This is a genomic window from Diaphorobacter sp. (assembly GCF_050251835.1).
Classification (GTDB): Bacteria; Pseudomonadota; Gammaproteobacteria; order Burkholderiales; family Burkholderiaceae_C; genus JBFXIE01.
The window spans coordinates 1-54,526 of sequence record NZ_JBFWLZ010000011.1; the positions used below are offsets into that span (position 1 = coordinate 1).

The 54,526-nt window shown below is 66.2% G+C and carries 55 protein-coding genes (1 of these 55 cut by a window edge); 29 read left to right on the plus strand and 26 right to left on the minus strand.

What is annotated here, in order from left to right:
- The coding region (locus AB7E35_RS05785) for a glutamate synthase-related protein (protein ID WP_428167210.1) at positions 1-2,075 on the plus strand (2,075 nt) is incomplete at its 5' end.
- Positions 2,076-2,111: 36 nt separating this feature from the next.
- A complete protein-coding gene (locus tag AB7E35_RS05790; protein ID WP_428162721.1) occupies positions 2,112-3,590 on the plus strand; it encodes a glutamate synthase subunit beta in 1,479 nt (492 codons plus the stop codon).
- A gap of 45 nt (positions 3,591-3,635) precedes the next feature.
- On the opposite strand, the gene AB7E35_RS05795 is transcribed toward AB7E35_RS05790, so the two are convergent.
- On the minus strand, positions 3,636-4,151 hold the full coding sequence (locus tag AB7E35_RS05795) for a CZB domain-containing protein (protein ID WP_428162720.1): 516 nt from the start codon (positions 4,149-4,151) through the stop codon (positions 3,636-3,638).
- 177 nt (positions 4,152-4,328) lie between these two features.
- Between AB7E35_RS05795 and AB7E35_RS05800 the strand changes: the two genes are divergently transcribed.
- The 4 genes from AB7E35_RS05800 (at position 4,329) to AB7E35_RS05815 (ending at position 8,171) form a co-directional block, all read left to right on the plus strand.
- On the plus strand, positions 4,329-5,327 hold the full coding sequence (locus AB7E35_RS05800) for an LLM class flavin-dependent oxidoreductase (RefSeq protein ID WP_428162719.1): 999 nt from the start codon (positions 4,329-4,331) through the stop codon (positions 5,325-5,327).
- Positions 5,328-5,407: 80 nt separating this feature from the next.
- The gene (gene gspF, locus AB7E35_RS05805; RefSeq protein WP_428162718.1) at positions 5,408-6,637 is read left to right on the plus strand and encodes a type II secretion system inner membrane protein GspF; all 1,230 of its coding nucleotides are present in this window, start codon (positions 5,408-5,410) and stop codon (positions 6,635-6,637) included.
- 144 nt (positions 6,638-6,781) lie between these two features.
- Entirely contained in the window at positions 6,782-7,744 is a 963-nt protein-coding gene (locus AB7E35_RS05810) for a 5'-nucleotidase (RefSeq protein WP_428162717.1), read from the plus strand.
- Between the two features lie 139 nt (positions 7,745-7,883).
- Positions 7,884-8,171, plus strand: coding sequence for an EF-hand domain-containing protein (locus tag AB7E35_RS05815; RefSeq protein ID WP_428162729.1), 288 nt, complete (start codon positions 7,884-7,886; stop codon positions 8,169-8,171).
- 251 nt (positions 8,172-8,422) lie between these two features.
- Here AB7E35_RS05815 and AB7E35_RS05820 read toward each other — a convergent pair whose 3' ends face one another.
- The 10 genes from AB7E35_RS05820 to gspG form a co-directional block, all read right to left on the minus strand.
- Positions 8,423-9,811 (minus strand): GspE/PulE family protein, encoded by a 1,389-nt coding sequence (locus tag AB7E35_RS05820; RefSeq protein WP_428162716.1) that lies wholly within the window; start codon positions 9,809-9,811, stop codon positions 8,423-8,425.
- A 33-nt stretch (positions 9,812-9,844) separates the two neighbouring features.
- Positions 9,845-12,172: a type II secretion system secretin GspD gene (gspD, locus tag AB7E35_RS05825; protein WP_428167211.1), complete on the minus strand. Its 2,328-nt coding sequence runs from the start codon at positions 12,170-12,172 to the stop codon at positions 9,845-9,847.
- 4 nt (positions 12,173-12,176) lie between these two features.
- Complete coding sequence (gspN, locus tag AB7E35_RS05830; protein WP_428167212.1) at positions 12,177-12,989, minus strand: type II secretion system protein N; 813 nt, start codon at positions 12,987-12,989, stop codon at positions 12,177-12,179.
- 37 nt (positions 12,990-13,026) lie between these two features.
- Entirely contained in the window at positions 13,027-13,617 is a 591-nt protein-coding gene (gene gspM / locus AB7E35_RS05835; RefSeq protein ID WP_428167213.1) for a type II secretion system protein GspM, read from the minus strand.
- Positions 13,614-14,846 carry a type II secretion system protein GspL gene (gene gspL, locus AB7E35_RS05840; protein WP_428162712.1) on the minus strand — a complete coding sequence of 411 codons (1,233 nt, stop codon included), beginning with the start codon at positions 14,844-14,846 and terminating at the stop codon, positions 13,614-13,616. Before gspL ends, gspM begins: the two co-directional genes overlap by 4 nt.
- Before the next feature lie 102 nt (positions 14,847-14,948).
- Positions 14,949-15,941, minus strand: coding sequence for a type II secretion system minor pseudopilin GspK (gspK, locus tag AB7E35_RS05845; protein WP_428167214.1), 993 nt, complete (start codon positions 15,939-15,941; stop codon positions 14,949-14,951).
- Complete coding sequence (locus AB7E35_RS05850) at positions 15,938-16,630, minus strand: PulJ/GspJ family protein (RefSeq protein WP_428162710.1); 693 nt, start codon at positions 16,628-16,630, stop codon at positions 15,938-15,940. The genes gspK and AB7E35_RS05850 overlap by 4 nt, the downstream gene beginning before the upstream one ends.
- Entirely contained in the window at positions 16,630-17,022 is a 393-nt protein-coding gene (gene gspI, locus AB7E35_RS05855; protein WP_428167215.1) for a type II secretion system minor pseudopilin GspI, read from the minus strand. Before gspI ends, AB7E35_RS05850 begins: the two co-directional genes overlap by 1 nt.
- A complete protein-coding gene (locus AB7E35_RS05860; protein ID WP_428162708.1) occupies positions 17,019-17,444 on the minus strand; it encodes a prepilin-type N-terminal cleavage/methylation domain-containing protein in 426 nt (141 codons plus the stop codon). The genes gspI and AB7E35_RS05860 overlap by 4 nt, the downstream gene beginning before the upstream one ends.
- Positions 17,445-17,628: 184 nt before the next feature.
- Positions 17,629-18,084: a type II secretion system major pseudopilin GspG gene (gene gspG / locus AB7E35_RS05865; protein ID WP_428167237.1), complete on the minus strand. Its 456-nt coding sequence runs from the start codon at positions 18,082-18,084 to the stop codon at positions 17,629-17,631.
- Between the two features lie 47 nt (positions 18,085-18,131).
- On the opposite strand from gspG, the gene AB7E35_RS05870 reads away from it, so the two are divergent.
- Positions 18,132-18,587: a type II secretion system protein N gene (locus AB7E35_RS05870; protein ID WP_428162706.1), complete on the plus strand. Its 456-nt coding sequence runs from the start codon at positions 18,132-18,134 to the stop codon at positions 18,585-18,587.
- Between the two features lie 56 nt (positions 18,588-18,643).
- Here AB7E35_RS05870 and ilvA read toward each other — a convergent pair whose 3' ends face one another.
- Complete coding sequence (gene ilvA / locus AB7E35_RS05875; RefSeq protein WP_428167216.1) at positions 18,644-20,206, minus strand: threonine ammonia-lyase, biosynthetic; 1,563 nt, start codon at positions 20,204-20,206, stop codon at positions 18,644-18,646.
- A gap of 338 nt (positions 20,207-20,544) precedes the next feature.
- Between ilvA and AB7E35_RS05880 the strand changes: the two genes are divergently transcribed.
- The gene (locus AB7E35_RS05880) at positions 20,545-20,994 is read left to right on the plus strand and encodes an OsmC family protein (protein WP_428162704.1); all 450 of its coding nucleotides are present in this window, start codon (positions 20,545-20,547) and stop codon (positions 20,992-20,994) included.
- Between the two features lie 25 nt (positions 20,995-21,019).
- Here the strand turns inward: AB7E35_RS05880 and coq7 are convergent, their stop codons facing one another.
- Entirely contained in the window at positions 21,020-21,637 is a 618-nt protein-coding gene (gene coq7 / locus AB7E35_RS05885; RefSeq protein ID WP_428162703.1) for a 2-polyprenyl-3-methyl-6-methoxy-1,4-benzoquinone monooxygenase, read from the minus strand.
- Between the two features lie 277 nt (positions 21,638-21,914).
- Between coq7 and AB7E35_RS05890 the strand changes: the two genes are divergently transcribed.
- The 6 genes from AB7E35_RS05890 to AB7E35_RS05915 all read left to right on the plus strand — a co-directional run bounded on the left by AB7E35_RS05890 (position 21,915) and on the right by AB7E35_RS05915 (position 29,952).
- Entirely contained in the window at positions 21,915-22,988 is a 1,074-nt protein-coding gene (locus AB7E35_RS05890) for a porin (protein ID WP_428162702.1), read from the plus strand.
- A 234-nt stretch (positions 22,989-23,222) separates the two neighbouring features.
- Complete coding sequence (locus AB7E35_RS05895; protein ID WP_428167217.1) at positions 23,223-24,347, plus strand: porin; 1,125 nt, start codon at positions 23,223-23,225, stop codon at positions 24,345-24,347.
- A 231-nt stretch (positions 24,348-24,578) separates the two neighbouring features.
- Positions 24,579-25,790: a porin gene (locus AB7E35_RS05900; RefSeq protein ID WP_428162700.1), complete on the plus strand. Its 1,212-nt coding sequence runs from the start codon at positions 24,579-24,581 to the stop codon at positions 25,788-25,790.
- A gap of 251 nt (positions 25,791-26,041) precedes the next feature.
- Positions 26,042-27,268: a M20 aminoacylase family protein gene (locus tag AB7E35_RS05905; RefSeq protein ID WP_428167218.1), complete on the plus strand. Its 1,227-nt coding sequence runs from the start codon at positions 26,042-26,044 to the stop codon at positions 27,266-27,268.
- Between the two features lie 181 nt (positions 27,269-27,449).
- Complete coding sequence (locus tag AB7E35_RS05910) at positions 27,450-29,369, plus strand: bifunctional metallophosphatase/5'-nucleotidase (protein ID WP_428167219.1); 1,920 nt, start codon at positions 27,450-27,452, stop codon at positions 29,367-29,369.
- Positions 29,370-29,457: 88 nt separating this feature from the next.
- Positions 29,458-29,952, plus strand: coding sequence for a YbhB/YbcL family Raf kinase inhibitor-like protein (locus AB7E35_RS05915; RefSeq protein WP_428167220.1), 495 nt, complete (start codon positions 29,458-29,460; stop codon positions 29,950-29,952).
- A gap of 158 nt (positions 29,953-30,110) precedes the next feature.
- Here the strand turns inward: AB7E35_RS05915 and AB7E35_RS05920 are convergent, their stop codons facing one another.
- A complete protein-coding gene (locus AB7E35_RS05920) occupies positions 30,111-30,956 on the minus strand; it encodes a MurR/RpiR family transcriptional regulator (RefSeq protein WP_428162696.1) in 846 nt (281 codons plus the stop codon).
- A 201-nt stretch (positions 30,957-31,157) separates the two neighbouring features.
- On the opposite strand from AB7E35_RS05920, the gene tal reads away from it, so the two are divergent.
- Positions 31,158-32,108 (plus strand): transaldolase, encoded by a 951-nt coding sequence (tal, locus tag AB7E35_RS05925; RefSeq protein WP_428167221.1) that lies wholly within the window; start codon positions 31,158-31,160, stop codon positions 32,106-32,108.
- A complete protein-coding gene (pgi, locus tag AB7E35_RS05930; RefSeq protein WP_428162694.1) occupies positions 32,105-33,727 on the plus strand; it encodes a glucose-6-phosphate isomerase in 1,623 nt (540 codons plus the stop codon). The genes tal and pgi overlap by 4 nt, the downstream gene beginning before the upstream one ends.
- 138 nt (positions 33,728-33,865) lie before the next feature.
- Here pgi and groL read toward each other — a convergent pair whose 3' ends face one another.
- On the minus strand, positions 33,866-35,506 hold the full coding sequence (gene groL / locus AB7E35_RS05935; RefSeq protein ID WP_428162693.1) for a chaperonin GroEL: 1,641 nt from the start codon (positions 35,504-35,506) through the stop codon (positions 33,866-33,868).
- 145 nt (positions 35,507-35,651) lie between these two features.
- Positions 35,652-35,942, minus strand: coding sequence for a co-chaperone GroES (gene groES, locus AB7E35_RS05940; RefSeq protein ID WP_428162692.1), 291 nt, complete (start codon positions 35,940-35,942; stop codon positions 35,652-35,654).
- 320 nt (positions 35,943-36,262) lie between these two features.
- On the opposite strand from groES, the gene AB7E35_RS05945 reads away from it, so the two are divergent.
- The 3 genes from AB7E35_RS05945 (at position 36,263) to AB7E35_RS05955 (ending at position 38,963) form a co-directional block, all read left to right on the plus strand.
- Positions 36,263-36,904 (plus strand): DUF4124 domain-containing protein, encoded by a 642-nt coding sequence (locus tag AB7E35_RS05945; protein ID WP_428167222.1) that lies wholly within the window; start codon positions 36,263-36,265, stop codon positions 36,902-36,904.
- A gap of 266 nt (positions 36,905-37,170) precedes the next feature.
- Positions 37,171-38,679: a hypothetical protein gene (locus AB7E35_RS05950; RefSeq protein WP_428167223.1), complete on the plus strand. Its 1,509-nt coding sequence runs from the start codon at positions 37,171-37,173 to the stop codon at positions 38,677-38,679.
- Complete coding sequence (locus AB7E35_RS05955) at positions 38,676-38,963, plus strand: hypothetical protein (RefSeq protein WP_428167224.1); 288 nt, start codon at positions 38,676-38,678, stop codon at positions 38,961-38,963. The genes AB7E35_RS05950 and AB7E35_RS05955 overlap by 4 nt, the downstream gene beginning before the upstream one ends.
- Before the next feature lie 6 nt (positions 38,964-38,969).
- Here the strand turns inward: AB7E35_RS05955 and AB7E35_RS05960 are convergent, their stop codons facing one another.
- Positions 38,970-40,007, minus strand: coding sequence for a bifunctional nicotinamide-nucleotide adenylyltransferase/Nudix hydroxylase (locus AB7E35_RS05960; RefSeq protein WP_428167225.1), 1,038 nt, complete (start codon positions 40,005-40,007; stop codon positions 38,970-38,972).
- Positions 40,008-40,216: 209 nt separating this feature from the next.
- On the opposite strand from AB7E35_RS05960, the gene cutA reads away from it, so the two are divergent.
- Positions 40,217-40,591: a divalent-cation tolerance protein CutA gene (gene cutA, locus AB7E35_RS05965; protein WP_428162687.1), complete on the plus strand. Its 375-nt coding sequence runs from the start codon at positions 40,217-40,219 to the stop codon at positions 40,589-40,591.
- On the opposite strand, the gene ftsY is transcribed toward cutA, so the two are convergent.
- Positions 40,554-41,876, minus strand: coding sequence for a signal recognition particle-docking protein FtsY (gene ftsY, locus AB7E35_RS05970; protein WP_428162686.1), 1,323 nt, complete (start codon positions 41,874-41,876; stop codon positions 40,554-40,556). The genes cutA and ftsY overlap by 38 nt on opposite strands.
- A 29-nt stretch (positions 41,877-41,905) precedes the next feature.
- On the opposite strand from ftsY, the gene AB7E35_RS05975 reads away from it, so the two are divergent.
- The 4 genes from AB7E35_RS05975 to coaD all read left to right on the plus strand — a co-directional run bounded on the left by AB7E35_RS05975 (position 41,906) and on the right by coaD (position 46,130).
- The gene (locus tag AB7E35_RS05975; RefSeq protein ID WP_428167226.1) at positions 41,906-43,381 is read left to right on the plus strand and encodes a M16 family metallopeptidase; all 1,476 of its coding nucleotides are present in this window, start codon (positions 41,906-41,908) and stop codon (positions 43,379-43,381) included.
- Positions 43,382-43,394: 13 nt separating this feature from the next.
- Positions 43,395-44,759: a M16 family metallopeptidase gene (locus AB7E35_RS05980; protein WP_428162684.1), complete on the plus strand. Its 1,365-nt coding sequence runs from the start codon at positions 43,395-43,397 to the stop codon at positions 44,757-44,759.
- Positions 44,756-45,481 carry a 16S rRNA (guanine(966)-N(2))-methyltransferase RsmD gene (gene rsmD / locus AB7E35_RS05985; RefSeq protein ID WP_428162683.1) on the plus strand — a complete coding sequence of 242 codons (726 nt, stop codon included), beginning with the start codon at positions 44,756-44,758 and terminating at the stop codon, positions 45,479-45,481. The genes AB7E35_RS05980 and rsmD overlap by 4 nt, the downstream gene beginning before the upstream one ends.
- A 160-nt stretch (positions 45,482-45,641) precedes the next feature.
- Complete coding sequence (gene coaD, locus AB7E35_RS05990; RefSeq protein ID WP_428162682.1) at positions 45,642-46,130, plus strand: pantetheine-phosphate adenylyltransferase; 489 nt, start codon at positions 45,642-45,644, stop codon at positions 46,128-46,130.
- A gap of 20 nt (positions 46,131-46,150) precedes the next feature.
- Here coaD and AB7E35_RS05995 read toward each other — a convergent pair whose 3' ends face one another.
- From AB7E35_RS05995 to AB7E35_RS06010, 4 genes are all read right to left on the minus strand, one after another.
- Positions 46,151-46,468: a BON domain-containing protein gene (locus AB7E35_RS05995; RefSeq protein ID WP_428162681.1), complete on the minus strand. Its 318-nt coding sequence runs from the start codon at positions 46,466-46,468 to the stop codon at positions 46,151-46,153.
- A gap of 78 nt (positions 46,469-46,546) precedes the next feature.
- A complete protein-coding gene (locus tag AB7E35_RS06000) occupies positions 46,547-46,936 on the minus strand; it encodes a hypothetical protein (RefSeq protein ID WP_428162680.1) in 390 nt (129 codons plus the stop codon).
- Positions 46,937-47,007: 71 nt separating this feature from the next.
- Positions 47,008-47,172: a DUF1328 domain-containing protein gene (locus tag AB7E35_RS06005; RefSeq protein WP_428162679.1), complete on the minus strand. Its 165-nt coding sequence runs from the start codon at positions 47,170-47,172 to the stop codon at positions 47,008-47,010.
- 171 nt (positions 47,173-47,343) lie between these two features.
- Positions 47,344-48,678: a CHASE3 domain-containing protein gene (locus tag AB7E35_RS06010; RefSeq protein ID WP_428162678.1), complete on the minus strand. Its 1,335-nt coding sequence runs from the start codon at positions 48,676-48,678 to the stop codon at positions 47,344-47,346.
- A gap of 106 nt (positions 48,679-48,784) precedes the next feature.
- On the opposite strand from AB7E35_RS06010, the gene AB7E35_RS06015 reads away from it, so the two are divergent.
- Positions 48,785-49,417: a response regulator gene (locus AB7E35_RS06015; protein ID WP_428162677.1), complete on the plus strand. Its 633-nt coding sequence runs from the start codon at positions 48,785-48,787 to the stop codon at positions 49,415-49,417.
- Positions 49,418-49,448: 31 nt separating this feature from the next.
- Here the strand turns inward: AB7E35_RS06015 and AB7E35_RS06020 are convergent, their stop codons facing one another.
- The 4 genes from AB7E35_RS06020 to gpmA form a co-directional block, all read right to left on the minus strand.
- The gene (locus AB7E35_RS06020) at positions 49,449-49,853 is read right to left on the minus strand and encodes a response regulator (RefSeq protein WP_428162676.1); all 405 of its coding nucleotides are present in this window, start codon (positions 49,851-49,853) and stop codon (positions 49,449-49,451) included.
- A gap of 107 nt (positions 49,854-49,960) precedes the next feature.
- Positions 49,961-50,725: a HesA/MoeB/ThiF family protein gene (locus tag AB7E35_RS06025; protein ID WP_428162675.1), complete on the minus strand. Its 765-nt coding sequence runs from the start codon at positions 50,723-50,725 to the stop codon at positions 49,961-49,963.
- Positions 50,726-50,804: 79 nt separating this feature from the next.
- Positions 50,805-52,241 (minus strand): S41 family peptidase, encoded by a 1,437-nt coding sequence (locus tag AB7E35_RS06030; protein ID WP_428162674.1) that lies wholly within the window; start codon positions 52,239-52,241, stop codon positions 50,805-50,807.
- A 106-nt stretch (positions 52,242-52,347) separates the two neighbouring features.
- A complete protein-coding gene (gpmA, locus tag AB7E35_RS06035; protein WP_428162673.1) occupies positions 52,348-53,091 on the minus strand; it encodes a 2,3-diphosphoglycerate-dependent phosphoglycerate mutase in 744 nt (247 codons plus the stop codon).
- A 71-nt stretch (positions 53,092-53,162) separates the two neighbouring features.
- On the opposite strand from gpmA, the gene AB7E35_RS06040 reads away from it, so the two are divergent.
- The 4 genes from AB7E35_RS06040 to AB7E35_RS06055 form a co-directional block, all read left to right on the plus strand.
- Positions 53,163-53,570: a rhodanese-like domain-containing protein gene (locus AB7E35_RS06040; RefSeq protein ID WP_428162672.1), complete on the plus strand. Its 408-nt coding sequence runs from the start codon at positions 53,163-53,165 to the stop codon at positions 53,568-53,570.
- Between the two features lie 52 nt (positions 53,571-53,622).
- Positions 53,623-53,880 (plus strand): glutaredoxin 3, encoded by a 258-nt coding sequence (gene grxC / locus AB7E35_RS06045; protein WP_428162671.1) that lies wholly within the window; start codon positions 53,623-53,625, stop codon positions 53,878-53,880.
- 99 nt (positions 53,881-53,979) lie between these two features.
- Positions 53,980-54,435, plus strand: a complete 456-nt coding sequence (gene secB, locus AB7E35_RS06050) for a protein-export chaperone SecB (RefSeq protein ID WP_428162670.1) — start codon at positions 53,980-53,982, stop codon at positions 54,433-54,435.
- Between the two features lie 78 nt (positions 54,436-54,513).
- Positions 54,514-54,526, plus strand: partial view of an NAD(P)H-dependent glycerol-3-phosphate dehydrogenase gene (locus AB7E35_RS06055; protein WP_428162669.1) — the 5' portion only. 980 nt of this gene lie beyond the right edge of the window; 13 of the gene's 993 nt are visible here — the first part of the coding sequence; the start codon lies at positions 54,514-54,516; its stop codon lies beyond the right edge, outside the window.

The following is a 54,526-nucleotide window of genomic DNA, read 5'->3' on the forward strand; positions in this document are numbered from 1 at the left end:
AGATCGTCAAGCGTTTTGCCACCGGCGCGATGTCGCTGGGCTCGATCAGCACCGAAGCGCACGCCACGCTGGCCGTGGCCATGAACCGCATCGGCGGCAAGAGCAACACCGGCGAGGGCGGCGAGGACCCCAGGCGTTACCGCAACGAGCTCAAGGGCATCCCGATCAGGCAGGGCGAGACGCTGGCGTCCATCATCGGCGCCGACAAGGTGGAAAGCGACATCCAGCTGCAGGACGGCGACAGCCTGCGCTCGCGCATCAAGCAGGTGGCCTCGGGCCGTTTTGGCGTGACGGCGGAGTACCTGGCCTCGTCCGACCAGATTCAGATCAAGATGGCGCAGGGCGCCAAGCCCGGCGAGGGCGGCCAGCTGCCGGGCGGCAAGGTGTCGGATTACATCGGCCAGCTGCGTCACAGCGTGCCCGGCGTGGGCCTGATCAGCCCGCCGCCGCACCACGACATTTATTCGATTGAAGACCTGGCGCAGCTCATCCACGACCTGAAGAACGTGGCGCCGCACGCAGGCATCAGCGTCAAGCTGGTGTCTGAAGTGGGCGTGGGCACCATCGCCGCCGGCGTGGCCAAGTGCAAGAGCGACCATGTGGTGATCGCCGGGCACGACGGCGGCACGGGCGCGTCGCCCTGGTCCAGCATCAAGCATGCGGGCAGCCCCTGGGAAATCGGCCTGGCCGAAACCCAGCAGACCCTGGTGCTCAACCGCCTGCGCGGGCGCATCCGCGTGCAGGCCGACGGCCAGATGAAGACCGGCCGCGATGTGGTCATCGGCGCGCTGCTGGGCGCGGATGAATTCGGCTTTGCCACCGCGCCGCTGGTGGTCGAGGGCTGCATCATGATGCGCAAGTGCCACCTGAACACCTGCCCCGTGGGCGTGGCCACGCAAGACCCGGTGCTGCGCGCCAAGTTCTCGGGCAAGCCCGAGCATGTCGTGAACTACTTCTTCTTCATTGCCGAGGAAGTGCGCCAGATCATGGCCCAGCTGGGCATTCGCAAGTTCGACGAGCTGATCGGCCGCACCGACCTGCTGGACACCCGCAAGGGCATCGAGCACTGGAAGGCCCAGGGCTTGGACTTCTCGCGCCTGTTCGCGCAGCCGCAAGTGCCCGCCGATGTGCCGCGCTACCACGTCGAGGCGCAAGACCACAAGCTGGAGCAGGCGCTGGACGTCAAGCTCATCGAGCGCTGCCAGCCTGCCATCCAGAACGGCGACAGCGTGCGCATCATGGAGGTGGCCAAGAACGTGAACCGCTCGGTGGGCGCCATGCTGTCGGGCGCGGTCACCAAGGTGCATCCCGAGGGGCTGCCGGACGACACCATCCGCATCCATTTCGAGGGCACGGGCGGACAGTCTTTTGGCGCCTTCCTGTGCAAGGGCATCACGCTGAACCTGACGGGCGAAGCCAACGACTACACCGGCAAGGGCCTGTCGGGCGGGCGCATCATCGTGCGCCCCAGCCACGAGTTCCGCGGCGAGGCCGTGCGCAACACCATCGTGGGCAACACGGTGATGTTTGGCGCCACCAGCGGCGAGGCTTTCTTTGCCGGCGTGGCGGGCGAGCGCTTTGCGGTGCGCCTGTCGGGCGCCACGGCAGTGGTTGAAGGCGTGGGCGACCACGGCTGCGAGTACATGACCGGCGGCACGGCGCTGGTGCTGGGCAAGACCGGGCGCAACTTTGCGGCCGGCATGAGCGGCGGCATTGCCTACGTTTATGACGAAGACGGCAAGTTCGACACCCGCTGCAACCTGGCCATGGTGACGCTGGAGCGCATCCTGCCCGCCGAGGAGCAGGTGGCCAGCGTGGGCCGCGGCATCTGGCACCGCGACCAGACGGACGAGGCCCTGCTCAAGCGCCTGCTGGAAGACCACAGCCGCTGGACGGGCAGCAAGCGCGCCCGCGACATCCTGGACAACTGGGCCGCCTCGCGCAGCAAGTTCGTCAAGGTGTTCCCGACCGAGTACAAGCGTGCGCTGTCGGAGATTTATGAACGAAAAGTGCTGGAAGAGCAGGCAACACCTGCGGTAGCAGCTCCTAAAAAAGAAGCAGTTGCACCCCGCTGAGGCGCGCTTCCTCCACCATTACAGGACACCACGATCATGGGCAAGACCACAGGTTTCATGGAATACGAGCGCATCGACGAGGGCTACGCGCCCGTTGCCGAGCGCGTGAAGCACTACAAAGAATTCGTCATCGGCCTGGACGACGCGCAGGCCAAGCTCCAGGGCGCGCGCTGCATGGACTGCGGCACGCCGTTTTGCAACAGCGGCTGTCCGGTGAACAACATCATCCCGGACTTCAACGACCTTGTTTACCACCAGGACTGGAAGAGCGCGGCCGCGGTGCTGCACAGCACCAACAACTTCCCAGAGTTCACCGGCCGCATCTGCCCCGCGCCGTGCGAGGCTGCGTGCACGCTGAACATCAACGACGACCCTGTGGGCATCAAGAGCATCGAGCACGCCATCATCGACCGCGCCTGGGAGCACGGCTGGGTGCAGCCGCAGCCTGCCGCCCGCAAGACCGGCAAGAAGGTGGCCATTGTCGGCGCCGGGCCTGCGGGTCTGGCGGCGGCGCAGCAGCTGGCCCGCGCGGGCCACGATGTGACGCTGTTCGAAAAGAACGACCGCGTGGGCGGCCTGCTGCGCTACGGCATCCCTGACTTCAAGCTGGACAAGGCGCACATCGACCGCCGCGTGCAGCAGCTGGTGGCCGAGGGCGTCACCATCCGCACCGGCGTGCTGGTGGGGGCGGCCAAGGACGGCCTGGGCAAGGGCAGCAAGGTGACCAACTGGGCCAAGGAAACCATTACGCCCGAGCAGCTGCACAAGGACTTTGACGCGGTGCTGCTCACCGGCGGCGCCGAGGCCTCGCGCGATCTGCCCGTGCCCGGCCGCGACCTGGACGGCATCCACTTTGCGATGGAATTTTTGCCGCAGCAAAACAAGGTCAACGCGGGCGACAAGCTCAAGGGCCAGATCCGTGCCGATGGCAAGCATGTCATCGTCATCGGCGGCGGCGACACCGGCAGCGACTGCGTGGGCACCAGCAACCGCCACGGCGCGGCCAGCGTCACGCAGTTCGAGCTGATGCCCATGCCACCCGAGCAGGAGAACAAGCCCCTGGTCTGGCCCTACTGGCCGACCAAGCTGCGCACCAGCTCCAGCCACGAAGAGGGCTGCGAGCGCGAGTTTGCGATCGCCACCAAAGAGTTCATCGGCGACGGCAAGAAGGTGACCGGCCTCAGGACCGTGCACGTCGAGTTCAAGGACGGGCGATTCGTCGAGATCGCTGGCACCGAAAAGGAATACAAGGCCGACCTGGTGCTGCTGGCCATGGGCTTCGTGAGCCCCGTGGCCGCGGTGCTGGATGCCTTCGGTGTGGACAAGGACGCGCGCGGCAATGCACGCGCCACCACGGACTTCATCGGCGGCTATGCCACCAGCGTGCCCAAGGTGTTTGCCGCGGGCGACATCCGCCGTGGCCAGTCGCTGGTGGTGTGGGCCATTCGCGAGGGTCGCCAGGCTGCGCGGGCGGTGGATGAATTCCTGATGGGCCAGTCCGACCTGCCCCGCTGAAACTGCACAGCCGCGGCAGCCGGGCGGTCAGCAGGACAAGGAGCGTCAGCCGCCGGCGCCCGGCGCGGCCGGGCCGGACTGCCCCAGCCCGCGCCGTAGTTCCTTGAGCAGCAGCACCACCTGGCGCGAGGCGTGCTGGCAGCTTTTGAAGGCCTGCTGCGCCATCTGGCTGTCGCCCGCTGCGGCATGCGTCAGCAGCAGCGCGGCCTGCTGGTGAAAGTACTGGTGGCGGCGCATCAGCATGTCAAACGCCGGAAACTGCCCCAGCGCCACCTGGCCGTCGCCACGCAGCCACTGGCCCAGCTCAGAGCAGTTGTCGTCGGCCACCACCTCGGGGCGCAGGCGCTCGTCACGTTCGCCCTGCAGTGCCTGAGCCAGCCAGGGCAGCCAGCGCTCGTGGTGCTCAATGGCGGTGTCGATGTCGAACTGCGCCATCAGCCGCCTGGCTTCCTCGTCGATCAGCACCAGCTCGCTGGCCTGCTCTTCGGGCAGGGAAGTCCAGTCGGACGACACCGGCAGACCATCGCCACGGGGACGAAACAAACGGCTGAAAAAACCCATACATCCCCCGCCAGGCAGTCCTGAAATGCGTACCGGTGACAGCCCCGCAGCAGATGCCGGGCGTTACAAAGAAATTTCATTATCAGCGCACAACTACAAGAAGTAGGCAACGCGCGCTTCAAAAAAGCATTCCTGCCACCGACACGGGGTTTCACGCGTGCGCCCACAATGCAGCCCATGACGACACCACACCTTCCCTCGCTTTCCATGCTGGATCTCGTGGCCGTGCGCGAGGGCGGCACGGTGGCGGATGCCATCGACATCGCGGTACGCACCGCGCGGCACGTGGAGTCGCTGGGCTTTCAGCGCTATTGGCTGGCCGAGCACCACAACATGCCGGGCATCGCCAGCTCGGCCACGGCGGTGCTGGTGGGGCACATTGCAGGGGCCACGCGCACGATCCGCGTGGGCTCGGGCGGCATCATGCTGCCCAATCACGCGCCCCTGGTGGTGGCCGAGGCCTTCGGCACATTGGCCACGCTGTACCCTGGCCGCATCGACCTGGGGCTGGGCCGCGCGCCCGGCACCGACGGCGCCACCATGCGCGCGCTGCGCCGCGACCGCGTGGAGACCGAGGACGACTTTCCCCGCGACGTGGCCGAGCTACAGCAGCTGCTGGCGCCCGCGCAGCCGGGCCAGCGCATCACCGCGGTGCCGGGCGCGGGCACCCAGGTGCCCATCTGGCTGCTGGGCTCCAGCCTGTTTTCGGCACAACTGGCGGCGCACATGGGGCTGCCCTATGCCTTTGCTTCGCACTTCGCGCCGCGCATGCTGCATGCGGCCATCGACATCTACCGCAGGCTGTTTCGCCCGTCGCAGGCGCTGGCCAAGCCCTATGTAGTGGTCGGCGTGCCGGTGGTCGCTGCGCCCACGGACGATGAAGCACAGTACCTGGCCAGCAGCACCTATCAGCGGGTGCTGGGCATTGTGACCGGCCAGCGTGGCTTGCTGAAGCCGCCGGTGCAGGACTATCTGGCCGGACTGCCGCCGCAGCACCAGGCCGCGGTGGCCGACTTTCTGGCAGCAGGCGTGGTGGGCGGCCCGCAGACCGTGCGCCAGGGCTTTGCCGCGCTGGCCAACGCCACGCAAGCGGACGAATTCATGCTGGTCAGCGACGTGTTCGACCCCCAGCTACGCCTGCGCTCGCTGGAGATCGCCGCGCAGGCCTGTCAGTAGTGCACACCGACACGGCCACCCGCTACCATGATGGCCCCCGGGGCGGGTTTGCGCCCTGACCCTTTTGCCGCACACGCCGCATGCCCGCTTATTCCTTTGAAGCCCTGGACTCGCAGGGCCATATCCGCCGCGGCACCCTGGATGCCGACAGCCCCAAGGCCGCCCGCAGCCTGCTGCGCGCGCAGGCGCTGGTGCCCCTGGAGGTGGAGGCCTTGTCGCCCGGCGCCGAGGCGGGCGCGGCGCCCACGCTGTCGCAGCGGCTGTTCACGCGCCCGGTGTTCAATGCCACGGAGCTGAGCGTGTGGACGCGCCAGCTGGCGGGCCTGGTGGGCTCCGGCCTGCCGCTCGAGCGCGCGTTGACCGCGCTGTCCGACGAAGCCGACGACGAGCGCCAGCGCCACCTGGTGGCAGCGCTGCGCGCCGAGGTCAATGCCGGCTCCACCTTCGCGCGCGCGCTGGCCCAGCACCCGCGCGAGTTCTCCGACATTTACTGCGCCGTGATCGGCGCGGGTGAGTCCAGCGGCGGGCTGGGCGAAGTGCTCGACAGTCTGGCCGACGACCTGGAGCAGCGCCAGCAACTGCGCGCCAAGCTCATCGGCGCGGCGCTGTACCCGGCCATCGTCACCGTGATTGCCATCGTCATCGTGCTGTTTCTGGTGGGCTACGTGGTGCCGCAGGTGGCCAACGTGTTCGCCGGCACCAAGCGCGCGCTGCCGTTTCTCACCGTGCTCATGCTGGGCGTCAGCGACCTGGTGCGCAACTACGGCTGGGCGATGCTGATCGCTCTTTTTTTGATAGCTATTGGCGCAAGAGCTGCGCTGGCTAGGCCCCGATTTCGTGAAAAGTTTGATGCCGCCTGGCTGCGCCTGCCCATCGTTGGCAAGCTGGCGCGCGGCTACAACGCGGCACGCTTTGCCGGCACGCTGGCCATGCTGGCGGGCGCTGGCGTGCCCATACTGCGCGCCTTGCAGGCCGCGGCCGAGACCCTGAACAACCGCGCCCTGCGCGCCGATGCGCTCGACGCCCTGGTGCTGGTGCGCGAGGGCGCGCCGCTGGCGTCCGCGCTGGCGCAGAAGAAACGCTTTCCGGGCCTGCTGTCCATGTTTGCCCGCCTGGGCGAGCAGACAGGCCAGCTGCCGCTGATGTTGCAGCGCGCGGCCACCCAGCTGGGCACCGAGGTGCAGCGCCGCGCCATGCAGCTGGCCACCATCCTCGAGCCCCTGCTCATCGTGGGCATGGGGCTGATGGTGATGCTCATCGTGCTGGCGGTGCTGCAGCCCATCATCGAACTCAACAAGTTCGTGAAATGAACGACATCCCCCTGAGCGGCTGCGCCGCTTCCCCCTTCTATCTACGCGCTGCGCGCTACGGGAAGGGGGACGCAGCCCTCGCTGCGGGGCGGCCCTTGCTCGGCTGCCCTTGCATGGGGCGCGCCAGTTTTGAAGGTTGCTGACATGGCTGCACCGACTCTGCAAGACAAGCTCGTCGTGGCGATTTCCTCGCGGGCGCTGTTCGATTTTGAGGAAGAAAACCGCCTGTTCGAGGCGGGTGACGAGCAGGCCTACATGCGCCGCCAGCTGGAGCTGGTGCACGAGCCCGCGCGCCCCGGCGTGGCCTTTCCGCTGGTGCGCAAGCTGCTGGCTTTCAACACGGCCGAGGCCCAGCGCGTCGAGGTGGTGATGCTCTCGCGCAACGACCCTGCCAGCGGCATGCGTGTGTTTGCTTCGGCCAAGGCGGCGGGCATGCGCATCGAGCGCGGCGTGTTCACGCGCGGGCGCAACCCGTTTTCCTACCTGCGGCCGCTGGGCGCGCACCTGTTTTTGTCGGCCAACGCGGCGGACGTGCGCGAGGCGCTGTCCATCGGCTTTCCGGCCGCGCGGGTGATGATCGACTCCACCCCCGCGGGCGACCGCTACCCGCGCGAGGTGCGCATCGCATTCGACGGCGACGCGGTGCTGTTTTCTGACGAGGCCGAGCGCGTCTATCAGCAAGGCGGCCTGCCGGCCTTTGTGCAGCACGAAGTCTCCAAAGCCTCCACGCCCCTGGCAGAGGGGCCGTTCAAGCCGCTGCTGGCCGCGCTGCACCGCCTGCAGCAGCAGGCCGACGCGTCGCAGATGCGCATCCGCACCGCGCTGGTTACTGCGCGCAGCGCACCGGCGCACGAGCGTGCCATCCGCACGCTGCTCGAATGGGGCATCAGCGTCGATGAAGCCATGTTTCTGGGCGGGCTCGAAAAAGGCCCCTTCCTGCGCGAATTCGAGCCTGATTTTTTCTTTGACGACCAGACGGGCCACGTCACCTCGGCCGCGCGCCATGTGCCCGCCGGCCATGTGAGCAGCGGCATCGCCAATGTGTTGGCGGGCGCAGGCTGCGCGGGCGATGTACCGGCCGATACACATGGACTGGCCAACCAATGAACCCCGCGCCAGTGCGCTGCTCTATCGGCATATGTTCTTAGTCTCTCGCTCTTCGCTGCGCTCGTTTTTGCCAGTTTTTTGGCGTGTTGGTCGTCGCGCCGCCGGGCTTTCGGCCCTGGCGGTGCTGGCCGCGCCGCTGATGGCCAGCCACGCGCAGTCCCAGCCTGCGGCCAGTCCTGCGCCCCAGGCCGGCGCCAGCGCGCCGCTGTCCAAGGGCGAGGCCAAGGCCATTCGGCAGTTCCACATGCTCGACTTCAACGGCGACGGCAAGCTCAGCCGGGCCGAGATGTCGCTGGTGCCCAAGCTGGCCGCCGCGTTTGACGACGCCGACACCGATCGCGACGGCTACGTCACCCTGGAAGAGGTGCGCGCCTTCGCCATCAAATACCGCGCCGAACGCGACAGCGCCCGCGCCGCCGCGCGCTGAGGTGGCGGCAGGCGTCACGGTGCTTGGCCTCGGATCGTAAAAACGCTCCGAGGGGGAGTATCGCCAAAATTGGCTCCAGCCCATATGTATCAGGCGCTGGCAGCTATTGTTTTTGAAGGGTTGGCGGCACTTGGGTCGCCGCCTTGGCGGGGATGACGGTGGTGGCGTGATGCGAGGTGAGCCATCGGCCACCCCCCTGGCTTCCAGTCGCAAGGGGCGCTTCGCCAACTCCGTCAGGCCACCCAATCCGTTCAATCGCGCGTCACGCGCAGCAGCTCCTCGCGGCTGGTGATGCCTGCGGCGATCAGGCGCTCGCCGTCGTCGCGCATCAGCGTCATGCCGCCCGCGATGGCCTGTGCGCGTACCTCGGCTTCGGCCGTCTGGTTGTGGATCTGGGCGCGGATGGCGTCATCCACCACCAGCAGCTCGAACACGCCCGTGCGTCCCGCGTAGCCGGTTTGGCCGCAGTGGTCGCAGCCCGCGCCGTGGCAGTGGCTGCAGTATTTGCGCACCAGGCGCTGCGCCAGCACGCCCAGCAGGGACGAGGACAGCAGGAACGGCTCCACGCCCATGTCGGTCAGGCGGGTGATGGCGCTGGCCGCGTCGTTGGTGTGCAGCGTGGCCAGCACCAGGTGGCCGGTGAGCGATGCCTGAATGGCGATCTGCGCGGTCTCGAAGTCGCGGATTTCGCCAATCATGATCACGTCCGGGTCCTGGCGCAGGATGGCGCGCAGAGCCTTGGCAAAGGTCAGCTCGATCTTGGCGTTGACCTGGGTCTGCCCCACGCCGGGCAGCTCGTACTCGATGGGGTCTTCCACCGTCATGATGTTGCTGCGCGAGGCATCCAGCCGCGCCAGCGCCGCATACAGCGTGGTGGTTTTGCCCGAGCCCGTGGGGCCGGTCACCAGGATGATGCCGTGCGGCTGCGCAATCAGGCCCTCGAAGCGCTGCAGCACCTCGCCCTGCATGCCCACGGACTCCAGGCTCAGCTTGCTGCCGCTTTTGTCCAGCAGGCGCAGCACGGCGCGTTCGCCGTGGGCGTTGGGCAGGGTGGACACGCGCACGTCGATGGCGCGCGTTCCCAGGCGCAGGCTGATGCGACCGTCCTGGGGCAGGCGTTTTTCGGAGATGTCCAGGTCCGCCATGATCTTCAGGCGGCTGATCAGCGCGGCGTGCAGCGCGCGGTTGGGCTGCACCACCTCGCGCAGGCTGCCATCGACGCGAAAGCGCACGCTGGAGTGGCGCTCGTAGGGCTCGATGTGGATGTCGCTGGCGCCGTCGCGCACCGCCTGCGTGAGCAGGGCGTTGAGCATGCGGATGATGGGCGCGTCGCCCGCGGACTCCAGCAGGTCCTCCACCGCGGGCAGCTCCTGCATCATGCGCGAGAGATCGGCTTCTTCTTCCACCTCGCTCACCACGGTGGCGGCGCTGGATTCGCTTTGGGCATAGGCGGCGCTGATGCGCTGGGCCAGCTGCGCAGCATCGAGCGGCGCGAACTGCTGCACCGCGTGCTTGCGCAGCACTTCGGACAGCGCGCCGGCGTCCGGCTCTGGGCCGTGCCACAGCACGAGCTGCTGGCCGTCATCTTCCAGCAGCAGCTGGCTGGTGCGCGCGAAGGCGTAGGGAAGGGGGTGGCGCATGCGCGGGCCTTGCTGCGTGATTGCGTTGCGAAGTTATTGCGGGGTCACGGGCGACTCGCCGGTGGCGGCCGGCGCCGTGCGGGCAGGCGTTGGCGCGCTGGCGGGCAGCGGCGCCAGCGGCGCGGGCGTGGCAGGCTGTGGCGTGCCGGTGCCGGCGGGCAGCGGCGGCAGCACCGGCGCGTCGGACACCGCGCGCATCACCATGCTGGGTTCGGGCTGATTGCTCTGCTGCAGCGCGCGGATGGCCTCGTAGCGGTCCACCATCAGTGCGTCGCTGGTGGCGCTGTCGCGGATCACCAGGGGGCGCAGAAAGACCATCAGGTTGGTCTTTTGGCGCTGGCGCTTTTCGTTGCGAAACAGCCCGCCCACCACGGGCAGATCGCCCATCACGGGCACTTTGTCCTGGCCCAGGGAGTAGTTGTCTTCCAGCAAGCCGCCGATCACGATCACGCTGCCGTCATCGACCAGCACGGTGGATTCGATGGAGCGCTTGCTGGTGGACGGCCCATTGGTGTTGGTCAGCGTGCCTGCCGCGATCTTGGAGACCTCCTGGTACAGCGTGAGCTTGACGGTGCCGTTTTCGTTGATCTGCGGGCGCACGCGCAGCATCAGGCCCACGTCCTTGCGCTCCACGGTGGTGAAGGGGTTGACCGCGCCGTTGTTGCCGCCGGTGTTGGCATACGAGCCGGTGGGGAAGGGCACGTTGTCGCCGATGACGATCTGGGCCTCCTCGTTGTCCAGCGTCATCAGGTTGGGCGTGGACAGCACGTTGGCGTCGCCCGTGTTTTCCAGAAAGTTGGCCAGCGCGCCCAGGTAGTAGTTGCCGTTGACGCGCGGCGCCACGGCAAAGTTCAGGCCGGAGGCCGGCTTGGCCCCGCTTAAAGCGCTGACGTTGCCGCTGGCCGCTGCCAGCGCCAGATCAATGATGTTTCTGCCGCCCACGCCCGAATTGTTGCCAATCACGCCCATGGTGCTGCCGTTGTTGCCGAGCACGCCCTGCCACTGGATGCCGAACTCGGCCACCTTGTTGGCGCTGACTTCCACGATCAGGCTTTCGATGAGCACCTGCGCGCGCCGGCCGTCCAGCTTGTCGATCACGGCGCGGATCTCGCGGTACAGCGGGTCGGGCGCGGTGATGATGAGCGAGTTGGTGGTCGGGTCGGCCTGGATGATGCCGCCCGTGGACGGCTGATTGTTGTTGTTGCCGCGCCCCAGGCCCTGGCTGGTGTTGCTGCCCAGCCCGCCGCCCGTGGCGCCGCCGCCGATGCCGCCCTGGCGCGATCCCATGTTGTTGCCGGTCTGCATCAGGCCGCCGCCGCCCAGGCCGTTGCTGCTGGCGCCGGCGTTGTCGCCGCCGCCCGTGGCCGTGCCGGCGCCCAGTGCGGCGCGCAGCGTGGCGGCCAGCTTCACCGCGTCGGCGTTCTTCAGATAGACCACGTGGATGTTGCCCGTGGCCGCCGAGCTGCCGGGCGCGGCTGGCTGGTCCAGCTTGGCCACCAGCGATCGCACCAGCGCCAGGCGCGCGGGGTTGGCTGCGCGCACGATGATGGCGTTGCTGCGCGGCTCGGCCAGCAGCGTGGTCTTGAACGACGTGTCGGACTGGCCCTGCGCTGGCGCGGTTGCGCTGGCGGCAGCGCTGCCACCGCCCTCGATCAGGCGCGCCAACAGCGGCGCCATCTCGGTGGCAATGGCGTGCTGCAGCGGAATCACCTCCAGGTCGCTGGCATTGGAGACATCCATGGCCGCCACGATGCGCGCCAGGCGCTGCAGGTTGTCGGCATAGTCGGTGATCACCAGCGAGTTGTTGCCGGGGTTCACGTTGATGGTGTTGTTGGGGCTGATCAGGGGGCGCAGCACCGGCACCAGGTTGTTGGCGTTCTCAAAGTTCAGCTTGAAGATCTGCGTGACGATCTGCCCGCCCAGCGCCGCGCCGCCCGTGCCGCCCGTGCCGCTTTGCGACACCGTCACGGTGCCGGTCTGCAGCTTGGCATCGGCTTCGGGCACCACCTTGTACAGCCCCTCGGACTCGACCACCGTGAAGCCCTGCAGGCGCAGCGCCGCCAGAAACTGCTGAAAGGCTGCCATGGGCTGCACCGCGTTCTCGGTGATCAGGGTGACCTGACCCTTCACGCGCGGATCCACCACCACGTTCTTGCCGGTGATGGTGGCCATGGTGCGGGCCACGGCCTCGATGTCGGCGTTGGCAAAGTTCAGCGTGACCGGCTCGCTTTGGCGCACGCTGCCGGTTGGCAATTTGGCCGTGGTTTGTGCATGAATTTGAGCGTTGGCGCACATCAACAAAGCGCTGGTAGCTATTAAATTAAGAGCGCTAAAGAGCGGGCGTCGGGTAAAAGAAGGCATAGGGTCACCCCAGGGTGATGATGGAACGTGCGCCGTTGCGCCGCCCGATGATGTTGAGAAGATTGGCCAGCGCGGTCTCGCGGCCGGGTGCGGCGCTGGCTTCGCCGTTGAATCGCAGTCGCCGCCCCACCCATTGGCCGGTGCCGGACAGTTGCAGCGCGCCGTCCAGCGTGGACAGCTGCAGCATGGGGGCGCTGCCGCCCTGCAGCACCAGGCGGTAGCTGCCCATAGGCCGCAGCGTGGACAGGCGCGAGGACATGCCCAGCGCATCAAACTGCACCTGCCCGTGCATCTGCAGCCGCCCCGATGCCCATTGCACCGCCAGGCCGCGGGTGCTCAGGTGCAGCCGGCCCTGCGGCTGCACGGTGTTCCAGGGCGTGCCCAGCCCGCCGAGCACCGCGGCGGGCCACTGGCTCAGGCCGTCAGCCACATCCAGGCGCGCGGCGCCCAGGCCCAGCGATACGCTCAGCTGCAGCGGCGCGCCAGCCGTGGTGCAGCAGTCTGCGGCGATGCGCGCCTGCATGCCCGTCCAGGTGGGGCGCAGCTGCCACTGCATCCGGCCCGGCAGGGCTGCCTGGTCGCGGCTGCCCGTGCCGCCCGCCAGCACCAGGCGGGCCGAGCCGTTCCAGACCGTGCCGCGCGGCTCGTGCAGCTGCACCTGGCCGCCGCTGGCCTGCTGCAGGCCCGCAGCAAGCCAGCGCGCCGGCGCCCACAGCACCAGCGCGGGCAGCGCACCCAGGCACAGGCCTGCCACGGCCCAGCGCCGGGGCGAGCGCGGCGCGGTGGACGGTGGCTGGGGGCGCGAGAGGCGAGGCACGTTGGAGGGCAGGAGTGGGTGGGCAGCGCCCGGTTGATCAATTGGAGGACTGGGATGAAGCGGGCAGGGCCAGCACCAGGGTGCCGTCCCAGCGCACAGCCGCGTCAGCGCTGCTGGCCTGGCTGGCCTGGCTGGCCTGACCCGTCGGGCTGGTCGGTGCGGGGCTGCGCACCAGACGCACCTCGACGGGCACCGTGCGCGCGGTGTTGCGCGCCTGCGCCAGCCACGACGCCAGCGCCGCAGCGGTTGCGCCCTTGAGGGTGACCGTGGCGCGGTCGCCCACGGCCGCCATCTGCGCAGTGGCGCCCAGGCGCTGCGTCAGTGATTCCTGCAGCGTCTGCAGGGCTTCACCGCCTTGCAGGCGCGGCGCGTCCTTCAGTTGCAGCGCCTCGGCTTGCAGGGACTGCATCTGCTGCAATTGCGCGTCCAGCGCAGCGTGGCGGGTGGGCGATGCGCGCAGTTGCTGCAGTGGCGGCGCCAGCAGCACCCACCACAGCAATGCCAGCGCCACCAGGGCGCCTGCGGCCAGCACCAGGGTTTGCTCGCGCGGCGCCAGGGCGGCCCAGCGCTGGCGCAGCGCTGCCGCCAGGGCGCCGAGCTGGTTGCGAAGTTGCTCGGGGGCGTTCATGGGCGATCCTCGGCTTGCACCAGCATGGCGCCATCTTGCATGCGGGCCACGAAGCCCTGTGCGGTCAGCTGTTCGTTCAGGGCCGTCAATTCGTCGGGCGACAGTTCCAGCCCGCGCAGGCGCAGCTCGCCGTTGGCGTATTCGATCTGGGCAGGGGTGCGTGCGGCGGGCAGCGCGGCACCGGCAGCGGCCATCAGCGGCTCCAGGTCGCGGCGCGACACGCTGCCTGTCTCCTGGCGCAGCTGAACCAGCTCGCGCTCCATTTGCACCGGCGCATCCACCACCGCCTGGATGCGGGGGAAGGTCTGTGTGAGCGTGTTGCGCACGCCGGCCTGTTTGGCCGCCAGTGCCTGGCGGTCTTGCCAGGCCCAGAGGTTGAGGCCGATCACCTGCACTGCCACGGCCAGCCCCAGCGCCCAGCGCGCAGCGCGCCACTGCGGCGCCCGCAAGAACGCGTTGGCGCCGCCGCCCAGCTTGCGCAGCGCGCGCTTGCCGCCACTGCTGGCCAGGTCGAACTGGGCCAGGTCCCAGTCGCCGCGCGCAGCGGCCAGGGCTCGCTGGCTGGCGGTGTGCAGCACCACGGGGCGGTTCAGCAGCCGTTCGGCCAGCTGGGCCACGGCGGGCTCGGCCCGCACGGGGGGCGTGTCTTCAGAGGCGGGGAGCAGGGCGGCCAGCGCGCCCGCAGCCGCCAGGGGGAGCACGGTAACGGCCTGCTGCTGTCCGTGGCCGGTCAGCACCAGATGGGCGTCTTCAGGCGCGCCCAGCACGTCGCATTCTTGCTGGCCGCTGGCCGTGGGGCCGGGGGCGAACTCTGGCACCACCCGATCCGCCGGCCGGCCGGCAGCCTCCAGCGCCTGCAGGGCGCCTTGCAGCCAGGCGCGGTCGCACACGGCCACCCAGACAGGGGCGCCGGGCTCTGCACCCGGCTGCAGCGCAAAGTGCAGTTGCGCGGGGTCGTCCAGCAGGTGTTCTTCCAGCAGCCCCTCCAGTACCGAGCGCAGCCGCCCCGCCTGGGCCGCAGCGCCGGGCGGCAACGTCACGCGCTGCCACGACAGCGCCTGCGCGGGCACAACGGCTACCACCTCGCCCGTGCGACCGGGGTCGGGGAGCAAGGCGGCGGTGGTGCTGGCGTGGCGCGTGGCGGTGTGGCCGTCGGCGGTCAGCGTGTAGCTGTATTCGGCAGCGGGCCCGGGCGAGCCCGGCGGCAGGGTTAGGACAAGGGTGCTCATGGATGGGGTTCGCGAAACATTTTAGGGGCTTGACGTGACACGCCAGGAGCGGCTTTCGCCGCCGCCGTGCGGCGCGGCGCTCTTGGGCGGATCAAGGACAGCTCAAGGGCGGCCGGCGCTGGCGGTGCTCCAGGTGGCGCCGCGCCTGCGCCACAGCGTGCTGGCCTGACCGCGTTGCTTGAAGACCAGCGAGCGTTCTTCCACCACGGCAGAGTCCAGGCGCAGCCGCCCCTGCACCTCGAAGTAGCTGGAGCTCACGGTGTGCGTGGTGCCCGTGATGCCCGCGGGGTTGCCGACCAGCTTGGCGGCGTCGGCCTCGCTGCGAAAGTGGCTGTTGTCGCGCGCCTGAACCAGGCGCTGCGCGTCGGCCATGTCCAGCCCGGCGGCGCTGGCCCACAGCACCACGGCCCCGGCGGTGTTCAGATTGACCTTGGTGCGCGCGGGCAGCAGGGTGACGTAGGGCGCCAGCGCGTCCACCGTCTGTTGCGGCAGTCCCCACCAGCCCAGTTGCGACACGGACTGCGGCAGCAGTGCCAGGTCGCCGGCATCGCCGCCGGCGCGCGGCGGGGTCTGGGCCTGCAGCATGTTGCGCGCCAGCGTGTTCAGGTGCTGGCGCGGCAGGCCCAGGTATTCAAACAGCCGCGTGAACTGGCGCAGCGCGATGTCGTCCACCTGGCCGTCGTTGACCAGGTTGTACAGGTTCAGCAGGCCCTGCTGATCGATGATCTGGCCCGACAGGAAGGCGTTGGCGGTGTCGGTGCTGGCGTCTTCCACTTGGGCCACGTTGCGGTTGGCAGCCAGGAACGTGGACAGGCGCGCCTCCTGCAGCGGCATGGACCAGGGCTCGGTCAGGTTGTCCGTGCCGTCGCCGCTGCGGGCGATGGAGTCTTCACGCAGGATCAGGCGTGACCAGTCCAGCCCGCCCACCAGCAGCCAGGCTGACTGGATACGGGCGCGCTCGGCGATCTCGACCTCGATGGCGCGCCACTGCTGCCACATGGCAGATGCCGCGAACGTGGCCACCAGCGTGACGGTGAGCATGGCCGCCAGCAGCGCGGCGCCCGCCTGGCGCCCGGGTTTCATGGGCTGCGTCATGACTTGCCGCCCCCCAGCACCGGGTTGACCCAGTCGCGGGTGATGACGCCCGACAGCGCCGCGCCCGGCGCCAGCGTCAGCTGCACGCGCACGCCCTCGGGCACGCTGGCAGCGGCGCTGCTCAGCCCGCCCGCAGTTTGTGGGGCGCCAGCGCCGCTGGACTGCGCATTGGTCCAGGCGCCGCCGCGGTGAAAGTACACCTGCCACTCCAGCAGTGGCATCAGCACCGTTTCCTGGCGGCGCTCGACCTCGCCGGGCGTGCGGGCCCATGCCGCTGCGCGCTGCCAGGCCTGCTGCCATTCGGCGCGCGTGCGCAGCGGGGGGGACTGCCAGCGTATCCAGTGGCCCGTGCCGTCCACGTTGCGCCGCGTCCAGGCGACGACGACGGCGCCTTCGTCCGGCGGACGCGCGCTGCGTCGCGTCAGGCGCAGCACCTGACCGTCCCAGGCAATGGGCTCGGTGCGGTCGATGGGTTGAAGCGCATCCAGGTCGGCGGCCCACTGGGCCAGCACTGTCTGCAGCACCAGCACTTCGTCGGCACGCTCGCGGGTTTGCTCTTGCGAGCGCACCATGCCGTCCAGCCCGCGCCAGCTGACGATGGCCAGCAGCGCCATGACGGCAATCGCCACCAGCAGCTCCACCAGCGTAAAGCCGCGCGCACGGCGGGGCAGCGCGAGACGGGAAGGCATCAGAAACGGCCCACGATGGTGGACACGCGCAGCACCGGCAGCTGCGCGTCGTCAAAAACCTGCGCATCCACACGCCGAAATTGCGGGTTGGGCGTGGGCGTGACGATCACTGCCACCTGGTAGTTGCGCCCGGCCTGTTCGCAGGTCACGCGCGCCTCACCGATGGAGGGCATCTGGCGCGACAGGCGTTCGCGCACCAGTTCGTTTTCGGCGCACAGGTGGGCCAGCACCACGTCGGTCTGGCGCGCGGCGTTGTGGGTCAGGGCCGACGTGGCCTGCAAACCCGCCATGAGTGCGATGGCCACGATGGCCAGGGCCACCAGCACCTCCACCAGCGTGAAGCCACGCTGGGCGTGCTGGCCGCATGGGGCGCGACGCTGCCGTGCGCTCATTGCAGCGCCTGCACCGCGAAGGGGCGCAGCCCGTCGGTGGCCACGCGCACCGCGAGCGCGGGGTGGGCGCGGCTCACCACCACCACCTGCTGAGGGCCGATCAGCGGCTCGGGACCCAGCCACAGCTCACCCGGCCCGCGCACGCCAGTGGCACCGTCCAGCCACTGACCGGGTAGGGCGTTGGGCGGAAGACCCTCGAAGCGAAAACCCTGGGCATCGGCGCGCCAGCGCACCGCCGCGCCCGAGGCGCGCGACTGCGCGCGCGCGGCATCCAGCAGCACGGCCAGCCGTTCACCTTCGCGCTGCAATTGGGTGGCGCCGCTGTCGCGCAGTGCCAAGCCCACACCGGCAGTGGCCAGAGCCATGATGGAAATCACCACCAGCAGCTCCAGCAGCGTGAAACCCCGGATACCTTGCTTCATGGGCGCAGATGTTTTGCCGCCGGGCCGCCCCAAGGCAAAACGCGGCCCCCCTGGGGGGCAGGGAGCGACACGCAGTGCGCGACCGTGGGGGTCACCGGTTCTGCCGCCGGGCCGCCCCAAGGCAAAACGCGGCCCCCCTGGGGGGCAGGGAGCGACACGCAGTGCGCGACCGTGGGGGTTAGTTTCACTGCCAGCTGCCGATGTCGGCGTCCTTGCCCTCGCCGCCGGACTGGCCGTCGGCACCGAAAGACATCACATCCACCGCGCCCTTGATACCGGGGTTCAGGTACTGGTAGGGACGGCCCCAGGGATCGTTGGGCAGCTTTTCCAGATACGGGCGCCAGTTGTTCGGCGCGGGGCCGCTGGTGGGCTTGGCGATCAGCGCCTGTAGGCCCTGTTCGGCCGTGGGGTAGCGCTGGTTGTCCAGGCGGTAGAGCTTCAGTGCCTGCATCACGTTGTTGATGTCGGTGCGCGCGGCCGTCACGCGGGCATCGTCGGCGCGGTCCAGCACATTGGGCACGACCAGCGCGGCCAGCACGCCGATGATGACCAGCACCACCATCAGCTCGATCAGGGTGAAGCCCGCGGCCAGACGGCAGCGGGTGCGGTGCGCAAGGGTTGAAACAGGGGGCGGCAGCATGGCGGGGCGACTCAGAATAGACATAGCCGATCAATCATAATCCGCGAATGGTGACACACACATTCAGCCGTTGGATCTTGCGCCTGGCCACTTTGGCGCTGTGGGCAATGGCCGGCGCGGGCGCGGTTTATTGGGGGCTTCAGCTCTCGTCCGACCAGGCGGGTCTGGCCCCCGCCGCAGCTGCGCCCGAGGCGCTGCAGCCCGACATGCAGGCGCTCGCACGACTGCTGGGCGTGGGGCCCGTGGCTGCAGTGGCTGCGCCATCGGCGGCCAGCCGTTTTGCGCTGGTGGGTGTGCTGGCCGGCACCGCCAGCGGCGGCGGCGCTGCTCTGATCGCCGTGGATGGCAAGCCGGCCAAGCCCTACCGCGTGGGCGCGGTAGTCGATTCAGGCCTGGTGCTGCAGTCGCTGGGCCGCACCGAGGCGCGGCTGGGCGGCGCCGTTGATGGAGCGGCCGCGTTGGTGCTACGCATTCCGCGCAAGGAACAAGCCAGCAGCAACTGAAAGCACGTGGTCAGGGCGCTTTGACAGCGCATGCGTGTCGAGGAGATGTCCGCAGTTCAGTTGCCGCTGGCGTGCAAAAACAGCCGGTAGGCCGGGTTCTGCGTTTCCTCGACATAGGGGTAGCCCAGCGTCTGCAAAAAAGCGTCGAAATGCGCCGCGTCTTCGGCAGGTACCTGCATGCCCACCAGGATGCGGCCGTAATCCGCGCCCTGGTTGCGGTAATGAAACAGCGAAATATTCCAGCTGGGCTGCATCAGGCTCAAGAACTTCAGCAGTGCGCCCGGCCGCTCGGGGAAGGTGAAGCGCATCAGCCGCTCGTCATACGCCAGGGTCGAATGTCCGCCGACCAGGTGGCGCAGATGTTCCTTGGCCAGTTCGTCGTGCGTCAGATCCAGGGCCTCGAAGCCGTGGCGACCGAAGTTGCGCGCAATCTTGTCCGACTCGCCCTTGCCGCTGGTCGTCAAGCCTACAAACACATGGGCGCGGGCGGCGTCGCTGATGCGGTAGTTGAACTCGGTCACGTTGCGCGGGCCGCCGGGCAGGGTGCCAATCACCTCGCAAAAGCGCCTGAAGCTGCCACGCTCTTCGGGGATGGTGACGGCAAACAATGCCTCACGTTCTTCGCCCACCTCGGCGCGCTCGGCCACGAAGCGCAGGCGGTCAAAGTTCATGTTGGCGCCGCACAAAATGGCCGCGTAGGTCTCACCGCGCGTCCTGTGCTGGGCCACGTACTGCTTGATGGCGGCCACGGCCAGCGCGCCCGCGGGTTCCACAATGCTGCGCGTATCCACAAAAATGTCTTTGATGGCGGCGCAGACGGCGTCGGTGTCCACGGTCACGTAGTCGTCCACCAGGCCCTGGGCGATGCGAAAAGTTTCCTCTCCCACCAGCTTGACGGCCGTGCCGTCAGAAAACAGCCCCACGTCGGCCAGTGTCACGCGCTGGTGCGCCCTGACTGACTGCGCCATGGCGTCGGAGTCATTCATCTGCACGCCGATGACCTTGATGTCGGGGCACACGGCCTTGATGTAGTTGGCCACGCCTGCGATAAGCCCGCCGCCGCCAATCGCAACAAACACCGCGTCCAGCTTGCCGCCCAGCCGTTGCACCTGGCGCAGAATTTCCATGGCGATAGTGCCCTGGCCGGCGATCACGTCGGGGTCGTCAAACGGGTGCACAAAAGTCAGCCCTTGCTCTTGCTGCAGGCGGGCCGCGTAGTCATAGGCGTCGGAATAGCTGTCGCCGCTCAGTACCACCTCGCCGCCCAGCGTCTTCACAGCGTCAATCTTTAGCTGCGGTGTGGTGGTGGGCATCACAATCACGGCGCGCGTGCCCAACTTGCTTGCGCTCATGGCCACGCCTTGCGCATGGTTGCCGGCCGAGGCGCAGATAACGCCTTTCTTTAGCTGCTCAGGCGTCAGGTGCGCCATCTTGTTGTAGGCGCCGCGCAGTTTGAAGCTGAACACCGGCTGCTGATCCTCGCGCTTGAGCAGCACCTTGTTGTGCAGGCGGCGCGACAAGGCCCGGGCGGGCTGCAGGTCGGACTCGATGGCCACGTCATACACGCGTGCCGTCAGGATTTTCTTGAGGTAGTCGAAGGGGGTGAGGGGCTGAGTCATAGTGCAAACTGGCAGGCGCCCGCATGCGGACAAGACGTCGTGGGCGCGACAGGCCGAGGCGCACATCATAGGACGGCGCACCAGCCCGGCGGCCGCGCAGCGTGCTGAATGCGGTAGCCTTGGCAGGCAAAAAAAAAGCCCCAGGCGGTAAGGCCCAGGGCTGAATCCATCCTTTGAGGAGATGGAGGAGACAATCAGTGCAAACCCCGCTGTACCAAAACTGCCATCAGTGTTTGCATGGGTGTGATTGTAGCGCTGTAGGTGTTGCGTTGCAGCAAAATCACGAATGCGTTGGTTAATTACCACCGATTTAGATCAAACATTGAGGAAAAACCACTATGGAATGCACCGTCACCTGGACTGGCAATGCTGGTACGCGCTCAGGCATGGGCTTTATTGCTGAAACCGGCAGCGGCCACGTGTTGGCAATGGATGGCGCGCCCGACGCCGTTCGCCCGGAAAACGGTGGCCAGAACCTGGCGCCCCGCCCCATGGAGACCGTGCTGGCCGGCACCGGCGGCTGCACAGCTTACGACGTGGTGCTGATCCTCAAGCGCGGGCGCCACGACGTGCGCGGCTGCAGCGTCAAGCTGACATCTGAGCGCGCGCAGACCGACCCCAAGGTCTTCACCAAAATTCATATGCAGTTCACTGTTACCGGCCGCGGCATTCCTGCTGCTGCGGTAGAACGCGCTATTGCCATGAGCCACGAAAAGTATTGCTCAGCCAGCATCATGCTGGGTAAGACGGCGCAAATCACCATGGACTTCGAGATCGTCGAGGGCTGAGCAGAGCTGATCCGGCAAGACCTGCTTACAGGTGATGCGCAGTGGTCGTCATCACCTTAGCTGCGGCGCGCATCAGCCAGCGTGCCGGTGGGGGCGGGAGCGCGGCACCAGCGGCCTGCGCCTGCCTGGCGTGGCGTTCTTCATCCAGCTTCATGCGCGCAACAATGGCGCGTGACGGCAGATCCTCATCCGGCAGCCGGTGCAAATGGCCTCGCAGGTGCTCGGAGACCTGCCGCTCGGTCTCTACCACAAAGCCCAGGCTGGCGCGGTCGCTCACTCGCGCTGCTACCAGGCCGATGGCAAACGCGCCGGCAAACCACAGCGGGTTGAGCAGGCTCGGTCGGCTGCCCAATTCATCCAGGCGCTCGCGGGTCCAGGCCAGGTGGTCGGTCTCTTCGCGCGCGGCCGCTAGCAGATCGCGACGCAGGTTCTCATCACGTGTCACGCAGGACTGGGCCATGTACAACGCCTGGGCGCACACTTCGCCTACATGGTTCACGCGCATCAGCGCGCCAGATAGCCGCGCCTGCTGCGGTGTCAGCGTGACGGGTGAGGTGCGTGCAGCGGGCGAGCGCTCGCCTGCCTTGGGTGATGCAAACAGCGTACGCAAAGCGCTGTCGGCAGCGGTCAGAAGTCGATCCATCGTGTGTCCATCGTGGGGTCGTAGAGTGATCAGGGGCTGGGCGCCTGTTGCGGTGATGTTGCCGCAATGTTGCAATTGGGCAACGGAAAGTTCGTTTTTTGCCCCGCTTCCAAGCCGATTATGAGGGTTTCCCTTTACTAAGGCGGGCGCGCTCTGTTGCAATAAGCCCAACTTCCCCACCAGGAGGTTGGCCCAGGGAACCGGCGGGGCTGAGCATCAACGCATGTTTCAGTTCTCTACGATCCGGGCCCTCTGTTTAACCTTGGAGTAACTCGCAATGAAAAAATCCCTGATTGCCCTGGCAGTGCTGGCCGCTTCCGGTGCCGCAATGGCCCAGTCTTCCGTGACCCTGTTCGGTGTGATCGACACCAACATCAGCGTCATCGACAACATCGGTGCTGGCAAGGACGACAAGTACGGCCTGGGTACCAGCGGTCTGCAAACCAGCCGTATCGGTTTCCGTGGCGTGGAAGACCTGGGCGGTGGTCTGAAGGCTGGCTTCCACCTGGAAGGCGAAATTTTTGGTGACGACGGCAATTCTTCTGGCCTCGATTTCAAGCGCCGTTCCACGCTCAGCCTGATGGGTGGATTTGGTGAAGTGCGTCTGGGCCGCGACCAGACCGTGGGTTACGTCAAGACCAGCTCTTATGACGTGTTCGGCCAAGCTGGTTACGGCCAGTTCCTGGGCTGGAGCAGCTGGAGCGCCGTCGGTCCTGACACCAACGGCATCCGCAAGAGCAACATGATCAGCTACTTCACGCCCAAGTTCAGTGGCTTCAGCGGCGCGATCGGTTACGGCTTTGACGAGCAAACGACGGGCAGCCTGGGTGAGTACATCGGCGGTTACGTTGCTTACGACAACGGCCCTCTGAGCGTTGCCCTGTCCTACGACCAAAGCAAGCTGGGTGCAGCAGCAGCCGGCACGACCGCTGCTCGCAAGATCGACCGTGACACTATCGCCCTGGGCGCTTCTTATGACTTCGGCGTTGCCAAGGTCAGCGGTATTTACCAGCAAGTGAAGCACGATGAAGCTGGCCGTAACGATGTGAAGGTGAACTCCTACGCTCTGGGCGTTTCCGCTCCCGTGGGTTCGTCCGGCATCGTGAAGGCTCAATACGCCATGTACGACCAGAAGAACGTGGTGCAAGGCCGCGATGCTGAAGCCAACCACTTCAGCCTGGGTTACCAGCACAACCTGTCCAAGCGTACCGCTCTGTACGGTACCGTGTCCTACATGGACAACGACAATGGTTCTACCGTTGGCCTGTCTGGCAAGGGTATGGGCACTACCACCCCCGTGTCTGGTGAATCCCAGACTGGCTTCCAAGTTGGTATCCGTCACGCCTTCTAATTTTGAGCTGGCCTGAGCCAGCTTTGATTAGCAAGCTTAAAAAGCCGCTGCCTTCGGGTAGCGGCTTTTTTAGTTTGCAAAGGCTGAAGGGCGCCTGACTTGAGACGTTTTGAGAATAGTCATCCAGAAAAAATAGGGGAAAACGACTGTGACTGGCGCGCAACCGGTGCTGTTCTAGAGCGGGCGGCTTTCTAGAATGGCTCGTCCGCTACACCTTAATGAAAGAGACAACTTATGCGACTGTTTTCCCTCAAAACCATCACCTTGGCAGTAGGTGCCTTGTGCGCAACGGGTGCAAGTTTCGCCCAGTCTTCCGTGACGCTGTACGGTATTGCTGACCTTGGGGTTACCTTCGTTGATGGCAACGATAGCTGGAACGGCCTTACTTCTGGCAACAACCTGACCAGTCGCCTTGGCGTGCGTGGTACGGAAGACCTGGGCGGCGGCCTTAAGGCCAACTTCCGCCTGGAAGGCGGTATCAATCTGGACGTGGGCGATGGCGCTTCCGGCTACGCAGGCGCGACTGCTGGTTCGGGTTTTGCATTCAAGCGTAATTCCACTGTGGGCCTGCAAGGCGGCTTTGGAGAAGTGCGCATGGGTCGCGAGTTGACCGCCGCCTACAACGCCGTCGCTCGTTACGATGTGTTCGGTTCCGTGGGTCTGGGTGCATCCCAACTGTGGGGCGACGGTGGCATCAGCGATGCGACTGGGCTGAGCACCACTGCACGCACGACCAACCAGCGTGTCAGCAACATGGTGACCTACTTGACGCCCAACTTTGCGGGCTTCAAAGCCGCTGTGAACTACGGCTTTGGTGAAGTGGCTGGCGCCAACAGCAACCGCCGCTACATGAGCCTGGGCGCAAACTACGACAACGGCCCCATTAGCGCAGGTCTGGGTCTGGAGCGCCTGAGCCGCGACGTTTCGACAGTGGCAGCTACCGCGCAGGGGGGTGATATCTCCGCCTGGAGCCTGGGGGGCTCTTATGACTTCGGCGTCGCCAAGCTTCTGGCTGGCTATCGTCAATCCAAGGTTGATGACTTCGGTGCAGTGCTTGGCGCTGAAAACAAGCGTAAGGGCTACATGCTGGCGGTGACTGCACCGGTCGGCGGCAGTGGTTTGGTGCGTGCCGCCTACAACCGCTATGAAGATGAGCAAACCGCTGCAGCCGATGCCAAGGCCGATCACTTCGCGATCGGTTATGTGCACGGCCTGTCCAAGCGCACGTCCTTGTATGGCACCTACGCGTACATCAAGAACAAGAACAATGGCACGCGCTTCAGCATCAACGGCAGTACCAACGGTCTCGACAACGGCAAGCAGCAAGGCTTGCAGGTCGGCGTGACCCACTCCTTCTGATCTCATGCTGGCGTCAAGCCAGCCTGATCAGCGAAACCAAAGCCGCTGTCTTCGGGCAGCGGCTTTTTTTCGGGTTGTCTTTTTCTTGCTTATCTTGCGCACGCAGGCTTGTCGCCCATGTAACAAAAATTTGGGGAAAACGATGGTGGCTTCCGCACGACTGGCGCTTGCCTGCGGCGGGTGCATTTCTAGAATCAAATTTCTGCCATTCCCCCAAGAAAGAGACAAGCTATGCGATTGTTTTCCCTCAAAACCATCACCCTTGCAGCAAGCGCTCTGTGCGCAGCGGACGCAAGCCTGGCCCAATCCGACGGCACCAGCAAAGTGCAACTGTGGGGGATTGTGGATCTGGCAGTGCGCCACACCAATAACGAGGGGCCCACGCGCGACAAGCTCACCAGGATGGTTGGCGGCGGCATGTCCCAAAGTCGTTGGGGCATCAGCGCGGAGGAAGACCTGGGCGGCGGCAACAAAGCACTGGTGTACCTGGAGCACCGTTTTGATGCCGACTCGGGTACGCCTGCGGCCAACGTGCCGTTCTTCCAGCTGTCCTATCTGGGCCTGCAGGGCCCGTATGGCCGACTGACGGCGGGCAGACAGTGGAACGTGCTGTTCGACGTGGTGACCAGCACCTACGCATCGTTCCCTTACTCGCCCTACATGGAAGCCTTCAAGCCTGAACTGGGCGTGGCCACGGGCGCGCGCACCAGCAACATGCTGAAGTACACCTTCGCCACGCCAGACCGCAGCTTTGTGGGCTCGCTGCAATACTCGTTTGACGAAAACAACGATACCAAAGCGCTTGAGGCAGGTTTGCCCACCTCTGCCGCCCAGGTGCCTGCCTATGTGCTGGGCACGCTCAACGGCGGCGCCTGGGAAACCATGGGTGGTTACTTGCGCTACGCCACGGGCGGCGCGGCGGTGGGCGGCGGGTATCTGCGCACCACCTTGCCCGGCGGCACTGACATCGATGCCTGGACGCTGGGCGGCTCGTATCGCACTGGGCCCTGGTACTTCAACACTGGCTATGGCCTGAACAAGGCCAAGTTTGCCGCGGTCACCAGCCCGGTGGTGGGTTTTCGTAATACGGTGGATCGGGGCATCCTGGGCCAGTTCTGGTCAGGTCAGTCCAACGGCGGCTTTATGCCCGGTGATGCCAGCAAGCGCCATTTGGTGAAGGTGGGCGTGGGCTACCAGCTTACGCAGCAGCTCAATCTGGGCGCGCATTACTTCCGCGGCAAGCAGTCGGGCTCGGGCACGGGGGCGTCCAACGGCAATGTCAACTTCATGGTGGCAGTTGCCGACTACGCATTCTCCAGGCGTACCGACATGTACTTTGCCGTGGATCACACCAAGGTGAGCGGCGGCGCTGCCATGGCGCTCGATGCCAACGGCGCCCGCTCGCGCACGGGTATCACTGCGGGCGTGCGACACCGCTTCTGATGCATAACCCCCCGGGCGGGCACATAGTCTGCCCCGGGGCAAACGCAGTGCGCAAGCGGTGCAGCCAATCGCAGCCGGTGTAGCATGGCCCGATAGACTGCGTTTTTTGAAAATGCCTGCTTTGACGTTGCCTCGATTCCCGCAGAGTCCAGTCTGCATCACCACTGGGGTCTTTTTGATTGCTGCGGGCTTTTCGCTGGCGGCATGGTTTGCTGGCAGGCCAACCACTGCCAAGGCCGGGAGGGGCTGACATGCAAGCTACGCAACCTCGATTCAAGGCCGGTGGACGCGCATTTGCCCACATCGCTCAATACCACCCAGAGCTGACCGCCTTCAGGCGTGATCTGCACGCCCATCCCGAACTGGGTTTTGAAGAGATCTACACCAGCGCGCGCGTGCGAGAGGCGCTGCGCGCCGCGGGCGTTGACGAAGTCCACGACGCCATCGGCCGCACCGGCGTGGTGGGCGTCATACATGGTCAAGGGCGCAGCAGCGGCCGCATGATCGGGCTGCGTGCCGATATGGACGCGCTGCCCATGACAGAGCACAACGAATTCGCCTGGCGGTCGTGCAAAAGCGGCTTGATGCACGGCTGCGGGCACGACGGCCACACGGCCATGCTGGTGGGTGCGGCCCGCTACCTGGCGGCCACGCGCAACTTTGACGGCACGGCGGTGCTGATTTTCCAACCGGGCGAGGAGGGTATGGGCGGCGCGCGCGTGATGATCGAAGACGGCCTGTTCGATCGCTTCCCCGTCGATGCTGTCTATGCCATGCACAACTGGCCTGCCATGCAGCCGGGCACCGTGGGCATCAACAGCGGCGCCATGATGGCCGCGGCCGACCGTATCACTATCGAGGTGAGCGGCCGCGGTGGCCACGGCGCCCACGCTTACCAGACGGTGGATGTGGTGCTGGTGGCCGCGCACATCATCACCGCCGTGCAAGGCATTGTTTCGCGCAATGTGCGCTCGCTGGACAGCGCGGTGGTCAGCCTGTGCGCGGTGCAGGCCGGCGACCTGGGTGCCTTCAGCGTGCTGCCTGGCACCGCCATACTGGTGGGCACGGTGCGCGCATTCGATCCTGCGGTACAGGACATGGTGGAGCGGCGCATCAAAGAGCTGTGCAACGCCATTGCCCTGGGCTTTGGCGCCACGGCCACGGTGCGCTACGAGCGCATCTACCCGGCCACCATCAACACTGAGAGCGAGGCGCGCTTTGCCGGCGACGTGGCCGCGACGCTGTTGGGCGAGGACAACGTGGATCGCGATCTGGAGCCCAGCATGGGCGCCGAAGATTTCTCTTTCATGCTGCAGGCCCGGCCCGGCGCCTACATGCGCCTGGGCCAGGGCATGGGCCCCGGCAACAGTGCCTTGCACAACAGCCGCTACGACTTCAACGACGAAGTGTTGCCCCTGGGTGCCGCCTTGCACGCCAGTCTGGTCGAGCAGGCACTGCCGCTGGCAGCCGTCGAGTGAAAGCAGCTTTCAGTTTTTGTAAGAAAACGCCGGTGGCTGTTCATTGAATAGCAAAAATAGCCGATGACTTGTGGGTCTGCAATAGGCCCTTCCATGACACCTGGCATGTCGGACTTCACGGTAATGTCATTCTTGTTCACGACCATTTCGCCTTTGTAATGTTTCAACAGGGAGCGAGAACATGGGTACGTGGACGCAATGGACGGGCAAGCCTTACGTGCGACAAATGCAACGCGGGGCCGTCGCTCTGGCGGTGGCCGGCATGCTGGCGGCATGCGGTGGCAACGATGACGATGGACAACCGCTGGATGTGACCATCCTGCACATCAACGACCATCATTCCACGCTGGAATCGAAGTCGAAGACGCTGCAACTGTCCACTGGCGGCGCTGCTCCTGTGGCAGTGGCTGTGGATGCGGGCGGCTTTCCACGCGTGACGGCTGCCATCGACAGCCTGTCCAAGGCCGCTGGCGCCAACGTGCTCAAGTTGCACGCGGGCGACGCCATGACCGGCACGCTGTATTTCAACCGCGCAGGTGTGGATGGTGAAGCTGATGCCGCGCTGATGAACACCGTGTGCTTTGACGCCTTCACGCTGGGTAACCACGAGTTCGACAAGGGCGACAGCGGCCTCAAGGGCTTCCTGGATCTGGTCAAGAAGGGCAGCTGCAAGACCCCGATGTCCGTGCTCAGCGCCAACGTCAAGTTTGGCGCCAACTCCGCCCTCAACCCGGCCAAGGCCGCTGGCTATGTCCAGCCCTCCACCGTGGTAGAGCGCAGCGGCCAGAAAATCGGCATCGTCGGCCTGACGGTCGCCGTCAAGACCAAGACCGCTTCCAGCCCCGACGCCGACACCACCTTCGAAGAAGAAGTGACGGCAGCCCAGCGCGAGATCGACAAGCTGCGCAACCAGGGCATCAACAAGATCGTGCTGATGAGCCACATCGGCTACGGCAGCGACACCGCCATCGCGCCCAAGCTCAGCGGTGTGGACGTGATCGTAGGCGGCGATTCGCACACGCTGCTCGGCCCCGACAGCCTCAAGACCGTCGGTGTGGGTACGCCCGGCGGCGCCTACCCCACACGCCTGAAAAACAAGGACGGCAAGAACGTCTGCGTGGTGCAGGCCTGGGAATACGCGCAGGTGGTGGGCGAGCTGAAGGTGAAGTTCGACTCGCAGGGCGACGTTACCGAATGCTCGGGCACGCCCCATGTGCTCATTGGCGACAAGTTCACCATCGCCGGCAAGGCGCCGACCGACGCCGAGAAGAAGGCTATCGACGCCGACGTGGCCGCCAAGGGCTTTCTGCGTGTGACGCAGCCGGCTGCTGCTGCCACCGCTGCGCTGCAGCCTTTCATGGACCGCGTGGCCGTTTTCAACAAAACCCAGAGCGCCGTGGTGCCCCAAGAGCTGTGCTCGCGTCGCGTGCCTGGTGGTCCGGGCTCTTCCGACTACAGCCGCTCTAGTGCCGCCTGTAACGCCGAGGGTAGCGTGAACGTGCGCGGTGGCGACATCCAGCAGTTCGTCGCACAGGCGTACCTGGAAGTGGCCAACAAGAAGTACGGCGGCGCCGACATCACGCTGCAAAGCGGCGGTGGCGTCCGTATCCCGCTTCTGGGCACCGTGACCGCAGCAGACATCATCAAGGTGCTGCCGTTCGGCAACATGCTCTTCCGCCTGGACATCACTGGCGCTGAGGTCAAGTCCATGCTGGAAGACGGCATGGAAGCCGTGTATGGCGCCAATGGCTCCACTGGCCCTTACCCCTACACGGGCGGTCTTCGCTTTGATGTGAACACCAAGGCCACGTTTGGCTCTCGCGTGTCGGGTATCGAAGTGCGCAATGCCGCTAGCGGTGCATGGGAGCCACTCAACACAACCAAAACCTACAAACTGTTTGTGCTGAGCTTCAACGCCACCGGCGGCGACGGCTATAAGACCCTGGCTGCCGTGCCTGCAGCGCGTCGCCTGGACATCGGAGTGCTGGATGCGGATGTGTTCTTCGACTTCATCTCCACGCAGCCCAAGGACGCAGCTACGGGGCTTCCGGTGCTCAACCGCCTGCCCACTGAGCTCTACAGCACCAAGAGCTTCCAGTAATCCGGCGATGGGTGCATGATCTCTGTTGCGGCGATGATCGGCGGCATACTGGTGTTTTTGTGTCAATGAAGCATAAGGAGCAAGACCTATGACCACATTCACGCTCACCAGCCCCGACATCGCTGCAGGCAGCACCATCGCGCAGAGGTTCGAATTCGACGGCTTCGGCTGTTCGGGCCAGAACCAGTCACCCGTGCTGCAATGGAGTGGCGCACCTGAAGGCACCAAGGGTTTTGCACTCAACGTGTACGACCCTGACGCACCCACGGGCTCGGGCTTCTGGCACTGGTACGTGATCGACTTGCCTGCCTCGGTAACCGGTCTGCCTGCCAACGCCGGTGCCAAGGGCGGAGCCAACCTGCCCGCAGGCGCCCGCCAGATTCGCAACGATTACGGCATCTACGCCTGGGGCGGCATGTGCCCGCCCCCGGGCGACAAGCCGCACCGCTACATCTTTACGGTACATGCGCTGTCGGTGGATCGCATCGACGTGCCCGACGACGCGCCCGCCGCGCTGGCTGGCTTCATGGTCAACGCCCACACGCTGGCCAAGGCCAGCTTCACCGCTACCTACGGGCGTTGAAGCGGGGCGTCGGGCCTTCCCGCGCAAGCCAAATCAGCCCGTCATTCCCACGTAGGCGGGAAACCACCGCGCTGGCAGCGGCATATCAGCTGCATCACTGAAAACTGCATCAAACACGACTGCAGCGCTTATCCATCAAGCGCTGGCTGCTATCGTTTTCAGGTATATCGCTTCGCGCGCAGGTTGTTTTTCATCTGCTGCAGCACGGGCTGCAGCGGTTCGCCGATGCGTAGTGCCACGCAGGTGGCCAGCACATCGATGATGAGCAGGTGCATCAGCCGCGACACCATGGGGCTGTAGCGGTCGTAGCCCTCGGGGTGGTCGGCAGCCAGGTGAATGCGGCAGGTGTGCGCCAGGGGCGAGCCGCTGGCGGTGATGGCGATGGTGGTGGCGCCGTTCTTGCGCGCGATGTCGGCGGCGTCCATCAGGTCGCGGGTGCGGCCCGAATTGCTGATGATGACCGCGCAGTCGCCCGGGCCCAAAAGCGTGGCGCTCATCACCTGCATGTGGCCGTCGCTGGCGGACAGGCTGGTGATGCCCAGCCGGAAGAACTTGTGCTGCGCGTCCTGCGCCACGATGCCCGAGTTGCCTGCGCCATAAAATTCGATGCGCCGCCCCGTCCGCCAGGTGGCGGCGATGGCGCTGGCCGCCTGTTCCAGCAGCTGGGTGCTGGCGGCATTGCGGTACTGCAAAAAAGCGGCGACGGCGTTGTCCACCACTTTTACCAGGACGTCGCTGGTCTTGTCGTCGGCATCCACACTGCGGTGGATGAAGGGCACGCCCTCGCTCACGCTGCCGGCCAGCTTGAGCTTGAAGTCGGCCAGCCCGTCGTAGCCCATGCTGCGGCAAAAACGCACCACAGTGGGTTTGCTCACATGAGCACGTTCGGCCAGCTCGCGCACGGGCATGCGGGAAAAGGCCCGCGGGTCTTGCAGCACAAGCCGCGCCACGCGTTGCTCGGCGGGGGCCAGTGAAGGGAGCGAGGCGGTGATGCGATCCAGCATGGTTCAAAACGGTGCCGCCCAGATCGGCGAAGCCAGTGATTGGCGCAACGGGCAGGCAGATTTGCGAATCAGAAAATGTAGCGCGGTTTTCATGCCACATACGCCGAATACACTTGTGGCGCGGGGGGCTGCACGGCAATGCGCCGCCCCGCGCCAAAGTACAACACGCTGGAAACAGACCCGCGAGCAACGAGCACCCGCATGAACCAACTCGACGCACTCAAGCAATTCACCACCGTGGTGGCCGATACCGGCGACTTCAGGCAACTGGCGCAGTTCCAGCCGCAAGACGCCACCACCAACCCTTCGCTGATCCTCAAGGCCGTGCAGAAGTCCGAATACGCGCCGCTGCTGCACGACTGCGTGACCCGCTGGCACGGCCGCGCCATGGACGAGTTGATGGATCGCCTGATCGTGCGCTTTGGCTGCGAGATTTTGTCGATCATTCCCGGGCGCGTGTCCACCGAGGTGGACGCCCGGCTGTCGTTTGACACCGCTGCCACTGTGTCGCGGGCCGAGCGCATCGTGGAGCTGTACCAGGCCGAAGGCATGCACATCGACCGCGTGCTCATCAAGGTGGCCGCCACCTGGGAGGGCATCCAGGCCGCGCGCCAGCTGGAGCAGCGCGGCATCCACACCAATCTGACGCTGCTGTTTTCATTCGCGCAGGCCGTGGCTTGCGGGCAAGCCAGGGTGCAGCTGATCTCGCCCTTTGTCGGCCGCATCTACGACTGGTACAAAAAGCAGGCCGGCGCCAGCTGGGACGAGGCCGCCATGGCTGGCGCCAACGACCCCGGCGTGCAGTCGGTGCGTGCCATCTACAACCACTACAAGCACTTCGGCATTGCCACCGAGGTGATGGGCGCCAGCTTTCGCAACACCGGCCAGATCGTCGCGCTGGCGGGCTGCGACCTGCTGACCATCGCTCCCGAGCTGCTGGCTCAGCTGGCGGCTAGCGATGCGCCCGTGGCTCGCGCGCTGGACCCCGAAGCCGCCCGCAGCGTGGCGCTGCAGCCGGTGCAGTACGACGAGGCGGGCTTTCGCTACGCGCTCAACGCAGATGCCATGGCCACCGAGAAGCTGGCCGAGGGCATTCGCGCCTTTGCGGCCGATGCGGCCAAGCTGGAACAACTGATGCGAGCTGCGGCATGAGTTTTGACGACCCCCGTACGCGCTGCGACCGCACAGCCGCCTGGCAGCGCCTGCGAGCACACTTTGACAGGGCTGGCCGGAACTTTGACATGCGAGACGCCTTCGCGCAGGACACCCAGCGTTTTGCGCGCTTCAGCCAGCAGGCACCACATGTGTTTGCCGACCTGTCCAAGAACCTGATCGACGCGCCCACCGAAACCCTGCTGCTGCAGCTGGCGCAGGAGTGCGGCCTGGAGCCCTACCGCAACGCCCTGTTTGCCGGCGCACCCATCAACAACACCGAGCAGCGCGCTGTGATGCACTGGCTGCTGCGTCATCCGGGGCGTTTCAAGGCATGCGCCCAGGATGACCAGTCGCTGGCAGCCACCGATACCGTGGCTGCCGCAATGCGCGACGTGCAGTCCACGCTGGATGACATGCTTGCGCTGGCCGAGCGCGTGCGTGCTGACGATGCCATCACCGACATCGTGAACATCGGCATTGGCGGCTCGGACCTGGGGCCTTTCATGGTGGTCAAGGCGCTGGAGGATCACTGCCTGTCTGGGAAACGTCTGCACTTCGTCTCCAACGTGGACGGCATGGAACTCGGCGGCCTGCTGCGCCAGTTGCGCCCCGAGCGCACCCTGTTCCTGATCGCCTCCAAAACCTTCACCACGGCTGAGACGATTGCCAACGCCAAGGCAGCGCGCGCGTGGTTTGTGGCCCAGGGCGGCAGCGACGATGCGCAGGCGCGTCTGCCTGTGGCGCGGCACTTTTATGCGCTGACCACCAACCTGGAGGCGGCGGCGCAGTTTGGCATCCGCACCACGCTGGGGTTCTGGGACTGGGTGGGCGGGCGCTATTCGCTGTGGTCCGCCATCGGGCTGCCGATTGCCATCGCCCTGGGCGCAGAGCAGTTTCGTGCCTTGCTGGCAGGCGCACATGCGATGGACGAGCATTTCCGCACGGCGCCCTTGGCGTCCAACCTGCCTGTGCGACTGGCATTGCTGGACCTGTGGTACCGCAACTTTCACGGCTTTACCAGCCGCAACGTGGCGCCCTACAGCCACGGCCTGCGTCGTCTGCCTGCCTATTTGCAGCAGCTGGAAATGGAGAGCAACGGCAAAGGGGTGGACGCGCAGGGCCAGCCGCTGCCCTACGCCACCTCACCCGTGATCTGGGGCGAGCCCGGCACCAAGGGGCAGCACGCGTTTTTTCAGATGATTCACCAGGGCCCGGACGTCGTGCCCGTCGAGTTCATCGTGCTGCGCCAGGGTGGGCGCGAGCTGTCGCAGTTGCACCAGCGCCTGGTGGCCAACGCGCTGGCCCAGGCCCGCGCACTGATGACGGGCCGCCCTGACGAGCCCTGCGGCCATCGTCGTTTTAGCGGCAACCGGCCCAGCACTGTCCTGGTGCTGGAGCGGCTGGATCCGCCATCGCTGGGCGCGCTGATTGCGCTGTACGAGCACCGCGTGTTCGTCAGCGGCGCTCTATGGGGCATCAACAGCTTCGATCAATGGGGTGTGGAGCTGGGCAAGGTGCTGGCCAAAGACCTGGAGCCGCGCCTGACCACGGGCGATGTCAGTGGTCTGGATGCCTCCACCGCCGGGCTGCTGCAGCGGCTGGCGCAACCGGTCTGAGCGCAAGCGCCCGTCACCCCGTCATTCCAGCGAAGGCGGGAAACCAAACCCCGCTATGAAAAAAGCCCGCAGGCTGCAAGGCGCGCGGGCTTTTTTTGTACGGCTGCCGGCGCCACGGGGCGCCGGCGGGCGGGGCAATTACATGCCCATGTCGCCCATGCCGCCCATGCCGCCGGGCATGGCGGGGGCTGCGGACTCGTCCTTCGGAGCCTCGGCCACCATGGCTTCGGTCGTCAGCAGCAGCGAGGCCACGGAAGCGGCGTTCTGCAGCGCGGTGCGGGTCACCTTGGTGGGGTCCAGGATGCCCATCTCCAGCATGTCGCCGTAGGTGTCGTTGGCGGCGTTGAAGCCGTAGTTGCCCTTGCCGTTCAGCACTTCGTTGACGACCACCGAGGGCTCGCCACCGGCGTTGGCCACGATCTCGCGCAGGGGCGCTTCAATGGCCTTGAGCACCAGCTTCACGCCAGCGTCTTGCTCGGGGTTGCCGGTGGACAGGTCGCCCACGGCCTGCTTGGCGCGCAGCAGTGCCACGCCGCCGCCAGCCACGATGCCTTCTTCCACGGCAGCGCGGGTGGCGTGCAGGGCGTCTTCCACGCGGGCCTTCTTTTCCTTCATCTCGACTTCGGTGGCAGCGCCCACCTTGATCACGGCCACGCCGCCGGCCAGCTTGGCCACGCGCTCTTGCAGCTTCTCGCGGTCGTAGTCGCTGGTGGCTTCTTCGATCTGGATGCGGATTTGCTTCACGCGGGCTTCGATGTCGGCAGCAGCACCAGCACCGTCGATGATGGTGGTGTTTTCTTTGCCGATTTCCACACGCTTGGCCTGGCCCAGGTCGGCCAGGGTCACCTTCTCCAGGGTCAGACCGACTTCTTCGGCGATCACCTTGCCACCGGTCAGGATGGCGATGTCTTCCAGCATGGCCTTGCGACGGTCGCCGAAGCCAGGGGCCTTCACAGCCACCACCTTCAGGATGCCGCGGATGGTGTTGACCACCAGCGTTGCCAGTGCTTCGCCTTCGACGTCTTCGGCGATGATCAGCAGCGGACGGCCGGCCTTGGCGACTTGCTCCAGCGTGGGCAGCAGGTCACGGATGTTGCTGATCTTCTTGTCGAACAGCAGCACGAAGGGGTTGTCCAGCAGGGCGGCCTGCTTTTCGGGGTTGTTGATGAAGTAGGGCGACAGGTAGCCGCGGTCAAACTGCATGCCTTCCACGACATCCAGCTCGTTTTCCAGGCTCTTGCCGTCTTCGACGGTGATCACGCCTTCCTTGCCGACCTTGTCCATCGCGTCGGCAATGATCTTGCCCACGGACTCGTCGGAGTTGGCGGAGATCGAACCCACCTGGGCGATTTCCTTGGAGGTGGTCGTGGCCTTGGACTGCTTCTTGAGCTGTTCCACCAGGGCGATCACGGCCTTGTCGATGCCGCGCTTGAGGTCCATGGGGTTCAGGCCGGCGGCCACGTACTTGGAGCCTTCGCGCACGATGGCCTGGGCCAGCACGGTGGCGGTGGTGGTGCCGTCACCGGCGATGTCGTTGGTCTTGGAGGCCACTTCCTTCACGAGCTGGGCGCCCATGTTCTGCAGCTTGTCCTTGAGTTCGATTTCCTTGGCCACGGACACGCCGTCCTTGGTCACGGTGGGGGCGCCGAACGAGCGCTCGAGCACCACGTTACGGCCCTTGGGGCCCAGGGTCACCTTGACCGCGTTGGCCAGGATGTTCACGCCTTCAACCATGCGGGCGCGGGCTTCGCCGCCGAAAACTACGTCTTTTGCTGCCATGTTTGGCTCCTACAAAATATTGAATCAGATTGACCGCCAGCCCTTGTGTATCAAGCGCTAGCAGCTATGAAAATGAGAGTTTTGAATGCCGGGTGACTTTTGTCTTTGGCCGGGCCTGCGACAAAAGTGCATACCCTGCGGGCAATCACTTTTCGACGACTGCGAACAGGTCGTCTTCCTTCATGACCAGCAACTCGTTGCCGTCCACCTTGACGGTCTGGCCGCTGTACTTGCCGAACAGAACGCGGTCACCGACCTTCACGTTCAGGGCGATCAGGTCGCCCTTGTCGTTCTTCTTGCCGGGGCCAACGGCCAGCACTTCGCCTTGATCGGGCTTCTCAGCAGCGTTGTCGGGGATCACGATGCCGGAGGCGGTCGTGGTTTCGCTTTCGATACGCTTGACGATCACGCGATCGTGCAGGGGGCGAAGATTCATTTGCATCTCTCCTGAATACAAAAAAGGATTACGACATCAAGAACACGCTGGCACAACGCCTGCGCGCTACAAGCTTCAGCAAGGGTGCTGCTAGCACTCGTCTGGCTCGAGTGCCAATGATAGGGGCATTTGCGACGGTTTCAAGAGCGGCTGCACAGAAGAATACGTGCCTGCCGTTGAACCGCCGCATGCCCACCCCGCGGGCTTGTGCCTTGGCGTGTGCGTGCCGCAGGCGGGCCAACAGCGCCGCTGCTCAGAGAGCAAGGCGTGCTTTGGCGGTGGCTGGCGCGCCTGATACATTCGCCGCAAGGAGGGAAACCATGAGAATCATCCGCGCCATTCTCTGTCTGGCAATGTGCTCATTTGCCGCTTCAGCGGCGTTCGCCCAGATACACCGCTGCAAGGACGCTGCAGGCAAGACCATCTACTCGGATGCGCCGTGCGCTACGGGTCAGACCGGTCAGCTCATCGAGCGCCAGAAGTCCCAGGACGAGCTCCAACAGGAGCGGGCCCAGGCTGCAGAGGCCAACGAACGCAAATACCAAGCCCAGCAAGCGCAGCGAGAGCAGCAAAGCCTGGAGTTGCAGCAGCGCAATGCAGCGCAAGCGGCCGCAGCAGCGGCGCCTCCCCGGCCGCTGTCCGCATCGCGGGAGTGCCGCGAGGCCCAAAAGGATCTCGAGTTCGTGTCGAGCATCCGAACCACCCCGCAAGACGAGAAGCGCATGCGTACCAATGCAGCGATCGCGCGGGTCAATGCATCGTGCGGCTCCAACATGCCATTGATGCAAGAGCCGCCCAAGGTGGTGGACAAGCCGCAAGGTCAGCGCGCGATCACCCACTGCAGTGGGGGTTTTTGCTACGACGACGCGGGCCAGGCGTATCACCGCAACGGCCCGGACTTTCTGACCGGGCCCAACGGCAGAACGTGCCACCGATCGGGCTCTTTCTGGAACTGCAACTGACCGAAGGCGCAAGCTAACGCGGCCTTCGTGCTTTGCACCGCCGTATCCAGCCGCGGTCTGCGTGCGCGCCCGTCTCATCGCTGCGGGTGCGGTGGGATGAGCGTCTTCTTGCACTTGTCGATCTGCCCATGCGCCCGCGCCGGGTGCTTGCCAGTCAATGCGGTGTGGTTGTGCTGTGTCGGGTATCCCGGTTTGTGCAAAGCACGCGGTGTCTGTAGATTGGGCAGCCTTGTGGCCCATACAGATCGTGAAGTCTGCGCACAACCATGAAAACCTCGTTGAAGGCACAGGGCCCCACTCTTTTTCATTCCCCCTCTCGCGCACGTTCACCTGCCTTGATGGCCGGTCTGGTCATGCTGGCCATTGTGGCCACGGGCGTCTCGCTGTTGCGCAGCGGCTTTGCTTTCGGTATCAACAACAACGTCTTTCATGTTCCGCTGGTGCTGGACTGGGCCCGTCTGCCGGTCTTTGCTGGGGACGCCTATTACCAGTCACTGGGCAAGTTCACGTCCATCGTCTGGCCCCTGGTCAGTGCGGTAGCCACCGAGGCAAATGTGGAGACCGTGTTTCTGGCGGGCCATGCACTGTCGCGCTTTGCGGCCATGCTTGCCATAGGCGCCCTGCTGGTGATCCAGCTGCGCCTGCGCCCCGCACAGGCCCTGCTGGCCTGCCTGGTGCTGGCCTTGACCCCCTGGATGCAGGGCTTTAGCCTGGTCGGCGGGCATGGCTTGTTCATCCACTATTTCACCCATTCAGAGGTGACATGGGGCTTTTTGCTGCTGGCCCTGATGGCCGCGCACGCCGGGCGGTGGCCATGGGCCGCAGCCCTGGCCGGGTTGGTCTTTGACATCAATGCCTTCATCGGTGTCTGGCTGCTGGTCATGCTGCTTGCGGCCTATGCCGCTGCGCCGCCGCAGCGCGCCGGGCGGCAGTTGCTCATCGCGGGGCTGGTTTTTTTGCTGTGCGCCGCGCCGGTGCTGCTGTGGATTGCTCAAAGCACGGGTGCCACCTACCCGGCGTTCAGCTTCAAAAGCTACATCCGCACTTACTTCCCGTATCACTTCCTGATCGAGTCGGCCAGCAGGCGCGATGTGCTCATCCTGGGCATGCTGCTGGGTGTGGGCTGCACGTCCGCCCTGATGCTGCCGCGGCCGGTGTTCTGGCTGGCGGTGCTGATGGCGCCCGCCGGCTTGTTCATGCTGGGTACGGTGCTGCCGTATCTGCTGAACCATCGGGTGATCTTCAACCTGCATCTGCTGCGCGTGGATGGCGTCATCCAGTGGCTGGCCATGGTGCTGGCCGTGGCCGTGCTGGTGCCGCGGCTGGTGGGGCAGGCCAGCCGGGCTGCGCGCATTTATGCGGCGGTGGGGCTGGTGTCGCTGCTTACCGTGGTGAACGAGCCTTCCAGTTTGCTGGCGGCCTGGGTGGCATTGGCGGCCCTGGCCTGGATGGAGCGCCGGCCCGCTGACAGATACCTGTCGCCGTTGCTCAACCGGCCCTGGACGGCCATCGCATTCATGTTGCTGGTGGTGACGATGGAGCTGGCGCGCCATCAGCTGGGCTGGGCCCAGGCGCGCGCTGGGCTGCCATGCTGGCGTTTGCAGTGGGTGTGCCGGCAGGCGGGGCCCACCTGGTCTGGCCGGTGCTGGGCTTGCTGCTGCTCATGCCGAAGATCGAGCAGCGTGGCGCGCTGCTGCATACCCAACCGTTTGCCCCGCCGTTGCTGGAGCTGTCGCAGTGGATCCGCCAGGAGCGGGTGCAGGGCCCGGTGTTGATCGAGATCGTCCCCGCCCTGGATTCCCTGCAGGTGCTCACGCGCGTGCCGGTTTGGGTGGACTGGAAGCAGGGCGCCGCCGTCATGTGGGAGCCTGCGTTTTATCAGCGCTGGTCAACCCGCTATCAGGAGGTGCGTGCGCTTCAGCAGCCGTCAGAGTTCGTCGCCTACGCCAGGCAGCACGGCATCCGGTACATCGTGCTGCGCAGGTCGCGCGGCGATTGCGCCGCGGGCAGCGAGCTGCTGTATCGCAACGCTAGCTACCAGCTGTGCCGCCTGTCGTGACCCGCCTTACTGGCGCGTCGTCAGCCCCAGAAAATGATCCAGCATGTGGAAGTGGTCTTCAAAGAAGTCTTCTTCCATGCCCGCCAGCTGCCCGATGGGCGTCCACTGCACCTGCGCGGCATCGTCGTCCGCGCGCACGTCGGGCAGGGGGGCCTGCCCCAGGTCGAAGTAATGCGCGTGCGTGATGGTGCGCCCGCGCTGGCTGCGGTCGGGGTGGTCGAACACGGCTACGCATTGCAGGGCGGCCTGCATGTCGGCCTCGGGCAGGGCGCAGTGGGTTTCCTCGGCCAATTCGCGCAGGCACGATTGCCACAGCGTCTCGCGCTGCTCGATAAAGCCGCCGGGCACTGCCAGCTGCCCCTTGCCGGGCGCGTGGGCGCGGCGGATCAGCAGCACCTGGTCCTGGCAGCGCAGCACCGCATCCACGGTGACGAAGACCGGCGGGTAGGGCGCGGTGGCCCAGGCCTCCCGGTAGCTGCGCAGCATCAGCCATTCCTGCTGCAGCGCGGCGTAGCTGGGGCCGTTGGCAAACTGCTCCAGCAGCGCGCGCGTGCTTGGCGGTATGGCGCTTGCCAGGGGTTGCAGCGCGGCGGCCACGGTGGTGGGCGTTGCCCCAAAGTAGGCGTCGCGAATGGCGGTGGCATCAATGTCGCCCTGGCGCTCCATGCGGATCAGCTCCCAGCCGGGAAAGGCGCGCAGGTAGCTGCTGGTGGCGTCCTTGAAATGCCCCACCAGGCCCACGCGCCCATGCGCGGCCGTGTGCCGGGCCACGGCGCTGCGCACGGCCTGCACCCACAGGGCCTCGTTGTAGTAGTCGCGCACGGGCAGCACGGTCAGGCGTGCGTTGTCGTGCGCCGTCAGGGCGCTGCGCAGCATGGACTCGCGCTCTGCCCAGGTGAAGGGGTTCTTGGGGGTGCGCGCCTGGAATGCCGAGCCGACGATGACGATGACGCGCTGTGCGCACGCCAGCGCTTCGCGCAGCAGGGCCAGATGACCGGTGTGGACGGGCTCGAAGCGCCCGATGAGGATGGCGGTGTCGTACATGCGGGCGAGGGGCCTCGGCGGGGTGTGCTGCAAAAAAGTGAGCTTCTTGCGCTTGTTGCATAAGCGCCGGTGGCCATTTTGACTGAAATATGAATGGCCTGGCCAGCTGTCGCGCCTGGAAATCATTGGAGGCAAGCTTCTCGGACGAACAACATGCACAGGCCTGTTGGGGGGCTTTGCTGCGCTGCGCCCTGTGCCAGACTTGTGCCATGCACAGCCCAGCAGCGCCCTCATACACCATCGCCATCGTGACCACCACCGTAGCCCATCAGGCCGATGCGCAGCGCCTGGCAGCCGGCGCCGTGCAGGCCCGTCTGGCCGCCTGCGTGCAGGTGGAGGCGATTGCCTCGCACTATGTCTGGCAGGGCGCGCAGCAGCACGATGCCGAGTGGCGCCTGGTGTGCAAGACGCTGCCCCAGGCCGCGCCCGTGCTGCGCGACTGGCTGCGCGCGCAGCACCCCTACGATGTGCCGCAGCTGCTCACCCACACCGCGCAGGCCGAGGCTGATTACGCCGACTGGGTGGCGCAGCAGGTCGATGGGTCAATCAGGCCAGCAGCGCCTGCGCGAACTCGCGGGCGTTGAAGGTCTCCAGGTCTTCCAGCTTCTCGCCCACGCCGATGAAATAGACCGGCACAGGGCGCTCCTGCGCAATCGCCGCCAGCACGCCGCCCTTGGCCGTGCCGTCCAGCTTGGTGACGATCAGCCCGGTGAGCTGCAGCGCGTCGTCAAACGCACGCACCTGGGTCAGCGCGTTCTGGCCGGTGTTGCCGTCGATCACCAGCAGCACCTCGTGCGGGGCGCTGGCGTCGGCCTTGGTGATCACGCGGCGGATTTTCTTCAGCTCTTCCATCAGGTGCAGCTGCGTGGGCAGGCGCCCGGCCGTGTCCACCAGCACCACGTCCTTGCCGCGCGCGCGCCCGGCGGTGACGGCATCAAAGCTGACGGCCGCCGGGTCGCCCCCCTCCTGGCTGATGATCTCCACCAGGTTGCGTGTGGCCCACACGCCCAACTGCTCGCGCGCCGCGGCGCGGAAGGTGTCGGCGGCGGCCAGCAGCACGCTTTCGCCGTGGTCGGCCAGGTGCTTTGTCAGCTTGCCGATGGACGTGGTCTTGCCCGCGCCGTTCACGCCAGCCACCATGATCACGGTGGGCGTGTGCTCGCCGATGACCAGGGGCTTTTCCAGCGGCTGCAGCAGTTCGGCCAGCGCATCGGCCAGCAGGGCCTTGACGGTGGCGGGGTCGGTGGTCTTGGTGTCTTTCACGCGGCGCTTGAGGTCATCCAGCAGGTGCTGCGTGGCCTTTACGCCGGTGTCGGCCATCAGCAGCGCGTCTTCCAGCTCTTCGTACAGCGCGTCGTCGATCTTGGTGCCGGTGAAGACGGTGGCGATGCTGCTGCCCGTCTTGCGCAGGCCCATTTTGAGGCGCTCCATCCAGCCTTGGCGCGCAGCTTCGGGTTGGGGCTGCGGCGCTTGCACGGGTGCGGGCGCAGGTGGTGGTGCGGCAGGCACGGCCGACGGGGGCGCATCCGCTAGTGGTGCGGCAGGCGCGGGCATTGCAGCCGGCGCGGCTGCGGGCGCTGCGGTGGGTGCGACTGTTGGAGAGACCGTTGGCGGCGCCGTCGGTGGGGCTGCCGTCGGTGGGGCCGCGGGCGGGGCAGGCTCTGGCGCACTGCCGCCACCCACGCCAAAAGACTTGCGCAGCCAGCCCAGCGCCCCGCCGCCGCCTGCAGGAGCGGCAGCCGGTGTGGCTGCAGGTGCGGATGAGGGCGCCGGCGGCGCGGCGCCGTCCGTGCCTTGCGGCGCGGGTGCAGGCACGGCATTGGAGGGCTCGGCGGGGGAGGGGGATTTTTTCTTGAAAAAACTGAACATTGGCGGGTTCTTAGAATCGCAGCCATTCTATGAAACGCGCCATCACCCTCGTTGTTCCCCTTGCGGGCCTGCTGTCCTGCCTGAATGCCGGGGCGCAGAGCCCGGCCCCTGAATCTTCTGCCGCTGCGGCCCGGGCCGCGTCGGTTGCTGCCGATGCCCAGGCCACCACGGCCAGCGGTGCACAGCTGTTCACCCTGAAGAATGGCATGCAGCTCATCGTGCAGCCCGACCGGCGCGCGCCCACGGCGGTGCACATGGTTTGGCTGCGCGTGGGCGCCATGGACGAGGTGGACGGCACCTCGGGCGTGGCGCACGTGCTTGAGCACATGATGTTCAAGGGCTCCAAGACTGTGCCGCCGGGCGATTTTTCGCGCCGCGTGGCCGCGCTGGGCGGGCAGGAGAACGCCTTCACCAGCCGCGACTACACCGGCTACTACCAGCAGATACCGGCCGACCGCCTGGCCGACGTGATGCGGCTGGAGGCCGACCGCTTTGCCCATAACCAGTGGCCTGACGCCGAGTTCGCCAAAGAGATCGAGGTGGTCAAGGAAGAGCGCCGCCTGCGCACCGAAGACCAGCCGCGCGCCGCCCTCATCGAGCAGCTGTTTGCGTCCACCTTCATCGCCTCGCCCTACCGCCGCCCGGTGGTGGGCTGGATGAGCGACCTGGACGCCATGACGCCCGATGATGTGCGCCGCTTTCACCGCGACTGGTACGCGCCCGGCAACGCCGCCGTGGTGGTGGCGGGTGATGTGGACCCCGCCCAGGTGCTGGCACTGGCCGAAAAAACCTACGGCAGCATCCCGCCGCGCGCACTGCCCGCGCGCAAACCCCGCACCGAACCCGCACAACAGGGCCTGCGCCGCATTGCCTTCAAGGCGCCCGCCGAGCAGGCCTACACCGCGCTGGCCTTTCGCGTGCCCGGCATCACGCGGCTGGACGACATGCAGCAGGCCGACCGCGATGGCCTGGCGCTGCTGGTGCTGTCGGCCGTGCTCAGCGGCTACGACGGCGCCCGTCTGGAGCGCGCCCTGACGCAGGGCGCCGACCGCGTGGCCGACAGCGCCAACAGCCACGCCTCCATCCTGGGGCGCGGCCCGTCGGTGTTTTTGATGACCGGCGTGCCCGCCGCGGGCAAGACCGCCCAGCAGGTAGAAGACGCCCTGCGCGCCGAGGTGGCACGCGTGGCCCGCGAGGGCGTGAGCGAGGCCGAGCTCTCGCGCGTCAAGACGCAGTGGGCGGCATCTACCATTTATGCGCGCGATTCGCTCTACAGCCAGGCCAGCGATCTGGGCAGCAACTGGGTGCAGGGCCTGCCGCTGGATGCGGACGAGCAATTGCTCAGGCTGCTGCGCGCCGTCACGCCGCAGCAGGTGCAGTCGGTGGCTGCGCGCTACTTTGGCGACGACCAGCTCACCGTGGCCACGTTGCTGCCCCAGCCGGTGGCAGCGGGCGCCAAGCGTGCCGCGCCCGCGCCTGGCGACACCAGTGGTCGGCTGCATTGAGCTAAATAAGCATATGAAAAATACTATTAAAAATATAGCTGCTCGCGCTTTATTGGTAAGCGCTGGAGCCGTTTTTTATACCCAATCTGCCTGGGCGCTGCTGCCCATCCAGCACTGGACGCAGGACAACGGCGCGCGCGTGTGGCTGGTCGAAAGCCCGGCCATCCCCATGGTGGATGTGCAGGTGGACTTTGACGCCGGCGCACGCCGTGATCCCGCGCCCCAGGCGGGCCTGGCCGCGGCGGCTGCGCTGATGGCATCCAAGGGCGTGACTGCAGGCGCGCCGGGCGAGGGCGCGCTGGACGAAAACGACCTGGGCGAGGCCTGGGCCGACCTGGGCGCCAGCTTCGAGGCCGGCGCCGAGCGCGATGGCCTGGCGTTTTCGCTGCGCTCGCTGACCGAGCCCGACCTGCTGGATCGCGCCGCCCGCCTGGCCGCGCGCCAGATGGGCCAGCCCAGTTATGCCGCCGCCGTGTGGCAGCGCGAGCGCGAGCGCTGGAGCGCCTCCATCAAAGAAGCCGACACCCGCCCCGGCACCGTGGCCAGCAAGGCTTTTGCCACCGCCGTCTATGGCGGCCACTCCTACGGCCAGCGCGCCACTGGGCAGACCCTGGCCAATATCCAGGTGGCCGATTTGCAGGCCTTTCATGCGCGTTACCTGCAGGCCTGCCGCGCGCGCGTGAGCATCGTGGGTGCCCTGTCGCGCGAGCAGGCGCAGCAACTGGTGCAGACCCTGCTGGCGCGCCTGCCCGCGCAGCAGGCTGGTGCGGCAGGCTGCGCGCCGCTGCCGCCCGTGCCCGAGGTGCCGCCGCTGGCTGCTGCGGCGCAGCAAGACGTTGCCTTCAACTCGGCCCAGGCCCATGTGCTGATGGGCCAGCCGGGCATCGTTCGCAGCGACCCGGACTTTTTGGCGCTGCTGGTGGGCAACCACATTTTGGGCGGCGGGGGCTTCACCTCGCGCCTGACCCACGAGGTGCGCGAACAGCGCGGTCTGTCCTACAGCGTGGGCAGCAGCTTCTCGCCCGGCCTGCATGCCGGCGCCTTTGTGGCGGGCCTGCAGACCCGCCCCGACCAAGCCGCGCAGGCCGTGCAGGTCACGCGCGACGTGCTGGCACGCTTTGTGGCCGACGGCCCGACCGAGGCCGAGCTGCGCGCCGCCAAGGACAACCTGATCGGCGGCTTTGCGCTGCGCATCGACAGCAACCGCAAGCTGCTGGCCAACGTGGTCAACATTGCGCGCAACGACCTGCCGCTGGACTACCTGGAGCACTGGACCGACCGCGTGCAGGCCCTCACCGTGGCCGACATCCGCGCCGCCCTGCAGCGCAAGCTGCAGCCCGAGCGCATGGTGACCGTGGTGGTGGGGGGGCAGCCATGAGCCGATCCAGCTTGCGCCTGGAAACCCTGCCCGGGGGCCGGCTGGCCCGTCCGGCCAAAAGCGTTGCAGCGGCAGAGCCCGCAGCCGGAGCAGCCAAGGCAGTCCAGACAGCCAAGGGCAGCGCCAAAAAAGACACCGCGCCCAAGGCTGCGGGCGAGGTGCGCATCATCGGCGGGCAATGGAAGCGCACCCGCCTGCCCGTGGCCAACCGACCCGGCCTGCGCCCCACGCCCGACCGCGTGCGCGAGACGCTGTTCAACTGGCTGGGCCAGGATCTGACGGGCTGGCGCTGCCTGGATGCGTTTGCGGGCACCGGCGCGCTGGGCCTGGAGGCCGCCTCGCGCGGCGCGGCCAGCGTGCTGCTGGTGGAAGGCGACGCCGCCCTGGCCGCGCAGCTGGAAACCCTGCGCCAGCGCCTGCAGGCCACGGCTGTGCGCGTGCAGCGTGGTGACGGCGTGGCCGCGCTGCGCCAGTGCGTGCCCGCCAGCACGCACCTGCTGCTGATTGACCCGCCGTTCGACGGCGATCTGTTTGCCCCGGCGCTGCAAGCCGCCGCGCGGGCCGTGGCGCCGGATGGCTTCATCTATCTGGAGGCGCCCGTGGCCTGGACGCAGGAGCAACTGTCGCCCCTGGGGCTGTCGCTGCACCGCCACCTGAAAGCGGGCGCCGTCCATGCCCACCTGCTGCAGCGCCTGCAGGCAGCGCCGGATGCGGGTACTTGATTTGCTATCGATATAGGAGCTGCAGGCGCTTGCCGCAGCGCCGCTGGAGCCTGGCCGGGCCTGACGCGGTTGCGGGCGCCATGGCAGGCATAATCCAGCCCCCTGGTGCCCGCGCCGGGCGCCACGCAGCAGCACAAAGCACCACAAGGAGACCCCCGCCATGGCGACTGTGACCGCCGTCTATCCCGGAACCTTTGACCCCATCACCCTGGGCCATGAGGGCATGGTGCGCCGCGCCGCGCAGTTGTTTGACCGCGTCATCGTGGCTGTGGCCATTGCACACCACAAAAAGACGCTGTTCAGCCTGGACGAGCGCATGGGCATGGCGCGCGAGGCGCTGCGCGACTGCCCGCAGGTGCAGGTGCAGCCATTTGACGGGCTGGTGACGGCGTTTGCCGCCGCGCACGGCGCCAGCGTGATGGTGCGGGGCCTGCGCTCGGGCACTGATTTTGACTACGAGTTTCAGCTGGCCGGCATGAACCGCGCACTGGTGCCGCAGATCGACACGGTGTTCCTCACGCCCGACAGCCACCACCAGTTCATCAGCAGCACGCTGGTGCGCGAGATATCCACGCTGGGCGGCGACGTGGGGCAGTTTGTGTCAGCCCCTGTGCTGCAGCGGCTGCAGGCCAGGGCAGCGCAGCCCTGACCTGGCGGGTGGTCCGGCGCTCAGGGCCGAACGACAATGCTGTTGCGCACGCTGCGCACATGCTTGGTGCCGCGGGCGATGTCCTCGGCGCGGTCTTTTTCGGCTTGCGACTTGGCAAAGCCTGACAGCTGCACGGTGCCGTTGAGCGTCTCCACGTTGATGGCCGTGGCCGAGACGGTTTTGTCTTCGATCATCCTGGCCTTGATGGCGGTGGTGATGCCCGCATCGTCCACATAAGAGCCCACGGTCTGCTGCTCGCGCACGACGGCGCAGCCGGTGGTGGTGACGACGGCGCTGGCGGCCAGCAAGGCGAAGGCGATGGCGCGTACGGTTGGCATGGTGTTGTCCTCTTGGTTTGGTGTTTCAGATGGCGGGGCCCTCATCCGGCGTGGCTGCGGCCCCGGAAGTGGCGGGCGTCAGTCGCGCCCGCGGCGGCTCAGCAACATTGCCAGGGTGGCCAAGGCGGCGCCCGCGGCGGCGGCCATCAGCAAAGACTTGCCTGGCTGCTCGTTCACATAGCGCGTGGTGGCATCGCCTGCCTGATGGAACTGGCGGCGCGCCCGCTCGCTGGTCTGGGCGCAGTAGTCGATGCTGCGGCTGGCCAAGTCCTGGGCCTTGTAGGCCAGATCGTCGATCAGCGGGTCTGCGCCTGCGCGCAGGCGGCGCACGCTGCTTTCGGCCATGTCCAACGTGTCATTGGCCATGCGGCGCGTGGCCTCTGCGGCGCTGGCGGCCGTGTCGGCTACGTCGCCGGCGACCTGGTGCGCGGCCTGCGCAGCTTTCTGGGTGGCAGTCTCGAGTGTCATGGGGAAAGTCCTTGGATGAATGGTGGGGCCGCAGGTGGGGCTGCAGGAGCATGAGCCCCGCTGGCGGAGACTCAGTTCTTCTTGAGCAGGCCGAACAGGAAAGTCGCCACGGCCAGAACCAGGAACACGACGAAAAGCACCTTGGCGATGCCGACGGCGCTCGCGGCGATGCCGCTGAATCCTAAGAGCGCTGCCACCAGGGCAATCACCAAAAAAACCACTGCGTAATGCAACATGACCCACTCCTTGTGTGCGGCGCAGCATGGAGCCGTGCCGTTGTGCGCTGAGCGCACAGTTGCACTGTAGGAGCAGCGCTGCCGCGCGTGCGTGGGAGGCCAGCGCGTGTTTTTGTAGGACGCCGGCTACCGATGGCGCCGGTTCAAGGGCGCCGGTTCAATGGGGCTGGTTCAATGGGGCAGCATCGCGCTGATCAGCGTGCCCTCGCCGGGGGTGGAGCTGACGTTCAGGCGCCCGCCAGCGGCTTCCACCCGGTGGCGCATGCCCAGCAGGCCGTGCGCGCCAGGGCCGATGCGCTGGGTGTCAAAGCCCTTGCCGTCGTCACGCACCTGCACCGAGACATGGTTGGGGTAGTCGTGTACCGACACCAGCACCTTGCGGGCCTGGGCGTATTTGCCGATGTTGGTCAGCGATTCTTGCACCAGCCGATAGACGGTCAGCTGTGAGGCTTCGGGCAGGCTGACCTGCTCCAGGTGGGTGTCCACCTGCAGGTTGCTGCTGCGGGCAAACTCGCGCGTCAGAATCTCCAGCGAGGCCGTCAGCCCCAGGTTGGACAGCGAGGACGGGCGCAGGTTTTCGATGATGCGGCGCTTGAGCGCGATGACGCTGTTGAGCGTTTCGGTGAGGTGCTGCACGCGCTCGGCGTTCTCAGGGGCCTGCATATCGATGCGGGGCTTGAGTCGCGCCAGATCCAGCTTGGCTGCCGTGAGCAGCGCGCCCAGTTCGTCGTGCAGCTCGCGGGCCAGGTGGGCGCGCTCGTCCTCGCGCACTTGCTGCAGGTGGTTGGCCAGCTGCGACAGCGAAGCCGTGCGCTCGCGCACCAGCTGCTCCAGCCCGTCGCGCTCGCGCGCCAGCGCCTGCTGCTGGCGCTCGTTGGCTTCATGCAGGGCGTTGGTCTGGCGCAGGTACATGTAGAACGCCAGCAGCCCGGTGACTGCCACGGCCGCGATGCCGATGCGCAACAGCATCAGCGAGTGCAGTATGTCTTGCCGGTTGCTCTCGGTTTGCTGCGTGCTGCGCGCCAGCAGGCGGCTCGCAATGGCGCGGATGGCGTCCATGTTCTCCTTGCCCACGTCGGTGGACAGCACGAACTGCCAGGCGTCGTTGTTGTTCTGGCGGCGCAGTTCCAGGCTCAGGTTCAACTCGGACAGCCTGCGCGCGACCTGCTGTGACAACTGCGCAAACTCGCCCTGGTCTTGCGGCGCATGCTGGTAGGCCTGGCGCAGCTCCTCCAGGTCGGCACCGATGGTGGTGACAGCCTGCTGGTAGGGCTGCAGATAGCGCTCGTCGCCCGTGAGCAGGTAGCCGCGCAGCCCGGTCTCGGCGTTGAGCATGTTCTGCAGCAGCTGATCGAGCGCGGCCTGCGTGGCGTGTGAGCGGGCCAGCGCCTTGATGGCTTCGTGCGAGCGCATGTGCCCCAGCTCGTTGATGCTCAACAGCAGCGCCGCAGCCAGCAGCGCCACCGGCAGACTGATGGCCACTTTGCGCAGGCGGGTCCAACTCATGTGCGGGTTACTCCGGGGGGCTGTGGGGCGGCGGGGTGGTGCATATCATCGAAGCATTCTGAACCCATGCCGGTCGCTTGAGGCGTTGCCGGAGAAAGAAGGCTCAATGATCAATATCGGCATTGTGGATGACCACGCCATAGTGCGTTCGGGACTGCGGCAGTTTCTGGGCGAGCATGTGGATTTGCGGGTGGTGGGCGAGGCCGCCAACGGCCGCGAGGCCATCGACCTGGTGCGCGCGCACGAGGTGGATGTGCTGGTGATGGACTTGTCCATGCCCGGGCACAGCGGACTGGATGCCCTGGCCATGCTGCGCGCCAAGGCGCCGGACATGGGCATCCTGATCCTGAGCGGCTACCCCGAGGAGCATTACGCGATCAACCTGATTCGCCAGGGTGCAAGCGGCTACCTGAACAAGGAGTGCGAGCCGCGCGAGATCGTCGAGGCGATTCGCACCATCGCAATGGGGCGTCGCTACCTGACGCCGGCCGTCGCCGACCTGCTGGCCCAGCAGCTCAACCGCAAGGAGGGCGCAGCGCCGCACGAGCAGCTGTCCGAGCGTGAGTTCCAGGTGTTTCTCAAGCTGGCGCGGGGCGGGACGGCGGGCGATATCGCCAAGTCCCTGTCGCTCTCGGTGAAGACCGTGAGCACCTACCGCACCCGGCTCATGGAGAAAATGGGGCTTTCGTCCAACAGCGACCTGACGTATTACGCGCTCAAGAACAGACTCATCGACTGAGCCTGCCGCAGCTTGCGTCAGGTGGTGAAGGTCAGCCAGCCGGCAGCTGGCCGGGGTGGGCGCTCTGGGTGCTGCGCTGTATGCAGTAGTCCACCAGTGCGTCTATTTCATTGGATTTGTCAAAAACAGCATCCACGCCCAGCTGGGCGCAACGCATGCGCACGTCGGGCGTGGCGTAGTTGCTCAGCACCACGATCTTCTGGTCGCTCAGGCGGTCGCGGCAGGCGGCCAGAACGCCCAGGCCGCTGCCCTGTCGCAAAAACAGATCCACGATGGCCAAGTCCCACTGCGAGGGATGGGCGGTAAGCCATTGCTTGCCTTCATCCTCTGTCTCCGCCACCCCGACCGCCTCGACCTCGGCCAGCTCCTCCAGGGTTCCGATCAGGTTCTCGCGGATGGTGGCGTTGTCTTCGACAATGTAGGTGCGTAGTTTCACGGGGCATTCCTGTTCGGGCAGACGCCCAGCATGGGCCATGCGCCACTGTAGGCGCGTGGGTGCGCTGCGCGTGCCAGTGGCTGCGTGCACCAGGCGTAGGCGTATTCCTACCCGCCGCTGTCTTGGTGGGCGCCGCAGACGGGGCAGGCCGGATCGCGCTGCATGCGCACCTCGGTCCATTGCATGTCGCGGCCGTCGAGCATCAGCAGGCGCCCGGCCAGAGAGGTGCCAACCCCGGCAATCAGCTTGAGCGCCTCGGCCGCCTGCATGGTGCCGATGATGCCCACCATGGGGGCAAACACGCCCATGGTCGAGCACTGCACTTCGTCAAACTGCGCCGTGGGCGAGAACAGGCAGGCGTAGCAGGGGGAGTCGTCCTGGCGCGGGTCGTACACCGATATTTGCCCGTCAAACCGTATGGCGGCGCCCGCCACCAGCGGTTTGCGCTGCGCCACGCATGCGGCATTGATGGCCTGGCGCGTGCGGTAGTTGTCTGTGCAGTCCAGCACCACGTCTGCCTGGGCCACCAGAGCGTCCAGCGCAGCCGCATCCATACGCTGGCGCAGCGCCCGCACGGTGACCAGCGGGTTGATGGCCCGCACCGCCTGCGCCGCAGATTCGACCTTGGGCTGGCCCACGCGTTCGCTGGTGTGGGCAATCTGGCGCTGCAGGTTGGTCAGATCCACCACATCGTCGTCCACCAGGGTCAGTGTGCCGACACCTGCCGATCCCAGAAACAATGCCGCTGGCGAGCCCAGGCCGCCGGCGCCCACGATCAGCACATGCGCGGCAAGGATGCGCTCCTGCCCCTCGATGCCGATTTCGTCGAGCAGGATGTGGCGCGAGTAGCGCAAAAGTTGATCGTCGTTCATGGGCGGTGCCGGGGCGTGAAAAAGGCCGGGCTCTGCGGGAGAGGCCCGACCTTGGTAGGGGTTGACGCAGGGGCTTGCGTCAGTTTTCTTTCTTTTCTTCCTTGCGCTCGGTCAGCGTCTTGCTGACCAGCACCGTGCGGCCCTTGAGCTGGTTCAGGGCCTGGGCCAACTGGAAGTCCTTGTCCGAGCCGAACTCGGGCAGCTTGCGCTCGGCCAGGGGCTTTTTCGCTTCTTCTTCCAGGCGCTTGCGGGCTTGCTCGCGCGCCTTCTCGCGCGCGGCATCCTGAACCTCCTCACCCTGACCGCTGGTCAGGTGCTTTTCCAGATCCGACTCGCGCATGCGCAGCGACGCGAAGAGGTCGCCTTCGGCGGTTTCGTCCAGCATGACGTCAGGCACGATGCCCTTGGCCTGGATGGATTTGCCGCTGGGCGTGTAGTAGCGCGCGGTGGTCAACTTGATGCCGGTGTCGGGCCCCAGCGGGCGCACCGTCTGCACCGAGCCCTTGCCGAACGTCTGACTGCCCATGATGGTGGCGCGTTTGTGGTCTTGCAGTGCGCCGGCCACGATCTCGCTGGCCGAGGCCGAGCCCTCGTTGACCAGCACCACCAGCGGCACCGTCTTGATGGCCGCCGGCAGGCGCCTGAGCGGGTCGCCGCTGCCGCGGCGCACATAAAACTCGGGCGAGGCTTTGAATACAGCCTGACTCTCGGCCAGCTGGCCGTTGGTGGACACCACGGTCACGTCGGGCGGCAAAAAGGCGGCAGAAATCGCCACGGCGGCATCCAGCAGACCGCCTGGGTCGTTGCGCAGATCCAGCACCAGGCCCTTGAGGCCGGGGTCTTGCTTGTACACCTCTTCGACCTTGCGCACGAAGTCGTCCACCGTGCGCTCCTGGAACTGCGACAGGCGGATCCAGGCGTAGCCGGGTTCGACCACCTTGCCCTTGACGGAGTGGGTCTTGATCTCCTCGCGTGTGATGGTTACCGGAAAGCTGCGGCTTTCGTCCTTGCGCAGGATGGTCAGCGTCACCTGGGTGTTGGGCTCGCCGCGCATGCGCTTGACGGCATCGTTGAGCGTCAGGCCCTTGACGGCCGTGTTGTCGATCTTCGTGATCAGGTCGTTGGTCTTCAGGCCAGCGCGATCGGCGGGAGAGCCCTCGATGGGCGACACGATCTTGATCAGGCCGTCTTCCTGGGTGATCTCGATGCCCACGCCCACGAAGCGACCGGTGGTGCCTTCGCGAAATTCCTTGAAGGACTTCTTGTCGAAATACTGCGAGTGCGGATCCAGGCTGGAGACCATGCCCGATATGGCGTCGGTGATGAGTTTTTTGTCATCGACCGGCTCCACGTAGTCTGTCTTGATCAGCCCGAACACTGCGGACAGCTGCTGAATCTCCTCAAGCGGCAGCGGGGAGATCGCAACGCGCGCCACGGTCTGCAGCGACACCGTGGTGAGCGCTCCGGCCACCACGCCGACCGATATCCATCCTGCGATTTTGAGTTTGTGGCCCATAGAGAACACCTTTGCCGATTCAATATACACCTTGGAAACCTGCGCCTGCGGGCAGTTCCCGAGCATGCGCTTATTTTTTGAGCGCCCGCGGGCCTGGCACGGGAGATCAGGCCCTGCCCTGCGATGCCACGGCAGCGGCGGCCTTGGCGGCTGCTTCGGCATCGCCCAGGTAATAGTTGCGGATGGGCTTCAGGTTTGCGTCCAGCTCATACACCAGCGGAATGCCGTTGGGAATGTTCAGGTTCACGATGTCCTGGTCGGACACGTTGTCCAGATACTTCACCAGCGCCCGAATGGAATTGCCGTGCGCGGCGACGACGATGCGCTTGCCGCTGCGGATGGAGGGCGCGATGGCCTCGTTCCAGAATGGGATCACGCGCGCCACCGTGTCCTTCAGGCATTCGGTCAGCGGAATCTGCCCGGGCTGCAAGGCGGCATAGCGGCGGTCGCTGCGCTCGCTGCGCGGGTCGGTGGCTTCCAGCGCTGGCGGGGGGGTGTCGTAGCTGCGGCGCCAGATCAGCACCTGCTCGTCGCCGTATTGCTTGGCCATGTCGGCCTTGTTCAGGCCTTGCAAGCCGCCGTAGTGGCGCTCGTTCAGGCGCCAGTCCTTGACCACGGGCAGCCAGGTGCAGTCCATCTCGTCGAGCGCATACCACAGCGTGTGGATGGCGCGCTTGAGCACGCTGGTGTAGGCCAGGTCAAATTCGTAGCCCTCGGCCTTGAGCAGCTTGCCGGCCGACATGGCCTGCGAGACGCCGGTGGGAGTCAGATCGACATCGGTCCAGCCGGTGAAGCGGTTTTCCAGGTTCCAGGTGGATTCGCCGTGGCGGATCAGAACGAGTTTGTGCATGGTGCCCCAGGGAATTCAGGTCAAAACCCGGCATTCTAGAATCGCACCGTTTGCATTCCCCAAGGATTCCCGTGAATTTCATCCTCGACAACTGGTATTTGATTTTCCTGGCGCTGGCCTCGGGCGCCATGCTGGCGCTGCCCGCGCTGACGGGTGCGGGCGCGGGCGCCCTCAGCACCGTGCAGGCCGTGCAGCTGATCAACCGCGAAAAAGCCGTGGTCATCGATGTCTGCGAGCCCGATGAATTTGCCGCGGGCCATGTGGGCGGCGCCAAAAACATTCCTCTGGGACAGTTGCAGGAGCGCCTGCCACAGGTAGCCAAGAACAAGGCCGTGCCGATCATTCTGGTGTGCGCCAAGGGAGCGCGCGCCGCGCGCGCCGCGGGTATCGCCAAGGGCCTGGGCTACGACAAGGCGCAGCCGCTGGCCGGCGGCCTGAGCGCATGGCGCGAGGCCAGCCTGCCGGTTGAAAAAGCCTGATGCGCCCGCATCTTCAAGGGCATTGTTTTTTCTGCAGAAAGGCTGTCGTTCCATGCAAACCGTGAAGATGTACACCACCGCCGTGTGCCCCTACTGCGTTCGCGCCAAGCAGTTGCTCAAATCCAAGGGGGTGGAGCACATCGAGGAGATCCGCGTGGACACCGACCCCGCCGCGCGCCAGCACATGATGGAGACCACCGGCCGGCGCACCGTGCCGCAGATTTTCATTGGCGAGACCCATGTGGGCGGGCATGACGATCTGGTGGCGCTGGATGGCCGCGGTGGCCTGATGCCACTGCTGGGCGCTTGAACTTTAGCCCCGTGGGCGCGTTGCATAATGCGCCCGAGTCGCCCGCTGCGGGAGCCTTTCCCGGGCGGGCTTTGTTTTGACTGAAAGACCGAGACCACCATGTCCACCGAAGCAACTCCCGTGTTCCAGATCCAGCGCGTGTACCTCAAGGACCTGTCGCTTGAGCAGCCCAATTCACCCGCCATCTTGCTGGAGCAGGAGCAGCCCAGCGTGGACATTCAGCTGGGCGTGGAGGCGACGCCCGTTGCCGAGGGCATCTTCGAGGTGGCTGTGTCGGCCACCGTGCAGACCAAGATCAAGGACAAGACCGTGTTTCTGGTCGAAGCCAAGCAGGCCGGCATCTTCGAGATCCGCAACATCCCCGAAGAGCAGATGGGCGCCATCATCGGCATTGCCTGCCCCCAGATCATCTACCCCTACCTGCGCGGCAACGTGGCCGACACCGTGACGCGCGCGGGCTTCCCGCCGGTGCACCTGGCCGAGATCAACTTCCAGGCCATGTACGAGCAACAGCAAGCCGCCGCGGCCGAAGCCGGCAACGGCCAGGTGCAGTAATCGCCCCTTGTCTGGGCATTGTCCTGTGTTAGAGGGCGTTTCAGGCTTCTAGCCCAGGATGGATAAGCGCTGGCAGCTATGAAAATAGTAG

Excerpts from the sequence above, each read along its gene's own strand:
- AB7E35_RS05890 (WP_428162702.1), top strand. The coding sequence starts at position 21,915 with ATGAAAAAATCCCTGATTGCCCTGGCAGTGCTGGCCGCTTCCGGTGCC.
- AB7E35_RS06005 (WP_428162679.1), bottom strand. The coding sequence starts at position 47,172 with ATGTTGCATTACGCAGTGGTTTTTTTGGTGATTGCCCTGGTGGCAGCG.
- AB7E35_RS05850 (WP_428162710.1), bottom strand. The coding sequence starts at position 16,630 with ATGCCTTCCCGTCTCGCGCTGCCCCGCCGTGCGCGCGGCTTTACGCTG.
- gspD (WP_428167211.1), bottom strand. The coding sequence starts at position 12,172 with ATGCCTTCTTTTACCCGACGCCCGCTCTTTAGCGCTCTTAATTTAATA.
- gspG (WP_428167237.1), bottom strand. The coding sequence starts at position 18,084 with ATGCTGCCGCCCCCTGTTTCAACCCTTGCGCACCGCACCCGCTGCCGT.
- AB7E35_RS06000 (WP_428162680.1), bottom strand. The coding sequence starts at position 46,936 with ATGACACTCGAGACTGCCACCCAGAAAGCTGCGCAGGCCGCGCACCAG.
- AB7E35_RS05905 (WP_428167218.1), top strand. The coding sequence starts at position 26,042 with ATGCAAGCTACGCAACCTCGATTCAAGGCCGGTGGACGCGCATTTGCC.
- gspI (WP_428167215.1), bottom strand. The coding sequence starts at position 17,022 with ATGAGCGCACGGCAGCGTCGCGCCCCATGCGGCCAGCACGCCCAGCGT.
- AB7E35_RS05895 (WP_428167217.1), top strand. The coding sequence starts at position 23,223 with ATGCGACTGTTTTCCCTCAAAACCATCACCTTGGCAGTAGGTGCCTTG.
- groL (WP_428162693.1), bottom strand. The coding sequence starts at position 35,506 with ATGGCAGCAAAAGACGTAGTTTTCGGCGGCGAAGCCCGCGCCCGCATG.
- groES (WP_428162692.1), bottom strand. The coding sequence starts at position 35,942 with ATGAATCTTCGCCCCCTGCACGATCGCGTGATCGTCAAGCGTATCGAA.
- AB7E35_RS06010 (WP_428162678.1), bottom strand. The coding sequence starts at position 48,678 with ATGAGTTGGACCCGCCTGCGCAAAGTGGCCATCAGTCTGCCGGTGGCG.
- AB7E35_RS05975 (WP_428167226.1), top strand. The coding sequence starts at position 41,906 with ATGAAACGCGCCATCACCCTCGTTGTTCCCCTTGCGGGCCTGCTGTCC.
- AB7E35_RS05910 (WP_428167219.1), top strand. The coding sequence starts at position 27,450 with ATGGGTACGTGGACGCAATGGACGGGCAAGCCTTACGTGCGACAAATG.
- coaD (WP_428162682.1), top strand. The coding sequence starts at position 45,642 with ATGGCGACTGTGACCGCCGTCTATCCCGGAACCTTTGACCCCATCACC.
- AB7E35_RS05900 (WP_428162700.1), top strand. The coding sequence starts at position 24,579 with ATGCGATTGTTTTCCCTCAAAACCATCACCCTTGCAGCAAGCGCTCTG.
- AB7E35_RS05995 (WP_428162681.1), bottom strand. The coding sequence starts at position 46,468 with ATGCCAACCGTACGCGCCATCGCCTTCGCCTTGCTGGCCGCCAGCGCC.
- AB7E35_RS05920 (WP_428162696.1), bottom strand. The coding sequence starts at position 30,956 with ATGCTGGATCGCATCACCGCCTCGCTCCCTTCACTGGCCCCCGCCGAG.
- AB7E35_RS05870 (WP_428162706.1), top strand. The coding sequence starts at position 18,132 with ATGGTGACACACACATTCAGCCGTTGGATCTTGCGCCTGGCCACTTTG.
- AB7E35_RS05950 (WP_428167223.1), top strand. The coding sequence starts at position 37,171 with ATGAAAACCTCGTTGAAGGCACAGGGCCCCACTCTTTTTCATTCCCCC.
- AB7E35_RS05795 (WP_428162720.1), bottom strand. The coding sequence starts at position 4,151 with ATGGGTTTTTTCAGCCGTTTGTTTCGTCCCCGTGGCGATGGTCTGCCG.
- cutA (WP_428162687.1), top strand. The coding sequence starts at position 40,217 with ATGCACAGCCCAGCAGCGCCCTCATACACCATCGCCATCGTGACCACC.
- gspK (WP_428167214.1), bottom strand. The coding sequence starts at position 15,941 with ATGACGCAGCCCATGAAACCCGGGCGCCAGGCGGGCGCCGCGCTGCTG.
- AB7E35_RS05810 (WP_428162717.1), top strand. The coding sequence starts at position 6,782 with ATGGCTGCACCGACTCTGCAAGACAAGCTCGTCGTGGCGATTTCCTCG.
- AB7E35_RS05800 (WP_428162719.1), top strand. The coding sequence starts at position 4,329 with ATGACGACACCACACCTTCCCTCGCTTTCCATGCTGGATCTCGTGGCC.
- pgi (WP_428162694.1), top strand. The coding sequence starts at position 32,105 with ATGAGTTTTGACGACCCCCGTACGCGCTGCGACCGCACAGCCGCCTGG.
- ftsY (WP_428162686.1), bottom strand. The coding sequence starts at position 41,876 with ATGTTCAGTTTTTTCAAGAAAAAATCCCCCTCCCCCGCCGAGCCCTCC.
- AB7E35_RS06025 (WP_428162675.1), bottom strand. The coding sequence starts at position 50,725 with ATGAACGACGATCAACTTTTGCGCTACTCGCGCCACATCCTGCTCGAC.
- AB7E35_RS05820 (WP_428162716.1), bottom strand. The coding sequence starts at position 9,811 with ATGCGCCACCCCCTTCCCTACGCCTTCGCGCGCACCAGCCAGCTGCTG.
- tal (WP_428167221.1), top strand. The coding sequence starts at position 31,158 with ATGAACCAACTCGACGCACTCAAGCAATTCACCACCGTGGTGGCCGAT.
- AB7E35_RS06030 (WP_428162674.1), bottom strand. The coding sequence starts at position 52,241 with ATGGGCCACAAACTCAAAATCGCAGGATGGATATCGGTCGGCGTGGTG.
- AB7E35_RS05915 (WP_428167220.1), top strand. The coding sequence starts at position 29,458 with ATGACCACATTCACGCTCACCAGCCCCGACATCGCTGCAGGCAGCACC.
- gspM (WP_428167213.1), bottom strand. The coding sequence starts at position 13,617 with ATGAACGCCCCCGAGCAACTTCGCAACCAGCTCGGCGCCCTGGCGGCA.
- AB7E35_RS05960 (WP_428167225.1), bottom strand. The coding sequence starts at position 40,007 with ATGTACGACACCGCCATCCTCATCGGGCGCTTCGAGCCCGTCCACACC.
- rsmD (WP_428162683.1), top strand. The coding sequence starts at position 44,756 with ATGAGCCGATCCAGCTTGCGCCTGGAAACCCTGCCCGGGGGCCGGCTG.
- coq7 (WP_428162703.1), bottom strand. The coding sequence starts at position 21,637 with ATGGATCGACTTCTGACCGCTGCCGACAGCGCTTTGCGTACGCTGTTT.
- secB (WP_428162670.1), top strand. The coding sequence starts at position 53,980 with ATGTCCACCGAAGCAACTCCCGTGTTCCAGATCCAGCGCGTGTACCTC.
- gspF (WP_428162718.1), top strand. The coding sequence starts at position 5,408 with ATGCCCGCTTATTCCTTTGAAGCCCTGGACTCGCAGGGCCATATCCGC.
- AB7E35_RS06015 (WP_428162677.1), top strand. The coding sequence starts at position 48,785 with ATGATCAATATCGGCATTGTGGATGACCACGCCATAGTGCGTTCGGGA.
- AB7E35_RS05945 (WP_428167222.1), top strand. The coding sequence starts at position 36,263 with ATGAGAATCATCCGCGCCATTCTCTGTCTGGCAATGTGCTCATTTGCC.
- AB7E35_RS05815 (WP_428162729.1), top strand. The coding sequence starts at position 7,884 with ATGGCCAGCCACGCGCAGTCCCAGCCTGCGGCCAGTCCTGCGCCCCAG.
- gpmA (WP_428162673.1), bottom strand. The coding sequence starts at position 53,091 with ATGCACAAACTCGTTCTGATCCGCCACGGCGAATCCACCTGGAACCTG.
- gspL (WP_428162712.1), bottom strand. The coding sequence starts at position 14,846 with ATGAGCACCCTTGTCCTAACCCTGCCGCCGGGCTCGCCCGGGCCCGCT.
- grxC (WP_428162671.1), top strand. The coding sequence starts at position 53,623 with ATGCAAACCGTGAAGATGTACACCACCGCCGTGTGCCCCTACTGCGTT.
- AB7E35_RS05790 (WP_428162721.1), top strand. The coding sequence starts at position 2,112 with ATGGGCAAGACCACAGGTTTCATGGAATACGAGCGCATCGACGAGGGC.
- AB7E35_RS05860 (WP_428162708.1), bottom strand. The coding sequence starts at position 17,444 with ATGAAGCAAGGTATCCGGGGTTTCACGCTGCTGGAGCTGCTGGTGGTG.
- ilvA (WP_428167216.1), bottom strand. The coding sequence starts at position 20,206 with ATGACTCAGCCCCTCACCCCCTTCGACTACCTCAAGAAAATCCTGACG.
- AB7E35_RS05880 (WP_428162704.1), top strand. The coding sequence starts at position 20,545 with ATGGAATGCACCGTCACCTGGACTGGCAATGCTGGTACGCGCTCAGGC.
- AB7E35_RS05980 (WP_428162684.1), top strand. The coding sequence starts at position 43,395 with ATGAAAAATACTATTAAAAATATAGCTGCTCGCGCTTTATTGGTAAGC.